Here is a 57,671-nt window from a genome sequence, read left to right on the forward strand (position 1 = left end):
AGCATCGACCCTCGCGGCGCTTGATGCCGCAGTCGATGCCGAATATTTGAGTGACGAGGATCGTTTAAAACTGCGCGATGCTTGGGTCTTGGCAAGCCGGATTCGTTCGGCGATTAAGCTCTGGAGCGATCGCTCAGGTGATGCTCTGCCACACGATCGCACCGAACTTGAAGGTATCGCGGGCATTCTTGGAATGCCAGAGGCGCGAACCACTGAGCTAGAAGAACAGTGGCTTGCCGCGAGCCGTCGTTCGCGTGAGGTCGTCGAACGAGAGTTCTTTGGCTTCCGTCCAGACGAGCTCTTTATGTAAAGACGTTCAAAATGTCACATGTCGGAGTTAAAATCTGGACATGTGCGCTTCTTATGGTTTGGGCGGAGGCCCTGACGACAACCACGACTGGATCGACCCAATGGACACAGCCACGGGGAGAGCCACAATCGACAGATGGATCGCCGAGCGCGACGGCAAAGCTGCAATCACGGGTAAACGCGCACTGAACCTGAACCCCATCATTCGAGCCAACGCCACAGGCAGTCGCAGCATAGACCTTGCCTGGTGGTGGATTTGGCGAGACGGCAGTGGCCCAGTGAAATACTCAGCGTTCAACTCACGCGACGACAAACTAATTCGCTCATGGAGCGGACCGTTTCAGCACCGTGCCATCTTGCCAGCGAGCTGGTACATCGAAAAAGGAGTGCGATTTTCTCTGCCAAACGACGAACTCTTTGGAATTGCGGCACTCACCTCAACCGTGACGAACACAGCAACTGGTGAAGAACTAGTCAGCTACTCAATGGTCACTCGCAATGCGATCGGCGAAGCGGCAGATACCTGGGATCGAATGCCACTGGTGTTGCCTCGTGACATGCATGATGACTGGCTAAGCCCAGAACGTAAGGGCAACCAGGAACTTGTCGCCGAGGTGCAGCATGCTTCGCAGGAAATCTCTGCCGCTATGCGCGGAAGGTAGCTGCCGATTGGCGATCCAACGCGAAAAAGCCGTGCTTCACTAGGGCCACGCGGAAACTACACCGCTGCGAAACCGGCGCTCTGCTCGCCCACCAACTCAGGGTTATCGACGACGTTGAGAATCAATTCGGGACCGGGCTCGAAAGAAACCTTGTCCAAATCGACCCAAATCACGTTCGGTGAGAGCGTGGATTCGTAGTAGTACCGCGCATTCTTGAGGTCAGCCACGATTCGCCACCGAGTGGTTGCCGCATTAGGCTGTGCGTCGTCGCCGACACCGTAGGGAATGCCAGCGTTGCGCAATACGCTCAGCGCCTGCGCTGTCGCAAGTCGCTGATCCTCGGTCTCACGCAATCGCGAAGTGTAAAACGCCGCGCGCGCAAAACGATCACGAGAATCATGGCCGCCAGGTAGCGGATCGTTGCCGCCAAGCCCGGTGAAGTGGCGCTCCAACTCAAGCTGCTCGTCGTAGCTCGGGGAGTTGGTCATGATTGTGAACTCTGTACCGTGGTGCACGGTCACGTCACCATCAAGGTACTCGATGATTGCAGAATCACCGCTCGGGTCGGCGACAGAGATATGGCCGGTGCCGGGTTTACCACCGATCTCAAGTGGGATAATCTGCACATTGCTCTCGCGAAGCCAAGTCACAGCGTCTGCAACAGTAGAGAAGCTATCGAGTAAGTACTGAATCACGTAATAGAGGTCGATCGCCGGGCGGTTCAGGTCGCGCTCACCGTAATCCGACTCCGCCAAATACAGGCCACTTACTTGAAAGCCAACCTCGTTCAAGCCATCGACCGCGATCTTGCCGTACATAAGAGCCACCACCGAGCCGTACCTTGAGGTCCACGTGAAGCTGCCCGGATCACCGGCCTTGCTTTCACGCTGTTCGCCCCTCGGTCGGACGGCGAGCACGGTGGCTGTTTCTTGGTACCAGTCCATACCGCGAGCAACCAAAACTTGGCCCTGACCGGGAGTACCTGCTGAAGACCAAAGGAGGCGAGTGCACATAGCCTCATGCTACTGCTGAACGAATACGGACACTAGTAGTTCAGCCTATGACTTGTTTCGCGGCTTCTTCCATAGTGGTTGCGCCGGGCCAGGCCTCCTGCACCGCGGCTTCCCCGCACAGGGCACGGAGTGCAGCAACTTCCTCAGGCTTCCAGAGGTGCTCCTTTTCGACTGAGTGCTTCCAAACAAACATCTGAATGCTGTGCAAGGTCATCATCCCCGGGAATGCGGTGCAGGCCAATTGCCAGCTTGCATTGCCCGAAGAGCTGGCAATCTGACGGTGAGCCTCGTCACCTTGCTCGGTTGCGAAAGCGGCAATGAAATCAAGCACTGCCGGGCTAGCTGAGAGCCCAGATGTGGCGTGACCAAGCAGGCCGAGCAAAAACTCTTCGCTCGAATACTTTGCAGTGAGGAGTTCCAGTAGTTCGGTAGTGACCGGAAAATGAGTCTCTCCAGCGAGCAGCGGAACAGGCTCAGCAGGATCGAAGCGGTTCAAAAAGGTCATGTCGTAGAGCATCGGAAACCTCGCAAACTCGTTGGATCCGTGAGGCGAACATCGGACTATTGCGATGTTATTCGTTAGTCTGAAAAAGTAAAAGGCTCTACCTTATGCGTGATGTGAGCCGGCGCAGACCCAAAATATTCGGGGGAGAACATGACAGATAACCGGACCGTGCGGCAGGCAAACGCCGTGACGGGTGCGCTCTGGGTCGCGGCTCCGATTTGGTACCTGCTGTGTGAAGCAGTGACCGCCGCCTGGTATCCCGGGTACAACTACGCGCACTTCTTCATTAGTGACCTAGGAGTCTCTGAGGCGACACTGCTTGACGGTCGGCCGATGGCATCGGCGATCCCACAGGTGATGAATGCAGGGTTCATTGGCGCAGGCCTTTTGTTCTTTATCGGCCTCATCGTAATCGCGCCACATCTAAAGCGGGGTGCGGTGCGATGGTTCTTCTTACTCGCTGGAGCCATGCACTCTGCGGGTATCGTTTTCGTGGCCCTAGTGCCGGGCGGGCCATCGGGATTCGAAACCGGCCTCATCATCATCCACATGGTTGGAGCGATCGGGCTGATCGTAGGTGGCAACATTGCCGCAATTCTCTCGGGCCGAGCTTTCTCAGGCCTAGGGCTGCCCAGCCAGATTCGTTACCTTGGGCCAGTACTTGGCATGCTCGGCTTTGTGAGTGGCGCGTTGCTCGTGGCGCACGCCCTCGTGCCCGATGGTGTTTCCGAGCGCGGCTCTGTGTACACGTTCTTCCTTTGGCAGTTTCTGATGGGCGTGATCTTGCTGGCCCACAGCAAGCGGGCCTCAACTGTAGCGCCGGGTGGGTCATATTCTTAGCCGCTGACGGCCAACTGGGCGCAGCAAAATGCCATTGCTGAACTGCCGAATGTTCTACAAGGGCATTTTGCTACTGTGAAATCAGGCCTTCTTCTGACGGCGAGCCACCAAGACGAGCGACACACCGAGCAGCGCGATACCTGCTCCACCAACGAGCCACGGAGCGATGTTGCCGCTACCAGTGTTTGGCAGGTGGCCTCCGGTAGTTGGTTTCGTCGGGTCCACTGGTTTCACTGGATCTACTGGCCTACCGTTTTCCGACCAGATCGCCCAGAGAGTAATGCTCTCGGTGATTGGAGCCGACTCGTCGAATGCTACTGATCCATCGTCGTTCTTCGCCCAGCCGAGGAACTTGAAACCTTCCCTAGCGGGCGCTGTCGGGAGGGTGAGGAATTCGCCATCATTCACATCTATCGGGTCGACTTTGGAGCCACCAGCAGTGTTGAAGGTCACCGTGTGAGGTACTGCTGAGACTTTCGCCACCACAGGTACTCGAACAAGAGCGCGAGGTCCCTGTGCGCCAAATATGACGTCGAGGGGCAACGAGATGCTTTTCGCGAGCTCATACCCGGAAGGGATGGTGAGCTTGCTCGCGTCCAGGCTTAATACGCTGTCTTTCGAGCCTTGGTAAAGCTGTCCGAACGAACCATCAATGAGTTCGTTAGTAGCCTCATCGCGATATTCGACCCAAACACTTGGCTGCTCTGGAACTTCGTAAAGAGTTTCACGGTAGGAGTAGGTGTAGGTCTCACCGGGCTCAAGCGTTACCTCAGGGGTGACATAGTAGATCGAAGTGTCGATTCCCGAGATGAGGGCGGTTCCCGAGGGAACAGTTCCTGCTTCAAAGAGAGGGCTAGGCGACGGGATAGCTTTTTCAATAAGCTGCTGGAGATCGTGCATTTTTCGGAATTGTCCTGCAAATGCGCGATCAACACCGCTGATCGGCTCAATGAAAAGCCTGATTGAACTGTTTTCAATGCTGAAACCCAAAGGGCCCGCTGCCAGAATCGGCACCTGGTCGGTTCCGTCTAACTCAGTGTCCAGCGAGTCGTAGAAGCGGGTGGTGATCGGCGAGGTAGTTGCATTTGTCATCGTGACCTGGTGCTCAATCGTGCCATCTGGCTGTACCTCACGAGTAACTGCACGGTTGTAACGATCAGTGAAAGTGGTGACAGTGTCACCGCGGGCATTCAGTACGCTCACGCCAGGTGTCGTCTGCGAGAGCAAATCGGTGGAATCAGCAATTTGCGTATAGCTGCCGTCACCGTAAGCCGAGGTAAATGTGTGCTCGGTTCCATTGATGAAGTATGCGGAAGCGAAGTTCGAAGGAATGGAATCGACTCCTGATTTCAGCACAACTTCACCGCTCAAGTTTCCGCGGCTGAACGGAATTCTGTGACTGTCGGCAATATTGCCTGCCCACTCGATCGTCAGGTCCGGTCGAGCTGAAAGAGGAGTGAGATCGCGAAGCTGGTTGAACTGAACAGTGAGCTTCTCGAGATTGCCGAGTGAAGCAAGCGGCGAGACGTCAGTGACCTTGCTCGATTCGAGGTTGAGTACTCGCAATTGCGTAAGCTGCTCAAGCGGAGCGAGATCGCTCAGATCTTGCCGAATTAGGCTGAGTTCTTCAAGGCTTGAGAGCGAAGCAAGGGGATTGAGGTCGGTTAGCCCTCCGCCGATAACTTCGAGTTTGGTCAGGCTGGTCAACACCTCAACACCCGAAAGATCCACGACTCGCTGAACCCGCAACTGGCGAAGCGAAGCGATGTCGCTCGCACCAATCACATCGTAGGGGCTGAGGCCCATGGACTGCGCAACTTTCGAAGAGACTGCTTCATCGGCAAAACACTCTTCGATGGTGCTGCTGTCGACGACACATGTGCTCGCGGCAAAAGCTGTTGCGGGCGCGAAAAAAGCGCTGCTTGCAATGAGGAGTGCCGCGGTCGAGGCGGCTACAGTAGAACGTTTCATTTGGGTACTTTCCAGTGAGAGGAGGCGCTTCACTGACTTCATCTGCGGACACAGGAGTCCTGTGACTTATAGCTGTTTAGAAATTGCCGAGCGTTCGGTATCGTTGGATCAATCGGTTCGCAGGACTGGTCGGGATGCTTTTGAGAAGTTGCACCTGGCCGCCACCTGACCGGTTTGATTCGCTGAGTTCCGCCGCTTTTGGCTATGCCCTATCAATTGACTGAACGTGTTGTAGAAGAACGCTCATTCGCTCGTTTCGGTTTCTTGAGCATATGCTCAAAAACTACCTCAGCGGGGGGAGTGGAAGGTAGAGATTGGCGAAACTTCAGGCAATCACATATCGATAATCTGCGTGTGAGGCTCAATTATGTGCAGATGTGCACAAAGGTATACCGGGCTCATTCGATGGTGACGAGATATGCTCCACCGCCCGGCAGGGGACTCCGATGCGCGCATAAAAAACTGCCCACACGCTCTTCGAATAATCGACTGAGGTGCGGGCAGAAATGCCCGGTGCACGGGTCCGGCGTTGGTGCCTCCTGAGAGGTAGTCAAAGAGTCGCCATATATTCGAAACTCCGGAATGGTTCGGTCATCAAAGAACTCTGACGAGTCCGCTCGGGGGATGCGATCGGAGTCTCGGATCGTGCAGATGAGCACGGTTCAGTATTCGAAATCAGTGGCCGCATTCAGTCCGGGTGGTGTGGGAATGCACGGGCCGAAACTGTGCACTGATACTCGAAACTCATCATCTTCATTCGGACTTATTGGAACACTAATATAAATGCTGTATCCCTCGGGAGAGAGAATATTGATTTCCAGTTCGTCTTGGCGGGAAATCCAAGCAGCATCCCAATCTTTGTTGCTGTTGTAATCTTCAAAGATCTGGTCAAAGATCCCTTGAAAATCGACAGCATCAGAAACGTAGATCGCCCCTCCGTCAGTGAGATAAAGCCCATCTTTATATGGATCCTCCAAATCATCAGAACAGCCCATGATTGTGTTCTTTTCATTTGGTCTTCGATAGTCCTGCACGATTTGTTCAACCGGGAACCTTGCGAATAGATCGGCGTCGACCAGACGCAAAAATTCCTTGGACTCGGCGAGCGTGATTTGAGGTAGGTCTCGTTGACTCGCAGGAACGCCGTCACCCATAGCGCACCCTCCAACTGAGGCGGCCACTATGAGTGCAGCAGTGACACTTGTTAGCCGTTGTGCCGCAATCATCGCAAGCCCTCTTTCAACGTTTGCAGTATTGCTTTCAGTGGTTCAGCACTCACCTTGAAGCCTTGAGTAGTTTGATTGTGCCAGCCCATTGTCAGCTTGGTTCTTTTGTCTTTGCTGCAGTCCGGATGAAAGACGAATCGGCCCGCACCGTCGTCGCAAACGCGACTAGGGCACGGGCCGATCCTGTTCATTCCGCGGACTCAGACGAAGCCGAAAAGCAGCGTGACAAAAATCCTGCGGATTGATGGCGGACCGGGAACAAAAAACGTCCCGCGATCCTACTGTTTAGTTACACGCCGTAGTAGAGCTCGAATTCGTATGGGTGCGGGCGCAGCGCCATCGGTGCAATTTCGGTCTCGCGCTTCATGTTGATCCAAGTGCTGATCAGATCCTCGGTGAAAACGCCGCCTTCAAGCAGGAACTGGTGGTCTGCCTCTAGCGCAACTAGAGCTTCTTCGAGCGAAGCCGGAACCTGAGGAATGTTCTTAGCTTCCTCAGGCGGCAGCTCGTAAAGATCCTTGTCGATTGGAGCCATTGGCTCGATGCGGTTACGAATGCCGTCAAGGCCAGCCATAAGCTGGGCAGCAAAGGCCAGGTACGGGTTGCTCGACGCATCTGGAGCGCGGAACTCGATGCGCTTCGCCTTCGGGTTCGAACCGGTCAGCGGGATACGAATTGCGGCCGATCGATTGCCTGCCGAGTACGCCAGGTTTACTGGGGCCTCATAGCCCTTTACGAGGCGGCGGTAGCTGTTGATCGTGGGGTTGGTGAAGGCGAGCAGCGCCGGTGCGTGCTTCAGGATGCCGCCAATGTACCAGCGCGCAAGATCGCTGAGCCCCGCGTAACCGTTCTCGTCGTAGAACAGTGGCGATCCCTCTTTCCAGAGAGACATGTGAGTGTGCATACCCGAACCATTGTCGCCAAAGACTGGCTTTGGCATGAAGGTTGCGGTCTTACCCCACATCTCCGCGGTGTTCTTCACGATGTACTTGAACTTCAGCACATCATCGGCAGCCGACACCATGGTGTCAAAGCGGTAGTTGATTTCAGCCTGGCCCGGTGCGCCGACCTCGTGGTGTGAGCGCTCAAGGTGCAATCCGGCTTCGATCAGGCGCAGCGAGATGTCATCTCGCAGGTCAGCCTGCTTGTCCACTGGCGACACGGGGAAGTAGCCGCCCTTGAGCGGGGTCGTGTTGCCGAGGTTGCCGCCTTCGATCTTGCGACCTGAGTTCCAGTGCGCCTCTTCTGAATCGATTTCATAGAAGGTGCGCTGTGGCGTCGTCTCGTAGCGGACCGAATCAAGAATGTAGAACTCGGCCTCTGGCGCGAAGAAAGCGGTGTCTGCGATGCCAGTTGAAGCGAGGTAACGCTCGGCTTTCTTTGCCACCTGACGTGGGTCGCGTGCGTAAATCTCTCCGGTGCGAGGGTTGTAGATGTCGAACACCAGAACGAGTGTGCGCTCGGCGCGGAACTGGTCGATGTAGCCGGTGGTGACATCAGGAATCAGCTGCATGTCGCTTTCCGCGATACCTGCAAAGCCGCGGATTGAAGAAGCATCGAACATCTGGCCGACCTCAAAGAAATCGAGATCTACCGTTGCGGCTGGGATGTTGAAGTGCTGCTGCACGCCCGGCAAATCGGTGAAACGGATGTCAAGAAACTTGACGTCGGTCTCCTTAATGAAATCGAGCACTTCCTGGGGTGTGGTGAACATGCTGCTCCTCGTTTACGATCGCGGAATCACCGCTTGGCACACATCAAGGCTACGGCACTACCGTTTCGACATCGTGTGCCGTTTGTTTCGAGCATGTTACTTTTTTGGTCATTATTGCCTCGGGTGGGGTCTCGAACCGGCATCTTCAGAGATATCGACTCGCGCAATTTCGTAGAATGAGAATCATGCCTTCACCACAGCAACCTCAGCGTTTTGGCGATCTTGAGCCGAGCAAATGGCCAGGAGAGCGACTGGGGCTTCCAGAAACTGGGCCTCGCTCGGTCGGCCGCATCGGCCGACGCTTCGCCGCCATCATTATCGATTGGGCGATCGCATCGGTACTCACGTTGCTAGCTCCCGACGTTGGATCGGCGTCAACCTTTATTACACTCGGCATTTTTGCTTTGATGCAGATCTTGTTCATTCCGACCCTCGGCGGTTCCATCGGACACCGCATCTTGGGTTTGCGAGTAGTGCCAATTGCTGGCGGTTGGGTCGGTTGGTGGCGACCTGTGGTGCGCACGCTGATGATTCTGCTGATAATTCCGGTACTCGTCTGGGACAGTGATCAGCGCGGTTTCCACGATAAGATCGCTGGCACCGTGTTGGTTCGTGCCTAGATTTTTAAGCTGGATCAGCAAGAGGGGCTGCTGTTGCATCTGCAACACCAGCCCCTCTTGCGTCTATACTCGATCCGCGATGTCGCGGATCTTTTTAGCGACCGCGCTGTGGGCGAGCCTTGTATGGATCCATACCCTTTGGAATGCCGATCGGATCTGACTTAAGTGAAGACAGACGGTTGTACACGTCGGTTACTTCGCGACGGTTCAGTGCGGGCTTCATCTTGGTCAGGGTACGTGAAAGCTTGTTGAGTGGAATGCCACCCTCGTCAGAGCCAACGTAGAGTGTGGTGATCTGAACACCACGCAGTGCCTGGCGCAACTTCACCATTTCGCGGTTTGCGAGCTGCTGTGAACGAGCCTTGCTGCCCTCTGCAATAAGCACGACTCCGCCGCGCCCGACGACGCGGTAGAGTGCATCCTGCTGCTTGGTCATGGCGATTGGCACCTCGCTACCGCGCCATGAGCGACGCAGAGCGCCATTGATGACAGCGCCTACGGCGCCGGCACGACCCTCGAGCTGGCCATAGGCGACACTCTCGGCGCGACGACCAAGCACGATCATAGCGATCAGGAGACCGACCAAAATACCGGTGAGAGGCCACACGATCCAGCCAAAGATGCTGTTGTTGAACACCAGCGCGGCCACGATTGCCAGCGCGATAGGTGCTACAAAGCAGAGCACGAGAATAAGTGGCAGATTCCGGTCATACTGCTTCGTATTGTGGTAAATCTGCACCATTTGCTTGATGCGACCGGGCTGCTTTGGAGCGCCCTGAGTTTTGTCCTTCGCCATAGAAACTAGCCTACCGCTTCGTTCCAGAAGGTTCGTCGCTCACAGGGGGCAAAGCTTGGTAGAAATACCGAATATCTATGCAAATCGTGATTTTCAGTTGTTCCGAGTGAGATATTTGCCCAATGCCGAAAGCTACACCTCTTTACACCGCCCGCGAAGCCGCGCAGCTTCTCGTGCAGCTCTGCGCTATTGGCGAATATTTGAAATCTTGTGGCTTCTGCGTGGGGGAGCTTCAGATGAGCGATCTTCGATTGCACGAGCATCGGATCGAACGATCGCCCTCGAATAGTATTCGCCGGATCGCCCAACACGGGCGGCGAAATCAACATTTGAAACGCGGTCATGACCTCGGTTGTCGCACAATCGGCGTTCCGGTGACAGCAACTCGACGCTTGCTTCAGCATTGGGGAGGCGAAAACGCTAGTGCTTACCTGGTCGAGGCAATCGAGTGCGCAATCGCTCAGATAGCTGCGGGGGAATGGACCGGCTACGCAGCCACCAGGGTGGTGAAACACGAAATCGGCAGGCGACTCACGATTGAGTCGCCCACCGATCTAGTAGTGCCCTAATTGTTTGCGCTGCACCGGAAGACGATCCAGCGCAAACGAATCAGATGCCGAGAATGCTCTCGAAGTTTGCCTCTTCGAGACGTGCCTTCACCTGGCTGAGGAAGCGGGCAGCGTCTGCGCCGTCAACGATGCGGTGATCGTATGAGAGAGCGAGGTACACCATCGAGCGGATGGCGATTGCGTCTCCGTCAGGGCCGCTGACAATGCCTGGGCGCTTCACAACTGCACCAGTGCCAAGAATGGCAACCTGTGGCAGGAACACCAGCGGGGTGTCGAACAGTGCGCCGCGCGAACCCGTGTTGGTGAGAGTGAAAGTGCCGCCCGCAAGCTCGTCAGGAGTGAGCTTGTTGTCGCGGGTGCGCGCCGCGAGGTCAGCGATGTCCTGCGAGAGCTCTGCAACAGACTTGTCGCCAGCATTGCGCACCACTGGGGTGAGCAGGCCGCGCTCGGTGTCTACCGCAATGCTGATGTTCTCGGTAGCTGGGTAGCTGATCGAGTCGCCGTCAACGCTTGCGTTGATGATTGGGTAGGTACGCAGCGCTTCAGCAGCGGCAGCGGCAAAGAACGGCAGGAACGACAACTTGGTGCCGGTCTTTGCGAGGAACTCGGCCTTCTTTGCCTCGCGAAGCTTCGCAACGCGGGTGACGTCAACCTCAACCACGGTGGTGAGCTGAGCAGTTGCCTGCATCGACTCAACAGCGCGCTGTGCGATTACCTTGCGCAGACGGCTCATTGGCTGTGAGGTGCCGCGCAGTGGCGAGATCTCAACTGGCTTTGGTGCTGCCTGGGCCGCTGGAGCCGCTGGTGCCGATACCGCTGCGAGTACGTCTTCCTTGCGGATACGTCCACCAACACCGGTGCCGCGGACGGTCGAAAGGTCGATGCCCTTCTCGGTAGCGAGCTTACGCACGATCGGAGTCACGTAGTTTGAAGAGGCCTGCGGTGCGGCTGCCGTTACTGGTGCTGCTGTAGGAGCTGCTGGTGCGGCCGCTGGTGCTGGTGCTGGTGCTGGTGCTGGTGCTGGTGCGGGCGCAGCAGCAGGTGCAGGCGCTGCTGCTGGAGCAGGTGCTGCTGCTGGAGTAGGTGCTGGTACGACAGGAGCAGCAGCTGGAGCCGCTGCGGGCGCTGCCGCTGGAGCTGGCGCAGCGCCGCTTCCGATTCGTGCGAGCACAGCGCCGACCTCAACGGTCTCGTCTTCGGCTGCAAGGACTTCCTGGAGCACGCCAGCGAACGGTGATGGAACCTCGGTATCAACCTTGTCGGTCGATACCTCGAGCAGCGGCTCGTCAACCTCGACCTGCTCGCCAACGCTCTTCAGCCAGCGGGTAACGGTTCCCTCGGTGATGCTTTCGCCGAGCGAGGGGAGTACCACGTCTTGTGCGTCGCCACTTGCTGCCGGAGCTGCAGGAGCCACTGGAGCCTCAGCGACAGGAGCAGCAGGTGCTGCGGGTGCCGAAGGTGCTGCGGGTGCTGTTTCAGCAACTGGTGCTGCTGGTGCTGCTGGTGCTGCAGCATCGCTGCCGTCACCGATCAATGCAAGAGCTGCGCCGACCTCGGCGGTCTCGTCTTCAGCAACGAGAATCGCCTCGAGCACACCTGCTACAGGGGAAGGAACCTCGGTATCGACCTTGTCAGTCGAAACCTCGAGCAATGGCTCGTCTACCTCTACCCGGTCGCCAACATTCTTCAGCCAGCGGGTAACGGTTCCCTCGGTCACGCTCTCGCCAAGTGCGGGGAGCACTACCGATTCACTCATTGTGCATTTCTCCGATCGTTTTTGATTAGTCTTTGTGCCGCGCGATTAGATCGCGTGCAGTGGCTTGCCAGCAAGCTTGAGCATGGTCTCGCCGATGGTTTCGTTCTGAGTCGGGTGACCGTGGATCAGTGGAGCTACATCCTCTGGGTACGCCTCCCAGTTCACGATGAGCTGTGCTTCGCCGACGAGTTCGCCAACACGGGCACCGATCATGTGCACACCGAGCACTGGGCCGTCCTTCAGGCGGACTGCCTTGACAGAGCCAGCGGTACCAAGAATCGAGCTCTTCGCGTTACCCGCGAGGTTGTACTCGTAAGAGGTGACATTCTCGGCACCGTACTTCTCTGCAGCCTTTGCCTCGGTAAGTCCCACCGATGCAATCTCTGGGTCGCAGTAGGTGACCTTTGGAATGTTCACGTCCTCGACAAGCGCTGGGTTCATTCCAGCAAGCAGTTCAGCCAAGTAGATGCCCTGCTGGTAGCCGCGGTGTGCGAGCTGCAAGCCTGGAACAATATCGCCCACTGCATAAACGCCAGGAACGTTAGTTGCGAGGCGCTCGTCGGTGAGCACAAAGCCGCGATCCATCGTGATGCCGACTTCTTCGAAGCCGAGGCCCTGAGTAGCTGGGCCACGACCAACTGCGACGAGCAGGTAGTCAGCCTCCACGGTTTCGCCGTTTTCAAGCGAAACTGTGACCGAGCTGTCGGTCTGGGTGACCGACTGGAAACGCACGCCGAGCTTGAAGTCGATGCCGCGCTTGCGGAATGCTCGCTCGAGCTGCTTTGAAATCGATTCTTCTTCGTTGGGTACGAGGTGGGGCAGGCCCTCAATGATGGTTACCTCTGCGCCGAATGAGCGCCAGACGCTTGCAAACTCGACGCCAATTACGCCGCCGCCAAGAATGGCAACACGCTTAGGGATTTCGTGGAGTTCAAGTGCGTGCTCGCTCGCAATAACACGACCGCCGATTTCGAGACCCGGCAGTGAACGCGAGTACGATCCGGTGGCGAGCACAACGTGCTTGCCAACGATGTTCTCGTCACCAACACGAACGGTGTTCGCAGCGACCAGACGGCCCTCGCCTGCAATCACTGGAATGCCGTTGGCCTTGATCAGGCCCTGCAGTCCCTTGAACTTGCCTGAGATCAGGTTGTCCTTGAACCCGAGCACTCCCGAGATGTCTACGCTTGCGACACTCGAGTTCACTCCGTAGATGCTTCCCTCACGTGCAACATCGGCGATCTCTGCCGAGTGCAACAGGGCCTTCGTTGGCACACAGCCACGGTGCAAACAAGTGCCTCCGAGCTTGTCCTTTTCTACGATTGCAACACTGAAACCCAGTTGTTTCGCGCGCAATGCCGTAGCGTATCCGGCGCTGCCGCCGCCGAGTACAACGATGTCAAACTGCTGGTCAGCCAAGTGGGCTCTCCTCGTATCGCGTTCCTCACCCGTATGACTAGTGCGGGCGTACATTGATAAGCCTACTACCAGAGGCATCCCTATTCGGGGTCCGATTGGAGCGGGAATAGACGGTTCGCTGTGGGCGTTACGTTTCAGACGTTATATGACACCAAAGTTCGTAGGATGGATAGCGTGAACGAATCGATCTTCTCGGCAGAGTATGCAGAACGCCGGGCCCAGGTACCAAAGGGAATTCCGCTCGTTGTCACACTAAGTGGCGTGAGCGATCCCGGTGGTGTCGTGAGTCAGCTGGATGCTTTCCTGTGGGATCGTTGCGAGCCCGAAGAGATTTTGCGTTTTAACACCGATCTCCTGCTTGACTATCGCGCGCGGCGCCCAGTGATCACCTTCAACGAAGACCACTTCATCGATTACTCGCCAGAAGAGCTGACCCTGTCGCTTTGCCGAGACCAGCTTGGTTCGCCGTTTCTATTGCTCAGCGGTTTCGAACCAGATTTTCGCTGGGAACAATTCGTAGACACCTTGCTGCTGCTGGTTGCCGAGTTTGAGGTTTCGGTTACCGTTTGGGCGCACGCGGTCCCTATGCCAGTGCCGCACACGCGACCCTTGCGTGCGACCGTGAGTGGTACTCGCGATGATCTGATCGAAGAACGATCTGTCTGGAAGCCGACGACCAAACTGCCGGCCTCGCTGACCCACCTGCTCGAGTACCGATTGCACAGCATGGGCGAAGAGGTGGTCGGCTTCGCGATCCTCGTGCCCCACTACCTCTCTGGCAATGAATACCCTGACGCGCTGCTCTTCGCGCTTGACAGCATCATGGCTGCTACAGGGCTCATTGTCACCACCGATGAGGTGCGCGAGCGTACTCACGAGTTCCGGGCGCAGGTTGATCGTCAGGTTTCTGAGAACGAAGACTCAATTGAGATGCTTCGTGGGCTAGAAGCCCGCTACGACGCCTACGTAGAAGATCAGGGCAGTCGGACTCCACTGATTTCCGACGAAGACGCACTGCCTACTGCCGATCAATTGGCGAGCGAGTTAGAGCGTTTTCTTGCGCAGTACCGCGAAGATAATTCGCAGGGAGAATAAACGCCGGATCGCTCACAGCGCACAGCCATCCGCACTCAAAGTGCAATATTGCCAGCTTTTCGTGCAATAATAGGTGACTGATAACCCGTTCGGGTCCCGTAAGAAATCTCACTTCGAGAGTTCGGGGGCTTGACACGGGTTTTGCCGGTATACGCGTTGATTCGTTCGCGCGAGGCCGGGTGAAGTTGAGACTCGAATGAGAGAGGCGGCCGCGTGGCGACTGCAACCACGTCCAAGACTCCTTCGGCTGCGGCGAAAGCTGCAGACGAAGCTGCTGAGACCGATCAGACAGCTACTAAGAAGGCACCAGCTAAGAAGGCGACTACCGCCAAGGTAGCTGCAACCAAGACCGCAGCGGCCAAGAAGCCAGCTGCAAAGGCGACAGCTACAAAGGCTGCTGCTGCGAAGAAGCCTGCCACTAAGAAGCGGGCAAAGTCCGACGACATTGACTACGACGCTGTAGACGAAGTTGAAGAGACCGAAGAAACTGACGAGGCAACTGTCTCGCCAGTTGCTGCAGCCGCAACCATGCCATTGCCAACGGGCGCGATCGCTTGGAAGCCGGGCGATGAGGAAGACGTGCCAACGATCGCTACTGCGATTCCAGGCGCGACTGCTGACCCGGTCAAGGACTACCTGAAGCAGATCGGTAAGGTCGCCCTGCTGAACGCTGCCGAAGAGGTTGAGCTTGCGATGCGAATCGAAGCCGGCCTGTTTGCAGAAGAGAAGCTCGGCACTGAGACCAACTTGCCAAAGAAGCTCACCCGTGAGCTGAAGTGGGTTGCTCGCGACGGCCAGCGCGCCAAGAGCCACCTGCTCGGTGCGAACCTGCGTCTCGTCGTGTCGCTTGCGAAGCGATACACCGGCCGCGGCATGCAGTTCCTTGACCTCATTCAAGAGGGCAACCTTGGCCTGATCCGTGCGGTTGAGAAGTTCGACTACACCAAGGGCTTCAAGTTCTCGACCTACGCTACCTGGTGGATTCGTCAGGCGATCACCCGCGCAATGGCTGACCAGGCACGAACCATCCGTATTCCTGTTCACATGGTTGAGGTCATCAACAAGCTTGCCCGCGTGCAGCGTCAAATGCTTCAGGATCTCGGCCGCGAGCCTACGCCAGAAGAGCTGAGCCGTGAGCTCGATATGACACCTGAAAAGGTTGTCGAGGTGCAGAAGTACGGTCGCGAGCCGATTTCGTTGCACACTCCGCTCGGTGAAGACGGCGACAGCGAGTTCGGTGATCTGATCGAAGACACCGAAGCTGTTGTGCCCGCTGACGCGGTTGGCTTCACCATGCTGCAGCAGCAGCTGGAACAGCTGCTCGACTCGCTGAGTGAGCGCGAGGCTGGTGTGATTCGTATGCGCTTTGGTCTCGGTGACGGCCAGCCAAAGACTCTTGACCAGATTGGCGACACTTTCGGCGTGACCCGTGAGCGTATTCGCCAGATCGAGTCGAAGACCATGGCAAAGCTGCGCCACCCAAGCCGCAGCCAGCAGCTCCGCGACTACCTCGAGTAGGCCGATCTTCGGATCACTGAGTTGTAGATACGAAAGCGAGAGCACTAATGGCACAGGCCAACGAGGGGAAAGCGCTATCGATTTCGGTCGATGGTGTCGATTACCAGCGCATTCCACTGAAAACACACGTGGTAATGCCCGACGACAAACTGAGCGACATTGTTGAGCAGTACGCGGCAAGCGAGCTGCAGGACGGTGACATCTTCTTTATTACTGAGAAGATTGTCGCAATCACCCAGGGCCGTTCATACGCGCTCGACGAGATTGAGCCGCGCAAGCTCGCAACCTTCCTCTCACGCTACGTGACGAAGACTGCGTACGGCATCGGCCTCGGCATGCCAGAGACAATGGAAATGGCGCTCCGTGAGGTTGGTGCCCCACGCGTGCTCTTGGCATCAGCGGTGGCAGCGGTTACCAAGGCGTTCGGTCGTCGTGGCGACTTTTACCGCATCGTAGGTGACAAGGCACGCAGCATCGACGGGCCCACCAATGGAACCATTCCGCCATACGACAATCGTGTGGTGCTTGGCCCGGTAGATCCACACGGAGTTGCCCGTGAGGTTCAGCGGCAGCTCGGTCGCGACATCGTCGTGATGATCGCCGACATCAACGACATTGGTGGCAACATTCTTGGCTCGAACTCGACCAAGGAACACGAGCTTGAAGTCGCCCGAATTCTCGGCGATAACCCGCTCGGTCAGGGCACGCAGAGCACGCCAATGGGCATTATTCGCAAGGTCACGGGGAAGGCGTAAGCATCATGGACCTGAGTGTTTTCTCATCGATGGAGTCAGAGGTTCGCAGCTACGTGCGTGCGTTCCCGACGGTGTTTGATACCGCTCGAGGGTCAACCATTACTGACGAAGCTGGCCGTGATTACATCGACTTCTTCTGCGGCGCAGGCGCTGTGAACTATGGTCACAATCACCCAGCGATCAAGAAAGATGTACTGGAGTACCTCGCGTCTGACGGTATTCAGCACGCGCTTGATATGGCTACCAGCGCCAAGCGCACCTTCCTTGAGACATTCAGCGAAGTGATCCTCGCTCCTCGGGGCTACGCGTACAAGGTCCAGTTCACCGGTCCAACCGGCGCCAACGTTGTCGAGGCGGCGTTCAAACTTGCTCGTCTTGCAACCGGTCGCACCGGAGTGATCGCTTTCACTCATGGTTACCACGGCCTATCAATGGGCGCACTCGCGGCTACCGCGAACTCATGGTTCCGCGATGCAGCAGGAGCGCATCTCGGTGACGTGGTGTTCCACCCGTACGACGGCTACTACGGTGACGATATCGACACTGTCAAGATGCTTGAGAAGCTCATTGAAGATCCTTCGAGCGGTCTCGATCTGCCTGCTGCCGTGATCGTCGAGACAGTACAGGGCGAGGGCGGCGTGAACGTTGCTTCTGCTGAGTGGCTGCGCGCGCTTCGCGAACTCTGCACCAAGCACGGCATCGTGCTCATCGCTGACGAGATTCAGATCGGTGTTGGCCGATCGGGCGACTTCTTCGGTTTTGAAGAGTCAGGCATTGTGCCAGATATGGTTACTCTGTCGAAGTCAATCTCGGGCTACGGCTTCCCACTGTCGCTTCTGCTGATCAACCCGGAGCTTGACGTCTGGAAGCCAGCAATGCACACCGGTACCTTCCGCGGCAACACCGTCGCGTTGGTGTCGGCGACCTCAGCTCTGAACAACTTCTGGCGCGACCCGGAGTTTGTTGCGGGCATCGCACGCCGCTCAGAGCTTGTGCGTGCAAGGATCGACTCGATCGCGGCTCGTTACCCAGAGCACTTCGCAACTCGCGGTCGTGGCCTGCTGCAGGGTCTCGTTGGCATTAGCGACAACGAACTTGCCGGTCGTATCTCACGCAAGTCGTTCGAGCTTGGCGTCATCGTAGAGGTAAGCGGGGCACACGACGAGGTGCTCAAGCTGATGCCGGCATTGCTCGGTGACGAAGAGACGCTGGTTCGTGGTCTCGACGTCATTGAATCTGCGGTTGACGCGGTGCTTGCTGCGTAGGCAGCCGATCCCACGTAAAAACCCCGGCCTCGCAGATTGCGAGAGCCGGGGTTTTGCGTTGGATCGAGGCTAGAAGCCGATCACCTCTTTGTACTTGGGCAGAAGACCCGTGCGCACGCCAGAGACGCTTGGTTTGGCCTGGAACACGCCGGTGTTGTAGTTGCCCTCAATGACGACTGGGCCGTCGGGGGAGATAGCGATATCCCAGCCAACATACGGAACCTCAGGCACAACGCGTGCGATCTTGTCTACAAAGCTCAGGACTTCATCAAATAGTGGCACCTGGAAGCCGACAATTGAGGTGCCAGTTACCGGGTGCACGGAGAAAGTGCGGTTTTCACCATCAAAAGCTGGGTAGAGCGCGACGCCTTCATCGCTCAGCATGGTGTACATGCCGCCGTGGCTGAAGTTGTCGATTGCGCCGCCATTGCCGATCTTGAGCACACTCGCGATGACCTTGACGTTCTCGCCGTCAAAATAGCTGATAATACGAAGCGTATTGACGCTGGTATTACAAAGCTTTGACATTTCCTCGTGCTGCGGAATGAGCTGCTCGAGCAAAAACTGTCGACCCTCGAGGAGCTCGTTGCGGAAAGCATCGAAATCGCTGATGTCCTCGGCCTTGCGCTTTGCAATGCCAATACCGCCGAGGCTATCGGGAACTTTCGCCATGACAGCACCGTGCCGGGTCACGAACTCCCTGATCGTCGCAGTGTCTGACTCTCGTACATCAATCCATTCGCGGCCGAGATACTCGGCAAACTCGCGATTGAACTGAGACTTGTCGGCAAGCTTGTTTCGAAAATCTGGGTGATTCAGCTTGAGCGCGAGGTGATTCGACTTCGGATGGCTCATGAATGTGCCACGCTCTGCGCGGTTGAGGTCGTAAAAATCCCAGTCCTGGTAATCCTGGAAAGCGATCTCGTAAACCACTGAGCTGTACATCATGTCAGCGAGGATCCACAGCCGAGGCTTGCGTGCATCCTTGCTGATGGATCCAGCGAGCCGCCAAAGTCGACCTGCATCGAGAGCGGCTACGCGATCAAAGAGGTAGCGGACCCGGCGCCCAGCGCCGAGTCCGCCCTTCTCAGATTGCTGAGCTGTCTCGCTCACTGAGCTGCCACGAGACGCGAAGTCTCATCGTGCCAAATTTCAGCCATGGGGCGAAGCTTGGCCTCGTGCTTTTTGGCATGGTGACCGCAGAAGAGCAGTTCACTGCCGTTGAGCACAACTCGTACGTATGCCTGTGCGCCGCAGCTGTCGCAACGGTCGAGACCGCTGAGCGGTCGGTCAGCCGCGGGGAGCGACTCTGCGCGGTCCTGTTCCAGTGTGGTCATTGCAGCCTCCCTATCTGAAGAGCTTGGCATCGTGTGCAATTACACGACCCCTTATGTTGATTCCATCCAACCACGTTTGCCTGAAGCTCGCTGTAATGCAGGCGCCGTTTCGCTGACCGCGTAGTTAGGTCAGTACTCTCGAAGCGGCGCGTTATCGCAGCAATTGTCGGTGGTTCGTTCTAGGGTTAACGAGTCAGATAGAAAGGGGCCGCAGCCTTGGCAGAAGCGAGCTATTCCGCACGTCACCTCACAGTGCTTGAGGGTCTTGAAGCGGTGCGCAAGCGCCCGGGAATGTACATCGGCACAACCGACTCGCGCGGTTTGATGCACTGCCTCTGGGAGATCATCGATAACTCGGTCGACGAGGCGCTTGCCGGCTACGGGGAAGAGATCGGTATCCAGCTGCACACTGACGGCAGTGTTACCGTGAGCGACAAGGGCCGTGGCGTGCCCGTAGACGTCGAGCCAAAGAGCGGACTGACCGGTGTCGAACTGGTTTTCACAAAACTGCATGCTGGTGGCAAGTTCGGCGGCGGCGGTTATGCTTCGTCTGGCGGTCTGCACGGTGTTGGCGCCTCTGTAGTGAATGCTCTTTCATCCCGACTCGACGTTGAGGTCGATCGTGATGGCAAAACCTGGGCCATGTCGTTTCGGCACGGCGAACCGGGGCGCTTTGACGGTGATAGTCCAGATAGTCCCTTCACTCCATTTGAAGACGCCTCGACACTGACTCAGATTGGCAAGGTGAAGAAGGGCGTCACCGGCACGCGAGTCCGGTACTGGGCCGACCCCCAGATCTTTCTCTCGACGGCTCGCTTCGAGCCAGACTCTCTTGTTGCTCGAGCTCGCCAGACGGCGTTTCTCGTGCCAGGGCTAGCAATTGAGATCACCGACGAACGTGCCGAGTCGCTCGATGAAGCAGGCGTCGCCCCGGTTCACCGTTTCCAGTATGAGGGTGGTATCAGCGAGTTCGTCGAATACTTGGCGGTTGACGCACCGCTAACTTCAGTTTGGCGCGTCACCGACGAGGGCACCTTTAACGAGACCGTGCCAGTGATGGACGAAGCCTCGGGCGCTCTCGTTTCTCGCGAGGTAGAGCGTCGTTGTGAGGTTGACGTCGCAATGCGCTGGGGCACTGGGTACGACACCGAGATTCAGAGCTTCGTGAACATTATCTCGACGCCCAAGGGTGGCACCCACATGAGTGGCTTCGAACAGGGGCTCACCAAGTTCTTCCGCAAACAGATCGAGCAGAACGCTCGCAAGTTGAAAGCGGGCAGCGACAAGCCAGACAAAGACGACATTCTCACCGGTCTCACTGCTGTGGTCACGGTGCGTCTTCCTGAGCCACAGTTCGAAGGCCAAACAAAAGAAGTCCTAGGCACGGCCGCAGTGCGCCAGATCGTCTCACGGGCAATCTCAAAGGGGCTCGAAGAGCGCTATAACTCAACTAAGCGCGACGAAAAAGCTCAGGCAGCCTCGCTGCTTGAAAAAATGGTCGCCGAGATGAAGTCGCGAATTGCGCTTCGTGCGCAGCGTGACACCGCTCGGCGAAAGAGCACGCTTGAGAGTTCCTCACTACCTGCAAAGCTGATCGATTGCCGTTCGAAAAACGTTGCCGACACCGAACTATTCATCGTGGAGGGCGACAGCGCGCTCGGTACTGCGCGCCCAGCCCGCGATAGTGAGTTTCAAGCCCTGCTGCCTATCCGCGGCAAGATCCTCAACGTGCAAAAGGCCTCAGTCGCTGAAATGCTGAACAATGCTGAGTGCAGCTCAATCATTAAGGTGATTGGTGCTGGCTCCGGCCGAGACTTCGACATCGACTCTGCTCGCTACGGCAAAGTGATTCTAATGAGCGACGCCGACGTTGACGGCGCCCACATTCGAACACTGCTGCTCACCCTCTTCTTTAGGTATATGCGGCCAATGATCGAGGCCGGTCGCGTCTATGCTGCAGTGCCACCGCTACACCGAGTGATCGTGCAGAACGCGGGCCGCAAGCCCAACGACGTCATCTACACCTATAGCGAAAAGCAGCTCCAAGACCTGCTCGCAGACCTTCGCAAGCGTGGCAAGAAGTACCTTGAACCGATCCAGCGTTACAAGGGTCTGGGAGAGATGGACGCGGATCAGCTCGCAGAAACGACGATGGATCGCGAACACCGAATGCTGCGCCGTGTGCAAATGCAAGACGCACACTCGGCATCACAAGTGTTTGAACTGCTGATGGGTGGCGATGTGGCGCCGCGCAAGGAGTTCATCATCGAAAACGCAGACGACCTTGATCGCGAGCGAATCGACGCTTAACGCTGCGTGTCGCGCAATATTGCTTCGCGCAGTATTGCTTCGCGAATTGCTGGGTCGCGCAATGCCGGTTCACTCAGTACTGGTTTGTGCAGTGCTGGTTCGTGCATTTCTGGGTTGCTTAACGCCGTTCAGCGAACCGGCGGGTCGCTCAGTGTTGCGTCGCTCAGCGTCGGGTTGGCTGCTCGGCGTCGGGTCGCTCAGTGACGGGTCGCTTAGTATTAGGCGGCTTGAGATTGGACTGCCTGGTGCCGGGCCGCGTGACGCAGATCTAGGTTGAACTTAGAGACAAAAGGAGGGGTGCAGCCGATACTGGCTGCACCCCTCCTTTGTGCGCGAGCACACCAGGTGATTGGTCGCTATTGAGCGCCTAGCCTAGGGAGCCCATCCAATGAACGCTGCAGCACCGTCGATCGGGGTGCCCGATCCATCGCGGCGGCCAAGCTCTGCTGGCAACTGACGCGCTGCGCCGTCAGCAGCGAGAGCTCTTGGCTCCCCGGTGCCAACCCAAGCGCAGGCGAGTTGATCTTCGCCCTTCAAGAAACGTTGAGCACGAACGCCACCGGTGGCACGTCCCTTCGCAGGGTACTCGCTCCAATCGCTGACCTTCGCGGTGGCCACATCAATGCCTGGCAGCGTGAGCGAGCTATCAGCAATCGTGACAACCTTCGCCTCGACCTCTGACTCAACAGCAGTCGCAAAGATCACTCGGGCATCAGCGCCGAGCTTCATGCCTGCCATACCTCCCGCTGGGCGACCCTGCGGACGCACCGCAGAGGCCGCGAAGCGCAAGAGCTGAGCATCGTTTGCTACGGCCGCGAACTCCGTGCCATCTGGCGCTGGGAACGCGGCGATCAGCTTGTCACCGGTCTTCAGCCCGATAACCTCGAACTCGGGGCGCGCGGGCAGCTCAGTGAGCACCACACGCTTCACAACGCCTTGTTCGGTGAAGAGGCCAATCGGGGTTTCATTATCAAGCGGCACAATGCCAACGACCTTGAGCTTCTTGTCGGTGATTCCGATGTAGGCAGCAAGCGAGACCCCGGCAGAGAATGCGATCGAGGCTGCCGGAACGAGCGGCAGGTCTACCGGAGTAAACCGGTGCAGGCTGCCGTCGCTCAAAATGGCGCCCAGTTCGCCTCGCACAGTGCCATCTACTGATGAGAGCACCGCCCCGTGTTTTGTGGCGCGTGATGCTGGCCGAGAGCTTTCTGTAGCCTCTGGGTCGCGGTCAAGACGCAGAGCGCGGCCGGTAGCCGAGAGCAAGACCGTGCAGGGAGTATCGGCGACCTCAAGTGAAGCTGCTGCGCCGGCAGAAGCCCTCGCAGGTCGTGCGACAGCTCCGGTAAGGAGCGTACGGCGAGGTGTGCCGTAGGCCTCGGCAACCTCATCGAGTTCGCCTGACACCACTGCACGTAGACGCTCATCGCTGCCAAGAATCTCAAGCAGCGCTTCGATCTCGGCGCGCAACTGGTCGCGTTCTGCCTCAAGTTCAACGCGCGAGAACTTGGTGAGTCGGCGCAGTCGCAGCTCAAGAATGTATTCAGCCTGTGGCTCGCTCAGATCAAAGACCTGCATCAAACGTGTGCGTGCGCTTTCGGCATCATCGCTATTACGAATCAGCTGAATGACTTCGTCAATATCGAGGATCGCGATCAGCAAGCCCTCAACGAGGTGCATACGCTCGCGGCGCTTGCGCAGGCGGTATTCGCTTCGGCGGCGCACCACAGAAAGGCGATGATCGACAAAGACACGAAGCATCTCGCGCAGGCTGAGCGTCTGCGGCTGGCCCTCGACGAGCGCCACCGAGTTGATGCTGAACGAGTCTTCGAGCGGAGTCACCCGGTAGAGCTGTTCAAGCACTGCCTCAGGGCTAAAACCGGTTTTGAGGGTGATGACTAGGCGCAGCCCGTTCTTGCGATCGGTGAGGTCTGCAACATCACTGATGCCAGACAGTCGCTTTGCTTCAACGCCCTGCTTGATCTTCTCAATCACCCGCTCTGGGCCAACCAAGTAGGGGAGCTCAGTCACAATCAGACCTGTGCGACGTGGCCCCAACTGCTCGACCGACACCTTTGCTCGGGTGCGGAAGGCGCCACGACCGGTGCGGTAGGCATCTTTGACGCCGTCAAGGCCCACGATGATGCCGCCACCAGGAAGATCGGGCCCCGGAATGAACTCCATCAGCTCGTCAACACTCGCGTCTGGGTTGGTAAGGAGATGTTTTGCACCCTCAACGACCTCGATGAGGTTGTGGGGTGCCAGGTTTGTCGCCATACCGACGGCAATGCCCGACGCGCCATTGACAAGCAGATTGGGAATCGCTGATGGCAGCACATCTGGCTGCATGAGTTGATTGTCGTAGTTCGGTACGAAATCAACCACATCTTCGTCAAGAGAACCGGTCATCGCGAGCGCCGCACCCGCCAAACGGGCTTCGGTGTAACGAGATGCGGCTGGACCGTCGTCGAGCGATCCGAAGTTGCCGTGACCGTCAACGAGCGGGAGTCTCAACGCGAACGCCTGGGCGAGTCGCACAAGCGCATCGTAAATAGAAGAGTCACCGTGTGGGTGAAGCTTTCCCATTACCTCGCCGACCACACGGGCACTCTTTACGTGGCCTTTCTCCGGGCGAAGACCCATATCGGTCATCATGTAGAGAATGCGGCGCTGTACCGGCTTGAGGCCGTCGCGAGCATCTGGAAGTGCTCGCGAATAGATCACCGAGTACGCGTATTCGAGAAACGACGACTCCATCTCTGACTGGATGTCGATGTCTTCGATACGTTCGACAGAATTCTGCTCGGTCACGATCTGATGCATCACCTTTCGGTGGGTGCGCGCATAGTCAGCGCGCGTGGATACGATGGAATCATGCTACCGACGCCCACCGACAACGGCGCGAGGCTTGCCGCGATTCTCCCGACAGCGATTGCTTCGATGGCGATTTCGGCGGGTTCTGACCCCTCGCAAGTGCTTTATTCCGCAGATGCGCTGCCCGATTCAACACGGTCATTGACTACCGAACTTCTGCAGTCGGGCAAAGTGCCGCCGGCACGGTCCGTACTGATTGTGGTGGTTGATGGTCTCGGACATGCAAACCTCAAGGCCAAAGCTGGTCACGCGAGATCGCTCAGTTCGCTGCCGAATCGCCGCATTGAGACAGTGATTCCATCAACCACTTCGGCCGCGCTTACGACCATCACAACCGGTGTCTTGCCCGGCGAGCACGGACTCATCGGCTATAAGATCAGGCACCCGCGGCTCGGTTTGCTGAGCCCACTCAAAGACTGGGCAGGTGTCGTGGAGAGTGACCATTGGCAGCGTTGTGAGCCGCTGTTCTCGCTCACCGCTTCATTTGGTGCTCGGTCGGTTGTGATCGGTAGGCCCGCACACGCGAGCGGCGGGCTTACTGAGGCGATCCTGCGTGGCGCAGATTACCGCGGTGGTCAGACGATTGCTGACCGTTTCAGTATTGCCTCGCAGATACTTCGTGAAGAATCCCCAACCCTGTGTTACCTCTACGTCGACGAGCTTGACAAAGCGGCGCATAGCGAGGGCTGGCAAAGCGATAAATGGCAGTTGCGCCTTGAACAACTGGACTCTGCCTTTGACGATTTGTTGCGCACCCTGCCTGGCGATATTGGCGTCATGGTGACCGCAGATCACGGGATGATCGACGTTGACGAAGCAAAACGAATCATGCTCGATGCTTCATTGCTGCCCGATGGGGCGGTCGCTGAAATCGGGGGAGAGCCACGTATGCGGTCGCTCTACTTGAACCAGGGGTTCAATGCGACCGAGGTCGCGGCTGCCGTGCAGGCTTCACTGGGCAAAACTGCCTGGGTCGGCACTCGGGAAGAAGCAATCGCCGCCAACTGGTTCGGTCCGGTTGCAGAGGGTGTGGCGGATCGCCTAGGCGACGTGCTGGTGGCAGCCCGCGCGCAATTCGCGTTCACGCTGCCGAGTGACGATCCGGGTGCTCTGCTCATGATCGGTCAGCATGGCGGGGTAAGCGATGAGGAACGTGGAGTGCCATTGATTGTCGGCGGATCGTTTGTGGGCACGGGCATCGTCTCAGCGATCACTGAGCTTGCTAACCTGCGAAGCTCATGAAACTGAAAGTGGCCAAGCGCTCTAGCGCCTGGCCACTTTCAGTGCTTTAGTTCGGGTCTTCTTCGCTTCGTGTGCCGAAAAGAATGTCGTCCCAACTTGGAATTGAAGCGCGGCCTTTGCCTCGCTTTGGTGCCTCCTGCGGCTTTTCCGGTTCTGGAACTGGCAGTTCAGTTTGTGCGGGTTCTTCAGCAGGGGGCGCTGGATCAGCCGGTGGTTCAGTCTGCTCTGGCCGAGCTGGGGCCTGCTGACTTGGCGCGCGCCACTCGTTCAGGTGAGTGAGTGAAACGGGTTTTGCGGTCTCGCTCTGCTCTGCCTCGGTTTCTTCGTTCGGCGTGGCCTGAGCTTCGTCGCGGGCACCTCTGCGGCGACGCAGAGCGTCAAGCAGATCAGCGGTCTGGCCAAGATCTTGATTCTCGGGCTCAGTCGTTTTGATGGCGCGTTGGTCAATTTCGCGGCGACGCGCGAACTCGTCTTCTTGGCGAATGATTGGAATTGATCCGGTTGACGGGTGCCCTGCTCGCACGGCGGCTTCGGCTCCAGGGCTCATTGGCTGAGCTGTCGGCCGGGTATCGTCGCTAGCTTGGGCGTCTTCTGCTTCGCCTCCCGCGGCAGCTTCTGCCGCTGCGCCGTCGTTGAGCAGGGATTCCCGATCAAACGCATCAGAATCGAATCTGTCGCCGCTTTCGTTTGAATCTACCGCGCGGAGCTTCGGGATCAAACGGTCACCGACGCCACTCTGCTTCGAAAGCGTGACTGCATCGGGGGTGAGGGGTGAGAGCAGGCTCTTGCGATGATCAAATGACCACACCGCGTGATGTGACACCTCGTAGGAGTCAAAGTCAAGGCCGATCATCCAGCCGGCGTCGTCGTCGCGCCATGAGGTCCAGGCGACGCTCTTAGCCTGCAGTCCGATTAGTCGTTCCGCGATGACTGAGCCAAATTGCTCCTCGGTCTCTTCTGTCGGGCTGGTCCGTACCTGCACGCTCTGAGCGCTCGAGAGGATAAAGCGCCGCTCGGCAAGTACAGGCTCTTCGTAGCGTTCGATGTCGCTTTCTTCGGCTCCTGTGAGCTGCATGATTTCGGCCCGGCTTTTTCCGGCACGAACAAGAGATTGGATCTCTCGTGGGTTGATACGAGCGGCGCCATTTGCCTGGCGGGCAAGATGCCGCAGGTCAGCGAGCACGCTGCTATCGACGATCAGCCGGTATTCGTCACCGGCTTCGGTCGCGACGATCAGAGCCTGATCTTCACGACGCACGACACGCAATTCATCCATCGCTGTTTCCTTCCGCATTCCCACCAAGATTGCCATGTTGTTGGGTGTCAGCGCCACATTGAGACGGGCTGTTGCGAAAATTCGCTAAATATGCGGGTGCCTATGCCCTATTCCTCTGCTTCTGGATGTTTCGCGTTCAGCAAACTCACGGTGATCGAGTTTGCGCAAAGGGGGTTCTTTAAGGCAAACTATGGCCGCAGTTGAGAGTTTCAGTCAACACAACGAAGCGCAGGAGAGCATGGCTACCGATTACGACGCCCCCCGTAAGTCTGAGGACGAATCAGAGTCGATCGAAGCTTTGAAGGAACGGGTGCCCACCAAGGGCGCGTCGTCTATTGATTCAGAGGATTCGGACAATCCCGGTTTTGAGCTTGCAGGAGCTGATCTTTCAGACATCGAGCTCGATGTTGTCGTGCTGCCTCAGCAGGATGATGAGTTCACCTGTGTGAACTGCTTCTTGGTGCGCCACCGTTCGCAGCTGGATCACGAATCCAAGCTTGGTCCGGTTTGCGCTGAGTGCTCAGGCTAAAAGGCATCGCCTTTTAGTGCACGAAGCGCCCGCGCCACTGCGTGGGGTGTGCTCAGGCTAAAAGGCATCGCCTTTTAGCGCACGAAGCGCCCCTTGGCGCTGAGGCATCCACCGCGGTAGACGTGGCAACGCAAAAAGCCCCGCTCATCTCGAGAATTTAGATGAGCGGGGCTTTTTGGGTGTTCTGCCCGATCCTCTAAGCTTTCGCCGCGGCGTTTGCCTGCTTAATGGCGGCGGCGAGCTGCTGAGGGCGACGTGTCGTGAGAATCCAGTACGGTGTGGGGTCGGCTTCGTCTGTGACTTCGACTCGAATGCCGCGGTGAATGAATCCGCGCACGAGCAGGTATGCGCGAGCATCTGCTCCTGGTCCGATTGCGCGGCGCAGACCAGCATCATCTAGCAATTCGACTTCACCGAGCGCCGAGACTGGAATCTTGGCGCTGCCTGCGCTGAACACGCCGTCAGAAATCTGAACAACTGGTGACATCAACACCAACGATCCCGCGATCAGAAGATATACGCCGATCGCAATTGGAATAGCGAGTGACGCCTGGATGGGCGTGATCACCATATAGACCGCAGGCAACAACAGCAGCAATGCAATCATCAATCCGGGGGAGGGCCACAGGCGTTCGCGGTAATTCGAGGATGAAAGCTTGCTCATGTTCTCATTATCTCGTGTAACCGACCGTGAAACTGCTGCGTGTCATAGAGGATGATCCGCTAGCCTGTGTGGGTGACTGATGTGATTGAGCTTCCAATCGTTGGCGATTCCGGACAGATCCCTGCGTACGCGCAGCCCGGCGACGCGGGTGCAGATCTGCGTAGTTCTGAATCTTTGGTGCTTGGCCCGGGTGAGCGTGCGCTAGTTTCGACTGGTATTCGTTTTGCATTGCCTGAGGGTTATGCCGCGTTTGTGGTTCCACGTAGCGGCCTTGCGGTGAAGCACGGCATTTCTATTGTGAACTCTCCCGGCACTATCGACGCCGGCTACCGCGGCGAAATCAAAGTGCCGCTGATCAACCTTGATCAGCACAATGCATTCGAGATTTCGCCCGGCGATCGCATCGCTCAGCTGATTGTGATGCCAGTCACTCGAGCAGTTTTTGTTCCGGTTCCCGAGTTGTCTGAGAGTGTTCGGGGTAACGGTGGCTTCGGTTCGACTGGTGTCAGCGATCGCGCCTAGGATTTAGTTCAATACCACGCAGGATCTTGGCACGTTGTGTGCTGAGATGCGAATGAAAGAAGCAGTGCAATATGAGTGACAAGACAGCAAACGTTTCGGAGGAGCTTGAGCTCGCCGAGGCCGAAGCAGTTGTCGAGGTCGATTCATCGAAGTCAGCTCCGGCTGACCGCGAGACGGCCGGTCCATTCGACCTGGTTGAGGTACCAACCATTCGGCCGTACGTAGACTTTGGTGGCATCAAGGTGGCTCCTCGCGAGGGACTGCAGTTGCGTCTTGAGGTTGATGAGCGTGCAAAGCGCGTTGTCGCCGTGACTCTTGATTACCAGGGTTCGTTGCTGCAGGTTCAGGCGTTTTCGGCACCGAAGACCACTGGTTTGTGGCACAAGGTGCGCAGTGAGATTGCTACGCAGCTTTCTTCTCAGGGTGCTCGCGTCGAGGAGGTCGAGGGTGCTCTTGGTAAGGAGCTTGTTGCTGTCACTGCGGCTCCGGCTGAGCAGGGTAGCGGCGAGCGTACCGTTCGCTTCATGGCTGTCGATGGCCCGCGTTGGATGTTGCGCGGCGTGATCATGGGCGCTGCCGCTGATGACGCTCAGGCGCGCGAGGGTGTCATTGAGCTGTTTCGTGACATGGTGGTTGTTCGTGGCGATCAGCCAATGCCACCCAGTGAGATGTTGCCGCTGCAGGTGCCGGCTGGTGTCGCTCAGAACAACACTCAGAACCAGGCGCAGGGAACGACCCAGGCGTGAGCGAATCGTCGCGCGAAGGAGCGAACGAGTCGAGCGGCGCGAAATCGTCGTTCGATGCTGATGATGTGCGCGGAGAGTCGGCGACGCCAACGGCTGCCGAAGAGCTTCAGCGTCAGGCGCTAAAGGGCAGCCTTGGTCGCGTCGTGACCGCCGGTATGTCAGGCGAATCGGTAAGCGCGAGTGGTGTGCTTGCTGCGATTGGCGGTTGGCGTGGTGTGCTTGAGTCGCTTGTTCCCGCGACGATTTATCTGGTGGTCTATGTGATCACTCAAGACCCAAGGCTTTCGGCAATCGCGCCACTGGTGATTGCGGGTCTGGCAGTGCTTTGGCGTTTGCTTCGGAAAGAGCCGTTAACGGCCGCACTCTCGGGCGTCATTGGCGTCGTTGTGTGTGTTGCTGCCGTGATGTTCTCTGGTGAGGGTAGTAGCTACTTTGTGCCGGGTTTCTATATCAATGCTGCTTGGATCCTGGCGCACACTATTTCGCTGCTTGTTGGCTGGCCCTTGATTGGGTTGCTGCTTGGGTTTTTGCGTGGATCGATCACGGAGTGGAAGGCTGTTCCCGCGTTGCGGCGCACGGCTCAGCTTGTCACGCTCTTCTGGATCTTGGTGTTTGCTGCTCGCCTCGCTGTGCAGCTGCCGCTCTACTTCGCGGACAACACGAGTGCGCTTGGGATTGCCCGGTTGGTGATGGGGGTGCCGCTCTTCGCGCTCGCAATCCTTTTCACTTGGCTTTTGCTTTCTCGAGTTAGTGCAATGGTCGATGCCGAGAAGAAGTCGCAAGAGCCGAATCACGAAGATTCCGGAAACACAGCTTCATCAGATGAATGACACGCCGTGGAGGGGCGCGCCGGGACCGGGTGCGCTGATCCTCGGAAACTAAATCCGGTGTAGAATTATCTTGATATCGAGATAAATTTCGGATGGAGTGGTGATGGCATCTCTCAATAGTTTCGGCGCTATGACAGCCCTTGAAGTGGGCGGCAAGTCATACCAAGTGTTCGACATCAACAAGGTTGAGGGCGCCAAGCGACTCCCTTACAGCCTGAAGGTGTTGCTCGAAAACCTTTTGCGTACCGAAGACGGCGCAAATGTTACCAAGGCACACATCGAGGCCCTCGGTGGCTGGGATGCAAACGCCCAGCCCGACACCGAGATTCAGTTCACGCCCGCCCGCGTGATCATGCAGGACTTCACCGGTGTGCCATGTGTCGTCGACCTCGCAACCATGCGTGAGGCTGTTGTCGACCTCGGCGGCACCCCGGACAAGATCAACCCACTGGCTCCTGCCGAGATGGTTATTGACCACTCGGTGATTTCTGACGTCTACGGTGTTGCTTCAGCAGCAGCGCGCAACGTTGAAATTGAGTACCAGCGTAACGGTGAGCGCTACCAGTTCCTGCGTTGGGGCCAGGGCGCGTTCGACGAGTTCAAGGTTGTTCCTCCAGGGACCGGTATCGTGCACCAGGTCAACATTGAGTACTTGGCGCGCGTAACTTTCACCCGCGATATCGACGGCCAGGTCTTCGCCTACCCAGATACCTGTGTTGGCACCGACTCGCACACGACCATGGAGAACGGCCTCGGCGTGCTCGGTTGGGGTGTTGGCGGTATTGAAGCTGAAGCAGCAATGCTCGGTCAGCCGATCTCGATGCTGATCCCACGCGTTGTTGGATTCAAGCTCTCGGGCCAGATCCCTGCTGGCGTTACTGCAACTGACGTGGTACTCACCATCACTCAGATGCTGCGTCAGCACGGCGTGGTTGGCAAGTTTGTTGAGTTCTACGGTGAGGGCGTTGGATCGGTTCCGCTCGCAAACCGTGCAACCATCGGCAACATGAGCCCAGAGTTCGGTTCGACCGCTGCAATGTTCCCGGTAGACGATGTGACGCTTGACTACCTGCGCCTGACCGGCCGCAGTGAAGAGCAGCTTGAGCTCATCAAGGCTTACAACCAGGCCCAGGGCATGTGGCACGATCCAGCGGTTGAGCCAGAGTTCAGCGAGTACCTTGAGCTCGACCTCTCGACTGTTGTCGCGTCGATTGCGGGCCCGAAGCGACCACAGGACCGGATCGAGCTCACCAGCTCGAAGTCGCAGTTCGAGACCGACCTGAAGAATTACGCTCAGGCTTCGAACCCGGCCAAGGTGAAGGATCAGAAGGGTCAGGAGTTCGTGCTCGATCACGGCGCTGTTACCCTCGCGTCGATCACCTCGTGCACCAACACTTCGAATCCCTCTGTGATGCTTGCTGCGGGCGTGCTTGCTCGCAATGCGGCCGCTAAGGGTCTCAAAGCCAAGCCGTGGGTGAAGACTACGCTTGCTCCGGGCTCGAAGGTTGTGACTGACTACTACGAAAAGTCGGGACTGAACCGCGACCTCGAGGCGCTCGGCTTCTACACCGTCGGCTACGGTTGCGTCACCTGCATTGGTAACTCGGGTCCACTGAACGAGGAAATCTCGCAGGCAGTCAACGATAACGATCTCGCAGTTACTGCTGTGCTCTCGGGCAACCGTAACTTTGAGGGTCGTATCAACCCCGACATCAAGATGAACTACCTGGCAAGCCCGCCACTGGTCATTGCGTACTCGCTCGCAGGCACCATGGATTTCGATTTTGACAACGAGGCACTTGGCACCGACACCGATGGCAACGATGTCTTCTTGCGCGACATCTGGCCAGATCCAGTCGAGGTGCAGCAGATTGCTGATGCTTCGATTGACAGCGATATGTTCAAGGCAAAGTACGCCACCGTGTTCGACGGCGACGAGCACTGGACCTCGCTGCCAACTCCTGATGGCAACACTTTCGCGTGGGACGAGAAGTCGACCTACGTGCGCAAGGCGCCTTACTTCGATGGCATGCCGCTCACGCCATCACCTGTGACCGATATCTCGGGTGCGCGCGTGCTCGCGAAGCTCGGTGATTCGGTCACTACTGACCACATCAGCCCAGCGGGTAGCTTCAAGGCGGAGACCCCAGCGGGTCAGTACCTCGTTGCAAACGGTATTGAGCCGAAGGACTTCAATACTTATGGCTCACGTCGTGGTAACCACGAGGTCATGATTCGCGGTACTTTCGCGAACATCCGTCTGCGCAATCAGCTGCTTGACAACGTCGAGGGTGGCTTCACTCGCGACTTCACCCTTGAGGGTGCTCCGCAGTCGTACATCTACGATGCTTCGCAGAACTACCAGGCTGCTGGCGTGCCACTTGTGGTGCTCGGTGGCAAGGAGTACGGCTCGGGCTCGTCACGTGACTGGGCTGCAAAGGGCACTAGCCTTCTGGGTGTGAAAGCAGTGATCACCGAGAGCTTCGAGCGTATCCACCGCTCGAACCTGATCGGTATGGGTGTGCTGCCACTGCAGTTCCCGCTTGGACAGAGCGCTGACAGCCTCGGCCTCGACGGTACAGAAACCTTCGATATTGCTGGCGTTACCCAGCTTAACGAGGGTGTCACCCCGAAGACGGTGGCGGTCACTGCGACCAAGGCTGACGGCTCGGTAGTTGCATTCGACGCTGTCGTTCGCATCGACACCCCGGGTGAGGCAGACTACTACCGCAACGGTGGCATCCTGCAGTACGTACTGCGTTCGCTGGTCTAAGTCACCTAGCTACTCAGGCGGGGTTTCCCGCTCATCGAGATTATCGAGATGGGCGAGAAACCCCGCCTTTGTGTTTGCGCTTCTGAGCCCAAGGGTTGTCGGTTGCGTGTTGAGTGGCAACAGAGTGGCTGGCTCGTTGGATCGCCAAGTTTCGCGGTGGCTTGAGCGTTGGGGGCCAGGTGATCCAGCGCTGCCTTAGCCGAGGGCTCTAGCTGTACGTGGATTATGAGAAATATAACTTAGGTTAGCCTTGCCTTAGTCTCATGAAGTTACTAGGCTTGTACTGCTGTGCTCCGTGCAATTTCTATGACCGCTATTGGCCGCTATTGCGCTGTGTGTGCACAGCGGTAACGGAGGTAGCCCAGTCATGGCAGCAAATTGGCAGCGCGGAATCATGCGTCTGATGCGGATCGAGAATCATGAGACTCGAGTACTTGAAGTTGAAGACTTCACTCCCTGGTATCGCAGGGTAACGTTCGCTGCCGACACCCTGCTCGATGGGCTTGAAACATTTCCGACGCTTTGGCTGCGACTGTGGGTGCCAAATCCCTCCAAGGGTGCAGGATTCCTGGTGCAGCGAGGTTACACCTTCGTATCAGTAGACCACAAACGTAAGAGATTTAGTCTCGATTTCGTGCTGCACGATGTCGCAGGACCCGCGGGGGACTGGGCCAAGATGGTGGCCCCAAACGACCGGGTCGAGGTAGCGCTGACTCCGGCAAAGATTGACATTCCAGAGGGAACTCACACCCTGGTGCTCGCCGGTGACGCAACCGCACTGCCTGCTATCAACAGTTGGCTAGAGTCCGTGCCAGAGAACGTGCAAACGCACGTATTCATCGAAGAAGATCATGCAGACCGTGAATATTTGCCAATGGTGCAGCGAGAACGTGGCACCTGGCTCTGGGTGAATCGCGATGGAGCTCGAGGTGAGGCGCTCGCGAGCGCGATGCGAGCTGCCGTACCTGAACAGGCTGGCCTCTACGTGTGGGGAGCAGGCGAAAAGACCCTCGTAAAGAATGTGCGTGGTGTGTTGCGCGAACACCTTCGCCTAGAGCGAGGACAATACTTCACCCAGTTCTACTGGATCGAAGGTAAGGCCACGGGCTAATAGTCCCCAGGACACCAGGACGCAAGAACGCAACGCGAAAAGGACCTACTCAGCTGTAACTCGTGTGCCGTACACGCTCCGCGCACAGCCGAAAAAGTGAGACTTGCTGTGAGTCTCAAGTAGCGGGTTCGCTTCAAAGGCCGCGACAGAATACGAGCCGTCACCATAGTTATGCAGATAGCGATGCAACATGCGGTACTCGGTTGGGTCAGTGATACAGAGTAAACCAACCGCAGGCACAACAGTGCGCAAATAGAAGAGGTAAAGCGCCCGCAGCACTGGGTTCGGTGGCTCAGTAACCTCGATGAAAGCGAAAGATGCGCCCGGTCGGAGCAACCGGGCAACTTCTGTGGCGAGGACTGCGGACTGCTCCTCATTAAAAGTTTTGAGGCCGTATGCGCTCAAGAGGGCGTCGAACGAAGCATCCGGTAGCCGACTCTCAAGCATGTCATCGCAGTGCACCGTGACCTGAGAAGCGAAACGTTTCTCGTTGCGTGTTTTCGAGTGCGCGACCATAGCAGGCGAGAAATCTAGTGAGCTGACTTTTGCTTTCGGAAATCGTCGATAGATCTCGGCCCAGGTTTCGCCCATACCGCTCATGGCGTCAAGCACATCGGGCGCCGTTTTGTTCGAGTGCAGCATTTGGGCTGCTTGCCTGCGCCAGAGCGTTGAGAAACCAAAAGACAGAATGATGTTCATGCGCTCGTAGCTGCGAGACATTCGATCAAAAAGCCCGATCACAGAATTTCGGTCGTAGATATCTGAGGTCAAAACTTCAGTGGCGTCGTTCTTTGGCTGGGAATGCTTTGAGTGCTGCAAGAATCGGCTTTCAATAAAAAATTGGGTGTTCCCGTCGTGAGACGAGAACACCCAATCTAGGTTAGCGCTTAGTTCGCAGGTCCAGCGATTGCTGGGTTATGGAATTTCGCACCGAATGCGCGTTCGCTTGCGCCGACTCGATCAAGGTAAGGAGTCGCGCCACCGCACTGGAATGGCCAACCCGCACCAAGAATCATGCAAAGGTCGATGTCCTCAGCTGCAGCGACAACACCCTCATCAAGCATCAACTTGATTTCTGAGGCGAGACCCTCTTCGACGCGGCGAAGAATCTCGGCTTCGTCGGTCGCGGTCTTGCCAAGGGTGAGGGCCTTTTTGGCTTCCTTCGAGAGATCTTCGACCTTGCCGGCCTTGTTCTTCTCGACTACCTTTTCAAGTTCTGCGGCCTTGTGCAGATTCTCTGAAGCGTAGAAGCGGTCTGGGAAAGCGTTGACCATCGTGTCCTGCACGTGTGCGGCAACCTTCCAGCCAACCAGGTCGATCAGCTCGAACGGACCCATTGGTAGGCCGATTGGTGCGTATGCGCGCTCGACCGTGGCAACAGGAGTGCCGGTGTCAAGCGCGCGTGCTGCCTCACCGAATACCTTCGCGAGCAGACGGTTCACCACGAAGCCCGGGCGATCCGCAGTAATAACCGCGTTCTTACCCAGACGCTTCGCAACGTCCATTGCGGTTGCGAGCGTCGCGTCGTTGGTGCTTGGCACCTTCACAACCTCGATCAGCGGCATAACGGCCACTGGGTTGAAGAAGTGGAATCCAACCAGTCGCTCTGGGTGAGCGAGCTTTGCGCCGATCTCTTCAACAGAGAGTGACGAGGTGTTGGTTGCAATCACTGCGGTTTCGCTGAGGAATGGTTCAACCTCTGAGAAGACCTGCTGCTTTACGCCGAGCTCTTCAAAGACGGCTTCGATCACCCAGTCACAATCGGCGAAGTCTGCCTTGTTGGTGGTGCCACTGACGAGCGCACGAATCTGATTCGCATCATCGGTACCGAGGCGACCCTTTTCGAGCATCTTGTCGATCTCGCCGTAAATATAGGCAATGCCCTTGTCTACGCGTGCCTGGTCGATATCAGTGATCAGCACAGGCACCCGCAGCTTACGTGCGAAGAGCAACGCAAACTGGCTTGCCATCAAGCCTGCACCGATGATGCCGACCTTGTTCACTTTTTGTGCGTGGCTCTTGTCTGGTGCGCCGGCTGGGCGCTTTGCTCGCTTCTGTACCAAGTCGAAGGCATAGATCGAAGCGTGGAACTGGTCGCCCGAAATGAGATCGGTCATGATCTCATCCTCGCGCTCAAATCCGCGCTCAATGTCACCGTCTTTCGCGGCGCTCAGCAGCTCAAGCGCTGCGTAAGGCGACTTCGCGGCGGTGCCGATCTTCGCCTTGAGGGTGTCGCGAGCGATCTTAATCGCGATGGGCCACTTGGTAAGACGTTCCATCTTGCCAGGCACGTTCGGACGCTCAACCTTGATCTCCCCGGTGAGCACTTTGTCCGCCCAACGGACAGAGTGCTCAAGGAAGGCAACCGAATCAAACATTGCGTCAAAGAGGCCAAGCTCCAAAGCCTGCTTCGGCTTCAGCATGCGGTTGTTCTTGAGCGGGTTTGAGACCACAATCTCGATCGCGTTTTCAATGCCGATCAGGTTTGGTACGAGTGTCGCGCCTCCCCAACCAGGAATGATCCCGAGGAATACCTCAGGGAACGCGAGCGCAGCTGCGTTTGAATCAAGTGTGCGGTAATCACTGTTGAGCGCAATTTCCATTGCGCCGCCGAGTGCGAGACCGTTTACAAACGAGAACGACGGCACGCCAAGCTTGTTGAGCTTGCCGAGCACGTAGTGGCCAAACTGCACCATACGCAGAGCGTTCTCGCGGTTGGCAAGTGAGGAGACCTTTGAAAGGTCGGCGCCGGCAGCGAAAATGAATGGCTTGCCAGTGATGCCTACTGCCTTGATCTCGCCAGCGGCTGCGCGAGCTTTTTGCTCGTCCAGCACGCCGCTCAGCTCGTTCAGCGTCAGCGGACCGAGAGTGTTCGGGCGGGTGTGATCCTCGCCGTTATCGAGCGTGATCAGTGCCATAGTGCCACCCGAAGGCAGCGCAATATCGCGCACGTAGGAGTGGGTAACTACCTCACCCTCAGCGGCAGCGAGCAGAGGAGAAAAATCGATCTTGCTGTAGTCAGTCATGCTGTTACTTTCCCTTCTTGCCGTCGAAGTGCGGGTTTTCCCAAATCATGGTGCCGCCCTGGCCGAGGCCAACGCACATTGCGGTCAGGCCGTAGCGCACGTCTGGGCGCTGTTCGAACTGGCGTGCCAACTGAATCATCAGGCGTACGCCCGAAGCTGCAAGCGGATGACCGAGTGCGATAGCGCCACCCCAGGGGTTGACGCGCGCATCGTCATCGGCGATCCCGAAGGCGTCCATAAACGAGAGCACCTGAACGGCAAACGCTTCGTTCAGTTCAAACAGACCGATATCTTCGATCGACAGACCGGCACGCTTGAGCGCCTTTTCAGTCGACGGTACCGGACCAAGACCCATGACCTCGGGCTCGACGCCCGCGAATGCGAAACCAATCATGCGCATCTTCGCCTGGAGGCCAAGTTCGCGTGCGGTATCGCCGCCTGCCAAAAGTGACATGGTTGCACCGTCGGTAAGCGGTGAAGCGGTGCCAGCGGTCACACGACCGTGCGGGCGGAACGGCGTCTTGAGCGCCGCCAGACCCTCCATAGTGGTCTGTGGGCGGCGACCCTCATCTTCAGTTGCGAGACCCCAGCCATCAGCATTGCGGGTGGCGACTGGAATCAGATCTGGCTGGAAATCGCCGCGATCGTATGCAGCCTGTGCCTTGTGCTGGCTCAGCATGCCGAAACGATCGGCACGTTCTTTCGTCAATTCAGGGAAACGGTCGTGCAAGCGCTCAGCGGTGAGACCCATGTTGAGGGCTTCGGCGCTCACCATCTTTTCTGCCACGAAACGTGGGTTTGGATCTGCGCCGATTCCGAGTGGGTGACGGCCCATGTGCTCGACTCCGCCCGCGATAGCGATGTCGTATTGACCGGCACCAATAGCGCCGCCCATCATCGCTGCGGTGGTCATTGCGCCTGCGCACATTCGATCCAGCGCGTAGCCTGGAACGCTCAGCGGCAGACCCGCAAGAATTGCGACCGATCGACCGAGGGTGAGGCCTTGATCGCCCTGCTGGGTGGTGGCTGCGATACCCACATCATCGACTCGGTCGAGGGGGAGAGCGGGGTTTCGCTCGAGCAGCCCTTGCAGTGCCTTTACCGCGAGGTCGTCGGCACGGGTTCCCCAGTACATGCCCTTTTCACCTGCGCGTCCAAACGGGGTACGAACCCCATCTACAAAGACAACTTCTCTCATTACGGCCACCATGCCTTTCGAGTGTGAGTGGTTACTTAACCATCCTAGGAAGAATGCTCATAAAGGTGGATGTGCAACGTGCAACATCACCTGAGAGAGTTGCGTGCCCCACCCATTGCTTTATGCGAGATCTACAAAAACGGCAGCGAGAATAGGTGCAGTTAATACACACTGCCAAGGTCGTGCGCCGAGTTCGCTGAGTCGTTTCTCAATCACCTCTGGCGTCGCGGGTGACGGCGCCTCCCAAATGAGACGGCGCATAATATCGGGAGTGAGCAGATTCTCGACGGGCATATGCTGGCGCTCAGCCTCTGCCGCAATCGCCTCTCGGGCAGCAGCCAGGCGGCTCGCCGCCTCGGGGTAGCGTTGCGGCCAATTACGATGATGCGGCATCGACTCTGCGTCGCGCGGCTTGCGCCGCTGGCTCGGCAACTCAGCTGTTTTGCCTTTCAAGATGGCCTTCCACCAGCGGTTGAGTTCGCTTCGGCTGGCGCGGCCACGGAAATCCTTATTTGAGGCGAGCTCTCCCGGCGAGCGCGGGTTCATTGACGCCGCAACAATAAGTGACGCGTCAGGCACCAGGCGACCCGGTGCAACATCTTTCTCGCGGGCGAGAGCATCACGCGCGAGCCAGAGTTCCCGGGCAAGCGCGAGCTCGCGTGGGGTGCGCAGGCGGTTGCCGCCGGCAAGCTTCCGCCAAGGCTCCTCGGCGGCCGGTTTTGGTTGCTTGGTGCGCACCGACTCAAACTCTTGCGCCGCAATATCGCTTTTGCCCTGTGCGTCAAGCTCAGCAGCAATCGCGTCGCGAAGGTCAGGCAGCAGAGCTACATCTAGTGCAGCGTACTCAAGCCAGTCTTTTGGTAATGGCCGGGTTGACCAGTCGGCCGCAGAGTGAGCCTTATTGAGATGAATGCCCAGAAGCTGCTCAACAACACTGCCGAGCCCGACCCGCTCGAAACCGAGCAACCTTGAGGCTAGCTCGGTGTCAAAAAGAGTTTCTGGCATGAGTCCGATTGCATCGAGGCAGGGCAAGTCTTGACTTGCCGCATGAAAAATCCACTCTTCGCCAGCGACTGCATCCCGCAACACTGAGAAATCATCAATCAGTGTTGGATCAAAGAGGAAGGTGCCCGATCCTCGCCGATACATTTGCACCAAATACGCGTCGGAACCGTAGCGGAAACCCGAGGCCCGCTCAGCATCGACACCTACCTGATCTGTACCGCCAGCGAGCGAATCGGCCGCTCGTTTGAGATCGTCAGCAGTCGTCACAAGAGACCAACTGGCCTCAAGTTCGTTTTGGTCTACCACTCGTTATGCACCGTGTCCGTTGCGACGCGCTCTTCGCGAACCAAGCGAGGCGACGCCTTCATGATGGGGGAGTCCCGCCAGCAGGCAGAGCAACTCTCCCCAGGCTTCGGCATGGGCGGCGAACTCGCTATCAAGCGGAGTCCAAGAGGCGCGGATTTCAATCTGCGCCGCGTCGCCCTGCTCTTCGAGGGTACCGAATCCTGTTGAAAGTGTTTTGGTGGCGGTGCCAGAAGCGTAACCATAGGCGGCTTCTCGCGATTCGAGCGCATCGACCAACCACGACCAAGCTACGTCGGCAATAAAGGGGTCAATGCCGATTTCCATTTCAAGCGGTGCCTGAGCGAAGCATACGATCCGAAACGGTGCACCCCACTCTTCAATCGACGCTGGATCATGCATCAAGATAAGGCGGCCAGCGCCATAGGGCGAGTCCCCCTCTTCTGAAGGGTGGGTGCTGCCCTGAATCACGCCTGCCGCAAAAGCGATCGAACGCGGGGCGATGCGTTCGGGTGCGGGAATCTCGCGAACCTGCAGTTCGCTACGGAATGCCGCGGCACGCAGCTGCTCGACGGCGTACTCGAATTCCGCGTCATCGCTATCCACAGCTGCATTCACACTCGTGACACTAGAGTTTGTGTAGGCAGTTCGAACGTTGCCACGCCGTGCATCGTGCGAATGCCCTCCACCGAGAAGTGAGGCATACATGCGGTCCAGGCGCAGAACCCAGTCACCCGATCGTGCACTTTGGGGCCTGGGCCTCGGCATCGCTGCGGGCGGAGCTGCCGCGCTGGCCTGGCAATTCGCGACTCGGGTGCTCACTCCGGCCGAGCACCCAGAGGATGATGTCGAAGTGCTTTCGCTACAAGCCTCTGCAGAGTCTCCAAGCGGTATGCGGGTTTGGCTCACAGGGCCAGACACTGATCTAGAGGGCAGTTACTCCTTTATCTTTGACGCGGTGGATCGCCAGACACAAGACCTTGCCGGCCACGCCAGGCTTGGGCCAGTGCTTGAGCGGGCCGGAACCGGACGAAAAGCGCGTGTAGTTCGAGATGTTCTCAGTGTTGAACGCGGCGACCTTCGGGTGGGTGCGAGGGGCAGGATTACGGGATGGTGGTACACCGATCCGGAACAGCTGGGCTACCCGACACGTCTTGTTGCGGTACCGATGCCAAACGGAGTGAGCTGGGGCTGGTTGATCGAGCCGAAGAACTCGATACCTGGAAGGTGGGCAGTGCATGTGCACGGCCGAGGGGCGCTGCCGCACGAAGCGTTGCGCGGCGTCGAATCCTTCGCTGAAGCGGGGATTACGAGCCTGGTCATCGCATATCGCAACGATAGTGGAGCCCCGGTGGGTCTGGGCGGTCGCTACGGCCTGGGGTTGTCAGAGCAGGAAGACGTTGATGCGGCTATCGGCTGGACTCGCACTCAAGGCGCTGAACGGGTGACAGTGGTGGGCTGGTCAATGGGCGGCACGGCAGCGGTAATAGCGGCAGGTCTCGGTAGAAATCGTGACTTGGTCGATGCGATGGTGCTCGATTCCCCGGCTCTTGATTGGCCGGAGCTGTTGCGGCACCAGGCGAAACTTGCGTATCTTCCGGCTTGGATCGCCGAGCTTGGCGTGCTGATGCTTCGCGCGGGCTGGGTGCGAGGCGCAATCGCTGGCGTGCGAGGCACCGATGTTACTGCGCTTACCGCCAGGCGCCTGGCATCACTGATTAGGGTGCCAACTCTTATTCATGCGAGCGCTGGCGACAGCTTTGTGCCGTGGCAGGGATCGCTGAAGGTTGCGCAGTTACGTTCTGGGCTCGTGAGATTGCACCCCTCGCGAGGCGAGCACGTGAAGTTGTGGAACGCCGACACTGCAGGGTGGAAACGTGAGACGGCAAACTTTCTGGCCGAGCTCGCAACTGACGAGTCGCACTAGAGGGCCGCGATGAGGCGAAGAATGTGACGAGTTTGTGCATTCGGCACGCACACTGTCTGCAAGATCAGTAGAGCTGACCGAAGCGGCATCTGTACCGCTGTAGTATTGCACTCGATGTCAAATAGCGCTGAGCACACTGCTGCCCATTTGGTCGACCGCCACCCCGTTATTTCGGGTACCGAGCTGGTGGCGACCCTGGTTCCGCCCCGTCAATTTGATGGTGCCTCGTTTGAGTCGTATCGACCCGACGAGAACTACCCGTCTCAGAGCGAGGCGAGAGATACGTTGCAGGCGTTCGCTCAACCTGAAGCTCCAATCTCACGCGGAGGCGGCTTTCTGGGATTCGGTCGCAAAAAGGTGGCAACAGAACCAAAGCCTGGTGCAATTACGAAGCCAGGCGTCTACCTCGACGGTGGGTTTGGTGTCGGCAAGACTCACTTGCTTGCAGCCACCTGGCATGCGACCCCTGGGCGCAAGTATTTTGGCACCTTTATCGAGTACACGGCACTTGTTGGTGCGCTCGGTTACGCGGGGGCTCTCGGTGTGCTGCAAGGTGCTCGACTGATTTGCATTGACGAGTTTGAGCTGGATGATCCGGGCGACACGATGCTGATGACCAGGCTTATCGGTGACCTTACCGCCACGGGCTCGCGCATCGTCGCGACTTCGAATACCCCACCGAATGCACTGGGAGAGGGGCGCTTCGCGGCGTCTGACTTTATGCGTGAGATTCAGGCGATGGCTGATCGCTTCGTTACGATTCGTATCGACGGTGTTGACTACCGACAGCGTGACCTTGCGGGCGACGCCGTCACGCTGAGCGATGATGCTTACCGCTTCACTCTGGCAGACGTTGTCTCATCGGGGGAGCGAATGACCGATGATTCCTTCGGCGATCTGGTGAAGCACCTCGCGACGGTGCATCCGTCGAGCTACATTGGCATGCTGAATGGTGTGCGAGTAATTGGTCTGCGTGATGTTTTCGAACTCACCGATCAATCTGCTGCACTGCGGTTTGTGGCCTTTATTGACCGTGTTTATGATGCACAGATCCCGATCCGCGCCACAGGCCTTACGCTCACCTCGATTTTCGGCGGCGGAATGCTTGACGGTGGATACCGCAAGAAGTACCTACGCTGTATGTCGCGCCTGAATGCCCTCACACAGAGCGAACTGACTGCCTGACGGCAAAGACGATCACAGCCGCAGGTTTGCCCTCAGGGGTAGGCCTGCGGCTTTTTCTGTGCTTCGAGCAAACTCTAGGCAGGATGAAACAATACAAAGCAGAAAACACAAAAGGCAGGATCTAAATGATCCTGCCTTTTGCAGTTCGCGTGCGCGGAGGGGGACTTGAACCCCCACGCCCTAATACGGGCACTAGCACCTCAAGCTAGCGCGTCTGCCATTCCGCCACCCGCGCGAACTGTCTGCCGGACCTTCCCGGCGAACAAGAAATAAAGTATCACGGATCCGAGGTGCAAGACGAATCGGCCAAGCCGCGACACGCCGGACCCTCGCCTTTTTGAGCTCTCAGGCGTAGCCTAAAGCCAGGGTAAATACCCGCGAAACCGTTGATTTTGCAGGGAAGAAGCCAAGATGAACAATCATAAAAATAATTCTTTCGAAGACCACGAATCGGATCCGGCACACACTCCGGGTAACGGTTGGGTTGATGAAGGCGGCGCGTCCCATCTCGGACCAGCCACACACTTGACTGTCGAAGACGCTGGTGAGCACGACCATAACGTCGAGCACTCAAGCCAGAACAGTGAGACAGATCAGGCTGAAGGCTGACGTAACACTTGAAAGAGTTGCTCAGGCGCTCGATACTGTGGAGTTATGACTGCACAACTCTCTGAGACAGCCAGGGTCGCGCGAGATCTGATTCGTTTCGACACTTCAAATCGCGGCGAGGGCGACGCGAACCCCGAGGCCGAGGCGGCTCGTTATGTTACCGACTACCTCACCGCCCTTGGCCTGAACCCGGTCACGATTGAATCCGCGCCGGGTCGCGCCAGTGTGGTGGCACGAGTAGCGGGAAGCGATCCAACGCTGCCAGCGCTTGTGCTGCACGGGCACCTTGATGTGGTGCCCGCTGATCCAGCGAACTGGAGTGTCGACCCCTTCGCGGGCGAGATCAAAGACGGAATGCTCTGGGGGCGCGGCGCCGTCGACATGAAAGACATGTGCGCAATGATGCTCACCTCCGTCGCAGAGCTACTTCGCGCGGGGGATCAGCCCCGCCGAGACCTCATCCTTGCTTTCTTCGCTGATGAAGAAAACGGCGGAGTGTACGGTGCGCACTATCTGGTTGAGCACCACCCGGAGCTTTTTGAAGGAGCGGCGACTGCGATTAGCGAGGTCGGTGGATACTCTGTCGAGCTGAACGGCACCCGTGCCTACCTGATTCAAACAGGTGAGAAAGCGCTCGACTGGATCAGGCTTCGCGCGCGCGGCACTGCCGCACACGGCTCACGAGTTTGGTCAGACAACGCGGTTACGCGGCTTGCTGAGGCCATCGCAGCGCTAGGTCGGCACGAGTGGCCAGTCGCGCTCTGCGACACGACACGCGAACTGATTTCTGAGATTGCGAAGATTTATGGCGAAGATCCAGAAACAGTGAATGCGGAAGAGCTGATTCTGCGCACCGGCACCGCTGGCGGCTTCATTCAGGCAAGCCTGCGAAACACGAGCAACCCGACGGTGCTGAAAGCCGGATACAAGCACAACGTGATCCCCGATACAGCCGAGGCGCTCGTGGATGTGCGTTCATTGCCCGCCGATCAGCCAGGCATCCTTGCGAAGGTGCAGGAGATTGTCGGCGCAGATATCGAAATTGAGACGGTACACAGCGATATTGGCCTTGAAGTGCCATTCGCTGGTGAAGCCGTCGAAGCTATGATCGCGAGCCTGCGAGCGCACGATCCAGAGGCAAAGGTGCTTCCATACCTGCTTTCCGGAGGCACTGACAACAAGGCGCTGAGTCGTCTCGGTATTACCGGTTACGGCTTTGTGCCGCTGCGTCTGCCAGCAGATCTCGACTTTCCCGGAATGTTTCATGGAGTCGATGAGCGTGTTCCGCTTGCGGCCCTTGATTTTGGTCATGAAGTGCTCGTCGACTTGCTACGCCGATACTAAAAATTCGTCAAGCCGCGTTAGTCTTGTCTCTGGTCCGCGCGCTTCTAGCGTGCTGACCGACTAGCGAGCTGGCCTTCCGAAGTGGGGCCGGCAGACGGAGGAAACAACGCATATGGGCATCTTTGAAGCCATTCTGCTGGGCATCATCCAGGGACTCACCGAGTTCCTTCCGGTCTCGTCGAGCGCGCATTTGCGTATCGCGAGTGAACTGATGGGCATTGGTGATGCCGGAGCGGCATTCACTGCAATTACCCAGCTCGGCACCGAGGCAGCCGTCGTCGTATTCTTCTGGCGAGACATCACCAGGATCATTGGGCGCTGGTTCCGCTCGTTGAGCGGTGCTGTGCCGCGTCGCGACCCAGATGCGCTACTCGGCTGGTGGATCATTCTCGGCAGTGTGCCGATTGTGATTGGCGGATTGTTATTCGAAGATGCCATCGACCACACCCTGCGTTCGCTCTGGTTCGTCGCGACCGCGCTCATCGTCTTCGGTTTGCTACTTGGCTGGGCCGACCGCGTTGGCAAGCAAGACCTGACGCTCAAGCAGATGGGCTGGAAGCACGCGCTGGTTTACGGCATCGCGCAGGCTATGGCGCTAATCCCAGGTGTCTCGCGTTCCGGCGGCACCATTACCGCGGGCCGCTTGATGGGTTACACCCGCGAGCAAGCTGCTCGGTATTCGTTCTTGCTGGCGATCCCCGCAGTATTTGGCTCGGGCGGCTACAAGCTTGTGAAAGCGATCGGTGATCCGGGAAGCACCCCAATGGGGCCAACACTCATCGCAACCGTGGTTGCCTTCGTTATTGCCCTCGTGGTGATCGGTGTATTCATGAAGTACATCTCACGCGGCAGTTTCATGCCGTTCGTGATTTACCGAGTGGCGCTTGGCGTGCTCATTCTTGTGCTGCTGGCCACCGGTGTGCTTGACGCAAACGGCGCACCTGCTGCAGCTGCGGCCGTCGGGAGTGCACAGTGAGAACCTGGACAGCACCTGACCTGCCTAAGCTGCCCGGCATCGGGCGACCGCCTCGGCTCTTTAACACCGCGAATGGGCGACTAGAGCACCCACCAATCGCGAACGAACAAGCCACCCTCTACGTGTGCGGTATTACGCCATACGATGCGACCCACCTCGGACACGCAGCCACCTACCTGGCGTTCGACCTCATGCAGCGTGCTTGGCGCGATGCCGGTATCGAAACCGTGTATGCCCAGAACATCACCGATATTGATGATCCGCTGCTTGAGCGTGCCGCGGCTACCGGTGTCGACTGGAAACATCTCGCAGACGATCAGATTTCGCTGTTCCGCAGCGACATGCATCGCCTCGGCATGATCCCGCCCGAGCACTACGTTGCTGTCACTGAACGCATCGACGAGATTGCCGACGCAGTCTCAAAGCTGCGTGAGCTCGGCCTCGCCTACGAGGTGCCAACCGACGACGCCGAAGGCAGCGACCTCTACTTCGATGTGCGCAAAGCTGAAAAGATCACAGAGTGGCGGCTTGGCGATGTTGCGCCCTACGACCGTGCCCTGATGATGCAGTTGAGTGCTGAACGCGGGGGCGATCCTCGTCGTGAAGGCAAACGCGACCCACTCGACCCACTGCTGTGGCGTGCGGCGCGGGAGGGCGAGCCGAGCTGGCCGTCGAGTGTTGGTGAAGGCCGCCCGGGTTGGCATATCGAATGCTCGGTGATTGCTGCCGGGGCGCTCGGTAACGCGTTTACTGTGCAAGGCGGCGGGGGAGACCTGGTGTTTCCGCACCACGAGTTCACGGCGGCTCACGCGACCGCGCTCTCGGGTACGCCGCTTGCGCACGCGTATTGCCACGTCGGCCTGATCTCTTACCAGGGCCACAAGATGTCGAAGTCTCGCGGCAACTTAGTGCTGATTTCGCGCTTGCTTGAGGCCGGCGCTGATCCCTCAGCTATTCGCCTGGGCATTATGTCGCACCACTACCGTTCCGAGTGGGAGTGGTTCGACGAGGATCTTCAAACCGCGCATCGTCGCCTCAGTGCTTGGCGCGAAGGACTGGTGCGTGAGTCGGCTGATCCGCTTGATTCTCACGATGTGCTTGCTCAATTGCGCCAGGCGCTCGCAAACGATCTCGACACTCCGGTCATGCTGGCAACACTTGATGCCGCGCTCGATCGTGGGGTCGACAACCCGGGTCTCATCGCTGACGCGGTGTATGCCTTGCTCGGTGTTCGCCTGCAGCCAGTCTCTGTCTCAGGCAACAGCGTTGAGGATCCCTGCCCACTCGAGGCTTAGTTCTACCGTCCCGAGTTCGGCACAGGTGGATCTTCAGGATCTGCTTCGCCGTCCTCGGGCTCGATGTTCAAATACTTCTCGAACTCGTGGGCGATTGCCTCGCCTGTGGTCTCCGGTGCAGTGGCGGCGTCTCTAGCGGCTTCGAGGGTGCGGATGTAGTTCGACATGTCTTCGTCACTCGCCGCGACGCGGTCGATATTCGCCTCCCACTCGGTGGCTTCTGCTAGCAAATTGCCGCGGGGGATCACCACATCGAGTACCTCTTCGAGCTTGTCGAGAATCGCGAGGGTGGCTTTGGGTGAGGGCGAGCTGTGCACGTAATGAGGTACTTGCGCCCATAGCGTCATTGAGGGCACACCCGCTTCGGTAAGGGCCATATCAAGCACGGTGGTGATTCCGGCTGGCCCTTCGTAGTCACTGCGATCGGCGCCAACTCGAGCTCGCAATTCTGCGTCTTCGCTGCTGATATTGGTGACAATTGGCCGCGAATGTGGTGAGTCAGAGAACAGGGAACCGATCAATATAACGGTGTCGATTTGCCAAATATCGACGAGATCGACGACTTCGTCAGCGAAGGCATTCCAGTCACGTGCTGGTTCGACGCCGGCGAGCATGAAGATGTCGGTTACCGGTGTGCCGTTGATGCGGCGCACGGTGTCTTTCGGCGTATCGTTTTCGCTGCCGGGCCGATGCACGGTGCCGTACAGTCTGGTTTCTGGCCATTCGAGCACCCGTTTTCCGTGCTCATTGAAACTCACCTTTGGCCGATGCACCTGAAAATCGACGAAGCCATCTGCGCCAATCGCGTGCAGAAGTTCGGCGTTGGTGAGGGTGGCCAAATGCTGCAGCACAGTAGTAGTCGCTGCGCCGGCATCGCTCCAACCCTCAAACGCGGCAATTAACACTCGTTCTGATGTCGAATTGTTCGCTGCGTCATTCATCCTTTAAGGATAGCCCTCACGCTGATGCTCAGCTTCGTCTGTCACGAAGACGGCTAGAATCTTGAGTGATGAAATCTGACAACTTTGCCGCAGTTCTGTGGGACATGGATGGCACCCTCATCGATTCCGAACCGCTCTGGATCGAGACCGAGCTTGCGATGCTTCGTCGCTACGGCCTTGAAATGAGCGCCGAGACCCATCAGCGTCTGATCGGGTCGGGGCTGTGGGAGGCTGCTGAGCACTTTCGCGATCTTGGCGTGCCGTTGAGCGCCGACGAGATCGTGGCCGAATGGGTGTATGGGGTTTCTCGTGGGATCGCGAGCTCTGAGCCGCAGTGGCGACCTGGCGCGGTCGAACTCTTGGCTTCGCTGAAACACGCCGGTGTGCCATGCGCGCTGGTGACGATGTCTACACGTTCGCTGGCCGACGCGGTAGTCGCGATGCTTCCAGAGGGTACCTTCAGCGCTGTGATTGCAGGCGACGAAGTAACCCACGCTAAGCCTCACCCCGAGCCGTATCTGCTCGGTGCTGCCGCGCTCAACGTGCAGATTGAGAACTGTGTGGCGTTCGAAGACTCGCCGACCGGATTGAATTCTGCGTACGCTTCGGGCGCGACGGCCATCGGTATTCCCAACATGGTTTCGCTTGATGATGCTCCGGCGCATCGCCTTATTCCAACTCTTGCTGGCATTGATGCCGATACACTTCGTGAGCTGCACAACGATATTCGCGCGGCTCATTCCGAACCTACGAGCGTCACCGAGGAGACTGCACAGTGACCGATCACATCCCTGCCGAGACAGCGGCTACTGAGCTTACGCCGCAACTGAGCGGACCGTTCAGTTACGGCGATCGTGTGCAGCTGACTGGCCCGAAGGGGCGTCTCAACACAATTACCCTGGTGCCTGGAGCTGAATTTCATAGTCACAGGGGCATGTTGAAGCATGCTGATCTGGTTGGCTTGCCCGACGGTTCCGTGGTGACCAACAGCAGCGGTGAAGAGTACCTTGCACTGCGACCGCTGCTGAGCGACTTTGTGATGTCTATGCCGCGCGGTGCCGCGATTGTGTACCCGAAAGATGCGGCGCAGATTCTTTCACTTGCCGATATCTTCCCGGGTGCCCGTGTTGTTGAGGCCGGGGTCGGTTCGGGCGCCCTGTCGCTGCATCTTTTGCGTGGGATCGGCGAAACCGGTGAGCTGCTTTCCTTTGAGCGTCGCGAAGAGTTTGCTGAGATTGCTACCGCAAATGCTGCGGCATTCTCAGGTTCGGTTCCAAGTAACTGGACGGTTACCGTCGGCGACCTGCAGGATGCGCTGCCAGCGAAATGTGCCTCGGGCACCGTAGACCGTGTCGTGCTCGATATGCTCGCACCCTGGGAATGCGTTGACGTTGTGGCTGAGGCGCTCAAGCCCGGTGGCGTGGTGATCTGCTACGTCGCCACTGTTACGCAGCTCTCTCGTGTTGCTGAAGAACTTCGACGATCGGGTCTCTTTACCCACCCGCAGGCGAACGAGACTATGGTTCGCGGCTGGCACGTTGAGGGCCTCGCGGTTCGCCCAGACCACCGCATGGTGGCACACACCGGCTTCTTGATCACCGCGCGCAGACTCGCCCCCGGTGCGAAGCTTCCGCAGTTGAAGCGTCGTGCTTCTAAGGGTGAATACACTGACGCCGACGTTGCTGCTTGGACACCAGACCTGGTGAACGAAGGCGCGGACGGGTCTAAGGAGTGGAGCGAAGAGTCGATTGGCCAGTGGGCCAAGAGCGACAAGGTGCTTCGCAAAAAGGTTCGCGAGGCGCAGCGTTTCGCGCAAGAGCGCGGCGCAGGCGAATAAGCTTTCGCCTCAGCTAAGCTAAGTAAGTTGTCGCATTCTTCGAGAGGTTGTCATGCGCAGTCGTGTTCTTCCCATTGCCGCTGCTACCGCAGTTATGGCGTCCGTGCTGACTGGTTGCACGGCAGTTAACCAAGCAGTAGTAAATTGTGAACCACAGTTTCAGCCAAGTGCTCTTACTGACGGGGTGACCGTGAGTGGTGACTCCGCAGATACTCTCTCGGTGAAGGTGCCTGAGGGCGCTGGCAGCATGAACACGCACAGCAGTGTGTTCAGCGCAGGCGACAAGACGTCCGATGCAAGCGACGTGGTCGTATCTGGTTCGCTGTTTGAAGCGAATCTCGCATTTGTGAATGCCGATACGGGTGACATCCTCGATGTTTCGCCAGCTTACGGCAGCGGTCGTGGTCAACTGCTGCTCGCGACGGCAGAGCAGGGCCCCGTGGTTGGTGCACTGCTTTGTTCATCGGTTGGCGACACCGTCGTGACCGAGCTTTCGCCGCAGGACAGCGCCGCTATGGGTGTTGACGGCCAGCTCATTGTTGTTGCAGAGATTAACGCCGTTTATGCTCCTCGTGCTGAGGGCAAGACACGTGCGCTCACTACCGGGTTCCCCGCTGTGACAAATGACGAGACGGGCCGCCCTGGTATGGTGTTGCCTCCGCAGCAGGCGCCGACCAAGGTGAAGTCTTCGGTGCGCATCGAAGGCAATGGTGACAAGGTAGCTTCGACCGACAACGTGATCGGCAACGTTCTCACTGTGAGCTGGGAAGGTCAGGTCGTTCGAAACACTTGGGACGAAATGCCAAGTGGTTTCGGTGCCGAGGGTGACGAAGGTCAGACCGGTGCAAGCTTCCGTGCAGAGCTGACGGGTTACCCCGTTGGATCGCAGGTCGTTATCATCGAGCCAACCGGTGACGGCACGGCCCGCGTGAGCGTGGTCGACATTCTCGCAGTTCTGTAGGCCTCGATGGCAAGCTCGTCGGCCCGAAAGCGGGTGCCAAGCGAGGAACGGGTGTTCAGCCTCGTGCTCGCTCTGGTTGCCAGCCCGCAAGGGCTGACGAAGTCTGAGCTGCTATCGAGTGTGTACGGCTATGCCGAAAGGTATGACCCAAGGAAGCCCGATCCAGCGATCGAGCGTCAATTTGAGCGCGACAAAACTCAGCTCCGTGAGCTTGGCATTCCGATTGAAACGATCGACTCACCGCTGGAAGCCGGCAATAACCAGCTTTCTAGATATCGGATCGTAAAAGATCGGCTGCAACTGCCCGAGCAAGTGCGTTTTTCGGCAGAAGAACTCACGCTACTCAAAATGGCTTCGCTTGCATGGCGTGACGGCAGTCTTGACTCTGCCTCACGCTGGGCCTCAATGAAACTGGTTTCTCTTGGCGTGAACCTCGATGTGCGCAATCTGGGAATTGCGCCAAGTCTTGGCATGCGCGAAGCTGCAGCGGTGCCCTTGCAGGCGGCGATCGACGAGCGCAAGATTGTGCGTTTTGACTATCGCCTGCCCAACCGCGAAACCGCCCTTGAACGGCGTGTTGCCCCGCTCCGTCTGCATCGTGCAGAGGGCCGATGGCATCTGGTTGCACACGATCTCGACCGTTCGGCCGAACGAATCTTTTTGCTCACGCGCATCACCTCTGAGGTGCGAATCGAGCAGCAGGAGTTTGATGCTGCACTGTTGTCAAGAGCTCAAGAAGCGCTCGACAACATGCTCAAACTCGTTGCACAGCAGCGTGCGATTGTACGGGTACAGCGCGGTTCTACCGCAGAGGCACGTCTTGAGCCACGAGGTAGCGTGATTAGCGGGGGAGCTGACACCCCTGAGTCTGCGGTACAGAGCGGTTCGAGTGATCCAGCGCGCGAACTCGGCGAGGGCGTGCATATTGAGCTCGGCACGCTTGACTACTCCGTACTCGCAAGTGAGATTGCCGGTTTTGGTGACGAAGCGGTTGTGGTTGAACCAGAAACCTTGCGTGCCGAAACCACTCGCTTACTCGAAACCATTCGCGAACAGCACTCGGGAGCGGCAGATGGCTAGGCAATTTACGACCTCAGACCGTGTAATGCTGCTGATGGCACTTGTGCCCTACCTAGATCAGCACGGGCCAAGTTCGATCACCGAACTCGCTACAGAATTTGATGTCTCGCCAAATGCGCTTCGTCAACTGGTGCGTTTTCTTGGTGTTGCTGGAGTACCCGGAGAAACACAGACCTATCAACACGAAGATCTGTTTGATATCGACTGGGATGCGCTTGAACAGTACGACTTGGTAAGCCTGACGAACATTGTTGCGGTTGAAGAGACACCGCGTTTTTCGTCAGTGGAAACTTCAGCGATGATCGCAGGTTTGCACGTGCTCGGGCCGATGCTTCCTGCCGAATTGCAGGCTGTAGCCCAAAGCACTGCCGAGAAACTAGCTGCCGTTGTGCCAGTCAGCGAAGTGCGTAGCCCGCTGACCGCGAGTGAAGACCCCGTGCACAACAGGCTCAGCGAAATCACCTCGACGATGGCGAACTCGCAGCGCTTAAGCTTTGAGTACCGCGATGCGAGCGGAACTTCCACGCGTCGCGTCGTAGAGCCGCTGCTGCTGAGCCAATCAAGCGACGCTTGGTATTTGCGTGCTTACTGTCTTGACCGCGCTGCTGAACGAACATTTTTGCTGGATCGCATGCGAGAGGTTCACGCGATTGATGAGCGAGCGGATCGCACCCCGCTCGCGCCGACCAAACGCGAAGCGGGCCTTGCCGAAGCGGAACTGACCGCACAGATAAAGTTGACGCCTGCGGCGCTGCGCACAATCGCTGATTTTGCGCCCCGAGTGACGCGTGATCTTCCCGATGGTTGGTGCGAAGCCGAGCTCGAACTTTTGCACCCCGCCGTCGCTATTCGGCTTGTTCAAGCTGCGCCGGGCGAAGTGATTGTGCTCGCCCCGGCGTCAGCTCGTGACGCAGTTCAGGAATGGGCCAGCCGCGCACTTGCACGTTACGACGTGTAAAGAGCGGATTCACGGTCACTCCCGGATAGACTTACCTGGTGGCAAAAAAGAGTCGCGGGCGCAAGAACCCAGAAGGCAAGATGAGTCTTGGCGCTCACCTTGTTGAGCTGCGAAATCGACTCTTCATTTCGGCAATCGCAATCCTGCTCGGCATGGTTGCCGGCTGGTACCTATCGCCCTGGGTCTGGGACATGCTTCGGCAGCCCATCGAAGCACTGCGCGAAAACGGTCGCGAAGCACAGATCATGTACACCGATATTTCGGGCGGTTTCGATCTCACTGTACAGATTGCGCTCGGGATCGCCGTGATCATCGCCTGCCCGGTCTGGTTGTACCAGATCTGGGCATTTATCGTGCCTGGCCTTACCAAGCGCGAAAAGTGGCATGCGGTTGGCTTTCTTGGTGCGGCGGTGCCACTCTTTTTGGCCGGTGTCTATGTCGGCTGGACAGTCTTGCCAAACATCGTGCGATTGATGGCAAGCTTCCAACAATCGCAAGACGTGTTCAATATGGATGCGCGAACCTACATTGACTTTACGTTTAAGCTGCTCTTCGCCGTTGGCGTAGGGTTTGTGTTGCCGGTGCTACTGGTACTGCTGAACTTCCTGGGTGTGGTTCGCGGCAAAGCAATTCTTAAGCAGTGGCGAATTGCGATTATCGCGATCATTACCTTTGCTGCCATTACCACGCCAGCAACTGAGCTGATGAGCATGTTCATCCTTTCTGCTCCAATCGTTGTGCTGTACTTTGCGGCGGCCGGTATCGCCATCTGGCATGACCACATCGCCGACAAGAGGCGCGCGAAAGAATTTGCCGAGTACGATCTCGACGAAGTAACCACGAGCGGAGACAATTCGTGAACGACTATCCTGCACTCGAAGCATTCGAGAAAAGGATCAGCTTCGGACTCGATGGATTTCAACGCACCGCGTGTGAACGGCTAGAAGATGGTCGTAGTGTGCTTGTGGCAGCCCCGACAGGCTCCGGAAAAACCACCGTTGCTGAGTTTGCTGTATACCTCGCGCGCCGTGAACAGGACGCACGAGTTTTTTACACGGCACCGATCAAGGCGCTTTCAAACCAAAAATTTCGGGAGCTCTGCGCGGAGTACGGCGAAGACGAAGTTGGCCTGCTCACCGGAGACGTGAACCTGCGGGGTGATGCCCCGATTGTGGTGATGACCACCGAGGTTTTGCGCAATATGATCTACGCCGAGAGCGCAGCTCTTGAAGGGCTTGCCTTTGTGGTGCTTGATGAAGTGCACTACCTTGGCGATCGTTGGCGGGGAGCTGTGTGGGAAGAAATCATTCTGCACCTACCCGAGACTGTTCGGCTGGTGTCGCTCTCTGCAACGGTGTCAAACGCCGAAGAATTTGGCGACTGGATGCACGCGGTACGTGGTGACACCGATGTTGTGCTGAGCGAGCACAGGCCGGTACCACTGTATCAACACGTACTGACCCCAAAGGCGCTGCTTCCGCTCTACATCAACGCTGACGGTGAGCTGGCAGAGCGCGGCAAGCTCAACCCAGAGCTGCGCAGCCTCGCAAGAAGTTCGCGAGACAGCGAAGACGGTGGCGGCAGGGGGAATCGGTCTTCGCGAGACCGCGGTTACGAACGATACCGCTCGAATCGCGACCGAAGCAGAGGGCGTGCGCCGGTTCGACGCGTGAAACGAATTCGCCGCTCAGACATGGCACGAGCGCTTGAAGAGACCGGCTTGCTGCCAGGCATCGTCTTCATCTTTAGCCGCAATGGTTGTGACCAGGCCGTGCAGCAGTGCCTCTTCGAGGGTATCCGACTCACCACACGCGAAGAACGTGACGAAATTCGCGCGGTGATCCACCAAGCCATCGACGGTCTAGACGAAGATGACCTTCGTATTCTCGGTGTGAACTCATGGATTGCAGGGCTTGAACGGGGAGTGGCAGCACACCACGCCGGGCTTTTGCCACAGTTCAAAGCGGTTGTTGAGCAGCTCTTCCAGCGTCGCCTGGTGAAGCTGGTGTTTGCCACTGAAACTCTGGCTCTCGGCATCAACATGCCAGCTCGCTCGGTCACGATTGAGCGGCTCGACAAGTACAACGGTGAGCAGCGTGTGCCACTTACCTCTGGCGAATATACCCAGCTCACCGGTCGCGCCGGTCGACGCGGAATTGACCACGAGGGCCACGCGATCGTGGTCTGGGGCGACGGAATGGATCTTGAAGCTGTAGCCCACCTGGCGGCGGCCCGTTCCTTCCCCGTCCGATCGAGTTTCAAACCCACCCCGAATATGGCAGTGAACTTGCTGCAGAGAATGCCGCATGAGCGCGCTCGTGACACACTCGAACTCAGTTTTGCCCAGTTTCAGGCCGACCGTGACGTCGTTGACCAGGCCCGTCAATTGCGAGCAGAACAAGAATCACTAGCCGGCTATGACAAGGCGGCCCGCCGCTCCAAGGGTGCCGACAAGAAACGGTGGGAAGACCGCGCCCGCAAATTGCGCAAGCAGATTGAACGCGGCCGTCGCCGTGTTGAGGCGAGAAGCGGCACGATTGCGCGTACCTTTGACCGTGTGGTTGCCGCTCTTGGCGAACTTGAATACCTGCGTGGCGATGAGGTCACCGCTTGGGGCCGATTGCTCGCGCGTGTCTATGGTGAGCGAGACCTGCTAGTGGCGGAGTGCCTGAGGCACGATGCTTGGCGCGGTATCGACGCGCCCGGACTCGCCGCCATGTGCTGTGCGCTCAGCTACGAGCCACGCCGTGATGATGAAGCAGAGGGTCGCTGGCCTGGTGGTTCATTTCGGCCAGCTTTTGAGCGCACCCTTGATCTTTGGGAATCACTCGACGAGGTCGGTGAGCGACACCGTCTCGGCGGCGCTGAAATGCCACACGCTGGCCTAGCAACCGCAATGCAAGGCTGGGCGAACGGGTGGACGCTCAGTCGCACTCTCGAGGAAGCTGAGATTGGTGCCGGTGATTTTGTGCGCTGGGCAAAACAAACTATCGATCTGCTTGATCAGATTGCGCAGGCAAGCGAACACGCTGAGGTTGACGAGGATCGCCTAGCCGAGCTCGGCAAACTTGCTCGTGAGGCGAAACGAAAGATTCGACGGGGCATCGTTGAGACATCGAGTGCGGCATGAGTGAGAACCCGAGCAAAGCGGCAACGCCAAAGGTGCTGCCCTGGTGGCTCGCGTTGTTGTTTGCTGCCGCTGGTGGCTTCTGCCTAGACCTTGCAGCGCCAGCGGTGAGCTGGTGGCCGGCAGCCCTCATCGGTACGGGTCTTATCTTTGCCGCTCTCTGGCAGCGCAAAGCGGGCAGCGGTTTTCTCTTTGGTGCCGTCGCTGGCGCGACATTCTGGATGCCGCATATCTCGTGGTTGACCCTTTACCTTGGGCCGGTGCCCTGGGCAGGGCTCGCTGGCGTCATGATTATCTGGTTTGGCCTCTTCGGCATGCTGATCGCTATTTCGACCAGAGGCTTGGCGCACCTGATGCGGCCGGGAGTGTTTTTGGGGCTTGCTCAGGCATTCGTTGCTGCCGGGCTTTGGGCTACCCGTGAGCAGATCCAGTCAACCTGGCCTTACGGCGGTTTCTCTTGGGGACGCTTGGCGATGCTCCAAGCAGACAGTCCTTTTGCTGAGCTCGCATCTTGGCTTGGTTTCGCTGGCCTCAGCGGCCTATTGGCGTTGCTGAGCGCTCTTGTGGTGGCGGTGCTTTCGAGCAGACAGGCTAAGTTTTTCTCAAAGACGGTCGCTCTCGGAGCTATTGCAGCGTTGGCGTTCGGCCTTGCCTTGGTGCCGGTGTACTCGCTGCAGTCCTCTGGCAGTATTTCGGTTGCCGGTGTCCAGGGAAACTCAAAGTCGGGCATCTTTGATGATCGAGAGAATGGTGACGTGTTTCGAGACCATCTCGACGCGACCAGTGACATGCTTGCCGAGCTAAAACGCGAGGGCAAATCTGTTGATCTTATTGTTTGGCCAGAAAATGCTGCCGAGTTTCAATTGACTGAACAGCGCATGCGTGGCTTTGAAGTGCAACGGCTCTCCCAACAAGCACAAGCCCCGATTGTCGCGGGGTCGGTCCTGCAGCATCCTGACAATAGCTACACGAATAGCTCCGTTGTGTTTGATGCTGATGGCGCCACCGGTCAGCGCTACGACAAACGCCGACCGGTGCCCTTCGCCGAGTACATGCCTAATCGGGCGTTCTTCCGTGCACTCGCGCCAGACCTCGTAGACCTCGTACAGCTTGAATATAGTTTCGGCCAATTGCCAGCGGTGATGCAGTTGGAGACCACGGAAGGGCAGATCCGGGCAGGCATCGCAATCTGCTTTGACATCACTTTTGACGAGCAGGCGGTCGCAATGATGAACGGCCCATTTGAAAATGGAGAACCGAGCGAAGCCCAGGTGATCCTTGCTCCGACGAATAACGCCGACTTCGGACGAACCGATGAGAGCGCACAACAGTTGCAGATCGCGAAGCTACGCGCCATAGAGACGGGCCGCGCGGTTGTGAATATTTCTACTGTCGGTACGAGCGCTGTCATTATGCCTGATGGCAGCTTTGTCGATCAGTTAACGCCTTTCACCGCAGACTACCTCTACGCAACAGTGCCGCTCGTTGAAGGGCAGACACCAGCGCTGCGATTTGGCAGCGCAATTGCCGGTGCCTGGATCACCATTGGCCTGCTCGGTGCGGCCTTCGGAGTTGTGGGTGCACGCCAGCTGCACAAGCTCAACCGTAAGAAGGCAAGCTAAACGGGCAGCAACTTGCTGCTGAAAGTATCACGC

At 57.8% G+C, this 57,671-nt stretch carries 50 protein-coding genes and 1 tRNA gene (1 of these 51 running past the window's edge); 31 read left to right on the forward strand and 20 right to left on the reverse strand.

Going from position 1 to position 57,671, the window contains the following annotated elements; translation table 11 throughout:
• On the forward strand, window positions 1–310 hold the end of the coding sequence (locus QBL02_RS12110; RefSeq protein ID WP_282726683.1) for a bifunctional [glutamine synthetase] adenylyltransferase/[glutamine synthetase]-adenylyl-L-tyrosine phosphorylase. It extends 2,783 nt beyond the left edge of the window; 310 of the gene's 3,093 nt are visible here — the last part of the coding sequence; the start codon falls outside the window, past its left edge; the stop codon is at window positions 308–310.
• Between the two features lie 40 nt (window positions 311–350).
• Window positions 351–971, forward strand: coding sequence for an SOS response-associated peptidase family protein (locus tag QBL02_RS12115; protein ID WP_282726684.1), 621 nt, complete (start codon window positions 351–353; stop codon window positions 969–971).
• A gap of 56 nt (window positions 972–1,027) precedes the next feature.
• Here QBL02_RS12115 and QBL02_RS12120 read toward each other — a convergent pair whose 3' ends face one another.
• Together QBL02_RS12120 and QBL02_RS12125 are read right to left on the reverse strand one after the other, a co-directional pair.
• Window positions 1,028–1,984: a linear amide C-N hydrolase gene (locus QBL02_RS12120; RefSeq protein ID WP_282726685.1), complete on the reverse strand. Its 957-nt coding sequence runs from the start codon at window positions 1,982–1,984 to the stop codon at window positions 1,028–1,030.
• A gap of 40 nt (window positions 1,985–2,024) precedes the next feature.
• Window positions 2,025–2,489 carry a hypothetical protein gene (locus QBL02_RS12125; protein ID WP_282726686.1) on the reverse strand — a complete coding sequence of 155 codons (465 nt, stop codon included), beginning with the start codon at window positions 2,487–2,489 and terminating at the stop codon, window positions 2,025–2,027.
• A 150-nt stretch (window positions 2,490–2,639) separates the two neighbouring features.
• Between QBL02_RS12125 and QBL02_RS12130 the strand changes: the two genes are divergently transcribed.
• The gene (locus tag QBL02_RS12130; protein WP_282726687.1) at window positions 2,640–3,329 is read left to right on the forward strand and encodes a DUF998 domain-containing protein; all 690 of its coding nucleotides are present in this window, start codon (window positions 2,640–2,642) and stop codon (window positions 3,327–3,329) included.
• Between the two features lie 81 nt (window positions 3,330–3,410).
• On the opposite strand, the gene QBL02_RS12135 is transcribed toward QBL02_RS12130, so the two are convergent.
• From QBL02_RS12135 to glnA, 3 genes are all read right to left on the reverse strand, one after another.
• Complete coding sequence (locus tag QBL02_RS12135) at window positions 3,411–5,300, reverse strand: InlB B-repeat-containing protein (protein WP_282726688.1); 1,890 nt, start codon at window positions 5,298–5,300, stop codon at window positions 3,411–3,413.
• Window positions 5,301–5,962: 662 nt separating this feature from the next.
• Window positions 5,963–6,526 carry a hypothetical protein gene (locus tag QBL02_RS12140; protein WP_282726689.1) on the reverse strand — a complete coding sequence of 188 codons (564 nt, stop codon included), beginning with the start codon at window positions 6,524–6,526 and terminating at the stop codon, window positions 5,963–5,965.
• A gap of 289 nt (window positions 6,527–6,815) precedes the next feature.
• Window positions 6,816–8,240 carry a type I glutamate--ammonia ligase gene (gene glnA / locus QBL02_RS12145; protein WP_282726690.1) on the reverse strand — a complete coding sequence of 475 codons (1,425 nt, stop codon included), beginning with the start codon at window positions 8,238–8,240 and terminating at the stop codon, window positions 6,816–6,818.
• A gap of 185 nt (window positions 8,241–8,425) precedes the next feature.
• On the opposite strand from glnA, the gene QBL02_RS12150 reads away from it, so the two are divergent.
• Window positions 8,426–8,860, forward strand: a complete 435-nt coding sequence (locus QBL02_RS12150; protein ID WP_282726692.1) for an RDD family protein — start codon at window positions 8,426–8,428, stop codon at window positions 8,858–8,860.
• 94 nt (window positions 8,861–8,954) lie between these two features.
• Here the strand turns inward: QBL02_RS12150 and QBL02_RS12155 are convergent, their stop codons facing one another.
• Window positions 8,955–9,656: a DUF4191 domain-containing protein gene (locus tag QBL02_RS12155; RefSeq protein WP_282726693.1), complete on the reverse strand. Its 702-nt coding sequence runs from the start codon at window positions 9,654–9,656 to the stop codon at window positions 8,955–8,957.
• 374 nt (window positions 9,657–10,030) lie between these two features.
• Between QBL02_RS12155 and QBL02_RS12160 the strand changes: the two genes are divergently transcribed.
• On the forward strand, window positions 10,031–10,225 hold the full coding sequence (locus QBL02_RS12160) for a hypothetical protein (RefSeq protein WP_282726694.1): 195 nt from the start codon (window positions 10,031–10,033) through the stop codon (window positions 10,223–10,225).
• Window positions 10,226–10,265: 40 nt separating this feature from the next.
• Here QBL02_RS12160 and sucB read toward each other — a convergent pair whose 3' ends face one another.
• Both sucB and lpdA read right to left on the reverse strand, forming a co-directional pair.
• A complete protein-coding gene (sucB, locus tag QBL02_RS12165; protein ID WP_282726695.1) occupies window positions 10,266–11,981 on the reverse strand; it encodes a 2-oxoglutarate dehydrogenase, E2 component, dihydrolipoamide succinyltransferase in 1,716 nt (571 codons plus the stop codon).
• A 45-nt stretch (window positions 11,982–12,026) separates the two neighbouring features.
• Window positions 12,027–13,400 (reverse strand): dihydrolipoyl dehydrogenase, encoded by a 1,374-nt coding sequence (lpdA, locus tag QBL02_RS12170; protein WP_282726696.1) that lies wholly within the window; start codon window positions 13,398–13,400, stop codon window positions 12,027–12,029.
• A gap of 174 nt (window positions 13,401–13,574) precedes the next feature.
• Between lpdA and QBL02_RS12175 the strand changes: the two genes are divergently transcribed.
• From QBL02_RS12175 to ectB, 4 genes are all read left to right on the forward strand, one after another.
• Window positions 13,575–14,495, forward strand: a complete 921-nt coding sequence (locus QBL02_RS12175) for a PAC2 family protein (protein WP_282726697.1) — start codon at window positions 13,575–13,577, stop codon at window positions 14,493–14,495.
• A 213-nt stretch (window positions 14,496–14,708) separates the two neighbouring features.
• The gene (locus QBL02_RS12180) at window positions 14,709–16,013 is read left to right on the forward strand and encodes an RNA polymerase sigma factor (protein ID WP_282726698.1); all 1,305 of its coding nucleotides are present in this window, start codon (window positions 14,709–14,711) and stop codon (window positions 16,011–16,013) included.
• A gap of 47 nt (window positions 16,014–16,060) precedes the next feature.
• A complete protein-coding gene (locus QBL02_RS12185; protein WP_282726699.1) occupies window positions 16,061–16,768 on the forward strand; it encodes a coenzyme F420-0:L-glutamate ligase in 708 nt (235 codons plus the stop codon).
• A 5-nt stretch (window positions 16,769–16,773) separates the two neighbouring features.
• Window positions 16,774–18,033, forward strand: coding sequence for a diaminobutyrate--2-oxoglutarate transaminase (gene ectB, locus QBL02_RS12190; protein ID WP_282726700.1), 1,260 nt, complete (start codon window positions 16,774–16,776; stop codon window positions 18,031–18,033).
• Between the two features lie 69 nt (window positions 18,034–18,102).
• Here ectB and QBL02_RS12195 read toward each other — a convergent pair whose 3' ends face one another.
• Complete coding sequence (locus QBL02_RS12195; protein ID WP_282726701.1) at window positions 18,103–19,146, reverse strand: sugar-transfer associated ATP-grasp domain-containing protein; 1,044 nt, start codon at window positions 19,144–19,146, stop codon at window positions 18,103–18,105.
• Window positions 19,143–19,370, reverse strand: a complete 228-nt coding sequence (locus QBL02_RS12200) for a hypothetical protein (RefSeq protein WP_282726703.1) — start codon at window positions 19,368–19,370, stop codon at window positions 19,143–19,145. Before QBL02_RS12200 ends, QBL02_RS12195 begins: the two co-directional genes overlap by 4 nt.
• A gap of 216 nt (window positions 19,371–19,586) precedes the next feature.
• Between QBL02_RS12200 and QBL02_RS12205 the strand changes: the two genes are divergently transcribed.
• A complete protein-coding gene (locus QBL02_RS12205; RefSeq protein WP_282726704.1) occupies window positions 19,587–21,680 on the forward strand; it encodes a DNA topoisomerase IV subunit B in 2,094 nt (697 codons plus the stop codon).
• Between the two features lie 372 nt (window positions 21,681–22,052).
• On the opposite strand, the gene QBL02_RS12210 is transcribed toward QBL02_RS12205, so the two are convergent.
• Window positions 22,053–24,434 (reverse strand): DNA topoisomerase IV subunit A, encoded by a 2,382-nt coding sequence (locus tag QBL02_RS12210; protein WP_282726931.1) that lies wholly within the window; start codon window positions 24,432–24,434, stop codon window positions 22,053–22,055.
• 117 nt (window positions 24,435–24,551) lie between these two features.
• Between QBL02_RS12210 and QBL02_RS12215 the strand changes: the two genes are divergently transcribed.
• On the forward strand, window positions 24,552–25,793 hold the full coding sequence (locus QBL02_RS12215) for a nucleotide pyrophosphatase/phosphodiesterase family protein (RefSeq protein ID WP_282726705.1): 1,242 nt from the start codon (window positions 24,552–24,554) through the stop codon (window positions 25,791–25,793).
• 46 nt (window positions 25,794–25,839) lie between these two features.
• Here the strand turns inward: QBL02_RS12215 and sepH are convergent, their stop codons facing one another.
• Entirely contained in the window at window positions 25,840–27,069 is a 1,230-nt protein-coding gene (gene sepH / locus QBL02_RS12220; RefSeq protein ID WP_282726706.1) for a septation protein SepH, read from the reverse strand.
• A 238-nt stretch (window positions 27,070–27,307) separates the two neighbouring features.
• Between sepH and QBL02_RS12225 the strand changes: the two genes are divergently transcribed.
• Window positions 27,308–27,598, forward strand: a complete 291-nt coding sequence (locus tag QBL02_RS12225; RefSeq protein WP_282726932.1) for a DUF4193 domain-containing protein — start codon at window positions 27,308–27,310, stop codon at window positions 27,596–27,598.
• Between the two features lie 196 nt (window positions 27,599–27,794).
• Here the strand turns inward: QBL02_RS12225 and QBL02_RS12230 are convergent, their stop codons facing one another.
• On the reverse strand, window positions 27,795–28,262 hold the full coding sequence (locus QBL02_RS12230) for a DUF3093 domain-containing protein (protein ID WP_282726707.1): 468 nt from the start codon (window positions 28,260–28,262) through the stop codon (window positions 27,795–27,797).
• Window positions 28,263–28,334: 72 nt separating this feature from the next.
• Between QBL02_RS12230 and dut the strand changes: the two genes are divergently transcribed.
• The 5 genes from dut to QBL02_RS12255 all read left to right on the forward strand — a co-directional run bounded on the left by dut (window position 28,335) and on the right by QBL02_RS12255 (window position 34,244).
• The gene (gene dut / locus QBL02_RS12235) at window positions 28,335–28,784 is read left to right on the forward strand and encodes a dUTP diphosphatase (RefSeq protein WP_282726708.1); all 450 of its coding nucleotides are present in this window, start codon (window positions 28,335–28,337) and stop codon (window positions 28,782–28,784) included.
• Between the two features lie 71 nt (window positions 28,785–28,855).
• The gene (locus QBL02_RS12240; RefSeq protein WP_282726709.1) at window positions 28,856–29,530 is read left to right on the forward strand and encodes a DUF3710 domain-containing protein; all 675 of its coding nucleotides are present in this window, start codon (window positions 28,856–28,858) and stop codon (window positions 29,528–29,530) included.
• A complete protein-coding gene (locus QBL02_RS12245; RefSeq protein WP_282726710.1) occupies window positions 29,527–30,360 on the forward strand; it encodes a DUF3159 domain-containing protein in 834 nt (277 codons plus the stop codon). Before QBL02_RS12240 ends, QBL02_RS12245 begins: the two co-directional genes overlap by 4 nt.
• Before the next feature lie 100 nt (window positions 30,361–30,460).
• Window positions 30,461–33,133, forward strand: coding sequence for an aconitate hydratase AcnA (gene acnA / locus QBL02_RS12250; protein ID WP_282726711.1), 2,673 nt, complete (start codon window positions 30,461–30,463; stop codon window positions 33,131–33,133).
• 367 nt (window positions 33,134–33,500) lie between these two features.
• A complete protein-coding gene (locus QBL02_RS12255; protein ID WP_282726712.1) occupies window positions 33,501–34,244 on the forward strand; it encodes a siderophore-interacting protein in 744 nt (247 codons plus the stop codon).
• A gap of 45 nt (window positions 34,245–34,289) precedes the next feature.
• On the opposite strand, the gene QBL02_RS12260 is transcribed toward QBL02_RS12255, so the two are convergent.
• The 5 genes from QBL02_RS12260 to QBL02_RS12280 form a co-directional block, all read right to left on the reverse strand.
• A complete protein-coding gene (locus tag QBL02_RS12260) occupies window positions 34,290–35,015 on the reverse strand; it encodes a class I SAM-dependent methyltransferase (protein WP_282726713.1) in 726 nt (241 codons plus the stop codon).
• Window positions 35,016–35,131: 116 nt separating this feature from the next.
• Window positions 35,132–37,270, reverse strand: coding sequence for a 3-hydroxyacyl-CoA dehydrogenase NAD-binding domain-containing protein (locus tag QBL02_RS12265; protein ID WP_282726714.1), 2,139 nt, complete (start codon window positions 37,268–37,270; stop codon window positions 35,132–35,134).
• Between the two features lie 4 nt (window positions 37,271–37,274).
• A complete protein-coding gene (locus tag QBL02_RS12270) occupies window positions 37,275–38,477 on the reverse strand; it encodes a thiolase family protein (RefSeq protein ID WP_282726933.1) in 1,203 nt (400 codons plus the stop codon).
• Between the two features lie 111 nt (window positions 38,478–38,588).
• Entirely contained in the window at window positions 38,589–39,779 is a 1,191-nt protein-coding gene (locus tag QBL02_RS12275; protein ID WP_282726715.1) for an HRDC domain-containing protein, read from the reverse strand.
• Between the two features lie 3 nt (window positions 39,780–39,782).
• Window positions 39,783–40,394, reverse strand: coding sequence for a DUF3000 domain-containing protein (locus tag QBL02_RS12280; RefSeq protein ID WP_282726716.1), 612 nt, complete (start codon window positions 40,392–40,394; stop codon window positions 39,783–39,785).
• A gap of 88 nt (window positions 40,395–40,482) precedes the next feature.
• On the opposite strand from QBL02_RS12280, the gene QBL02_RS12285 reads away from it, so the two are divergent.
• Window positions 40,483–41,703, forward strand: a complete 1,221-nt coding sequence (locus QBL02_RS12285) for an alpha/beta fold hydrolase (RefSeq protein ID WP_282726717.1) — start codon at window positions 40,483–40,485, stop codon at window positions 41,701–41,703.
• Window positions 41,704–41,817: 114 nt separating this feature from the next.
• Complete coding sequence (zapE, locus tag QBL02_RS12290) at window positions 41,818–42,888, forward strand: cell division protein ZapE (protein WP_282726718.1); 1,071 nt, start codon at window positions 41,818–41,820, stop codon at window positions 42,886–42,888.
• Window positions 42,889–43,038: 150 nt separating this feature from the next.
• On the opposite strand, the gene QBL02_RS12295 is transcribed toward zapE, so the two are convergent.
• Window positions 43,039–43,123 (reverse strand) — tRNA-Leu (locus QBL02_RS12295).
• A 176-nt stretch (window positions 43,124–43,299) separates the two neighbouring features.
• Here QBL02_RS12295 and QBL02_RS12300 point away from each other — a divergent pair.
• The 4 genes from QBL02_RS12300 (at window position 43,300) to mshC (ending at window position 47,112) form a co-directional block, all read left to right on the forward strand.
• The gene (locus QBL02_RS12300; RefSeq protein ID WP_282726719.1) at window positions 43,300–43,497 is read left to right on the forward strand and encodes a hypothetical protein; all 198 of its coding nucleotides are present in this window, start codon (window positions 43,300–43,302) and stop codon (window positions 43,495–43,497) included.
• A 45-nt stretch (window positions 43,498–43,542) separates the two neighbouring features.
• Complete coding sequence (locus tag QBL02_RS12305; protein ID WP_282726720.1) at window positions 43,543–44,841, forward strand: M20/M25/M40 family metallo-hydrolase; 1,299 nt, start codon at window positions 43,543–43,545, stop codon at window positions 44,839–44,841.
• 112 nt (window positions 44,842–44,953) lie between these two features.
• Window positions 44,954–45,817: an undecaprenyl-diphosphate phosphatase gene (locus QBL02_RS12310; protein ID WP_282726721.1), complete on the forward strand. Its 864-nt coding sequence runs from the start codon at window positions 44,954–44,956 to the stop codon at window positions 45,815–45,817.
• Entirely contained in the window at window positions 45,814–47,112 is a 1,299-nt protein-coding gene (mshC, locus tag QBL02_RS12315; protein WP_282726722.1) for a cysteine--1-D-myo-inosityl 2-amino-2-deoxy-alpha-D-glucopyranoside ligase, read from the forward strand. The genes QBL02_RS12310 and mshC overlap by 4 nt, the downstream gene beginning before the upstream one ends.
• A 2-nt stretch (window positions 47,113–47,114) precedes the next feature.
• On the opposite strand, the gene QBL02_RS12320 is transcribed toward mshC, so the two are convergent.
• Window positions 47,115–48,053, reverse strand: a complete 939-nt coding sequence (locus QBL02_RS12320; RefSeq protein ID WP_282726723.1) for a PAC2 family protein — start codon at window positions 48,051–48,053, stop codon at window positions 47,115–47,117.
• A gap of 68 nt (window positions 48,054–48,121) precedes the next feature.
• Here QBL02_RS12320 and QBL02_RS12325 point away from each other — a divergent pair, with 68 nt between their 5' ends.
• The 8 genes from QBL02_RS12325 to lnt all read left to right on the forward strand — a co-directional run bounded on the left by QBL02_RS12325 (window position 48,122) and on the right by lnt (window position 57,638).
• A complete protein-coding gene (locus QBL02_RS12325; RefSeq protein WP_282726724.1) occupies window positions 48,122–48,832 on the forward strand; it encodes an HAD family phosphatase in 711 nt (236 codons plus the stop codon).
• Entirely contained in the window at window positions 48,829–49,890 is a 1,062-nt protein-coding gene (locus QBL02_RS12330; protein WP_282726725.1) for a tRNA (adenine-N1)-methyltransferase, read from the forward strand. The genes QBL02_RS12325 and QBL02_RS12330 overlap by 4 nt, the downstream gene beginning before the upstream one ends.
• Window positions 49,891–50,080: 190 nt before the next feature.
• The gene (locus QBL02_RS12335; RefSeq protein ID WP_282726726.1) at window positions 50,081–50,851 is read left to right on the forward strand and encodes a peptidylprolyl isomerase; all 771 of its coding nucleotides are present in this window, start codon (window positions 50,081–50,083) and stop codon (window positions 50,849–50,851) included.
• Between the two features lie 6 nt (window positions 50,852–50,857).
• A complete protein-coding gene (locus QBL02_RS12340; RefSeq protein WP_282726727.1) occupies window positions 50,858–51,931 on the forward strand; it encodes a WYL domain-containing protein in 1,074 nt (357 codons plus the stop codon).
• The gene (locus QBL02_RS12345; RefSeq protein ID WP_282726728.1) at window positions 51,924–52,889 is read left to right on the forward strand and encodes a WYL domain-containing protein; all 966 of its coding nucleotides are present in this window, start codon (window positions 51,924–51,926) and stop codon (window positions 52,887–52,889) included. The genes QBL02_RS12340 and QBL02_RS12345 overlap by 8 nt, the downstream gene beginning before the upstream one ends.
• Before the next feature lie 38 nt (window positions 52,890–52,927).
• A complete protein-coding gene (gene tatC / locus QBL02_RS12350) occupies window positions 52,928–53,749 on the forward strand; it encodes a twin-arginine translocase subunit TatC (protein ID WP_282726729.1) in 822 nt (273 codons plus the stop codon).
• On the forward strand, window positions 53,746–56,019 hold the full coding sequence (locus QBL02_RS12355) for a DEAD/DEAH box helicase (protein WP_282726730.1): 2,274 nt from the start codon (window positions 53,746–53,748) through the stop codon (window positions 56,017–56,019). The genes tatC and QBL02_RS12355 overlap by 4 nt, the downstream gene beginning before the upstream one ends.
• Window positions 56,016–57,638: an apolipoprotein N-acyltransferase gene (lnt, locus tag QBL02_RS12360; RefSeq protein ID WP_282726731.1), complete on the forward strand. Its 1,623-nt coding sequence runs from the start codon at window positions 56,016–56,018 to the stop codon at window positions 57,636–57,638. The genes QBL02_RS12355 and lnt overlap by 4 nt, the downstream gene beginning before the upstream one ends.
• The last annotated feature ends 33 nt before the right edge of the window (window positions 57,639–57,671 follow it).

The sequence above is a fragment of the Leucobacter sp. UT-8R-CII-1-4 genome, assembly GCF_030010235.1.
GTDB lineage: Bacteria > Actinomycetota > Actinomycetes > Actinomycetales > Microbacteriaceae > Leucobacter.

Excerpts from the sequence above, each read along its gene's own strand:
- QBL02_RS12345 (WP_282726728.1), top strand. The coding sequence starts at position 51,924 with ATGGCTAGGCAATTTACGACCTCAGACCGTGTAATGCTGCTGATGGCA.
- QBL02_RS12210 (WP_282726931.1), bottom strand. The coding sequence starts at position 24,434 with ATGGAGTCGTCGTTTCTCGAATACGCGTACTCGGTGATCTATTCGCGA.
- QBL02_RS12340 (WP_282726727.1), top strand. The coding sequence starts at position 50,858 with ATGGCAAGCTCGTCGGCCCGAAAGCGGGTGCCAAGCGAGGAACGGGTG.
- QBL02_RS12215 (WP_282726705.1), top strand. The coding sequence starts at position 24,552 with ATGCTACCGACGCCCACCGACAACGGCGCGAGGCTTGCCGCGATTCTC.
- QBL02_RS12325 (WP_282726724.1), top strand. The coding sequence starts at position 48,122 with ATGAAATCTGACAACTTTGCCGCAGTTCTGTGGGACATGGATGGCACC.
- sucB (WP_282726695.1), bottom strand. The coding sequence starts at position 11,981 with ATGAGTGAATCGGTAGTGCTCCCCGCACTTGGCGAGAGCGTGACCGAG.
- QBL02_RS12200 (WP_282726703.1), bottom strand. The coding sequence starts at position 19,370 with ATGACCACACTGGAACAGGACCGCGCAGAGTCGCTCCCCGCGGCTGAC.
- QBL02_RS12255 (WP_282726712.1), top strand. The coding sequence starts at position 33,501 with ATGGCAGCAAATTGGCAGCGCGGAATCATGCGTCTGATGCGGATCGAG.
- QBL02_RS12130 (WP_282726687.1), top strand. The coding sequence starts at position 2,640 with ATGACAGATAACCGGACCGTGCGGCAGGCAAACGCCGTGACGGGTGCG.
- QBL02_RS12230 (WP_282726707.1), bottom strand. The coding sequence starts at position 28,262 with ATGAGCAAGCTTTCATCCTCGAATTACCGCGAACGCCTGTGGCCCTCC.
- QBL02_RS12140 (WP_282726689.1), bottom strand. The coding sequence starts at position 6,526 with ATGATTGCGGCACAACGGCTAACAAGTGTCACTGCTGCACTCATAGTG.
- QBL02_RS12285 (WP_282726717.1), top strand. The coding sequence starts at position 40,483 with ATGCGGTCCAGGCGCAGAACCCAGTCACCCGATCGTGCACTTTGGGGC.
- QBL02_RS12305 (WP_282726720.1), top strand. The coding sequence starts at position 43,543 with ATGACTGCACAACTCTCTGAGACAGCCAGGGTCGCGCGAGATCTGATT.
- lnt (WP_282726731.1), top strand. The coding sequence starts at position 56,016 with ATGAGTGAGAACCCGAGCAAAGCGGCAACGCCAAAGGTGCTGCCCTGG.
- ectB (WP_282726700.1), top strand. The coding sequence starts at position 16,774 with ATGGACCTGAGTGTTTTCTCATCGATGGAGTCAGAGGTTCGCAGCTAC.
- QBL02_RS12150 (WP_282726692.1), top strand. The coding sequence starts at position 8,426 with ATGCCTTCACCACAGCAACCTCAGCGTTTTGGCGATCTTGAGCCGAGC.
- QBL02_RS12135 (WP_282726688.1), bottom strand. The coding sequence starts at position 5,300 with ATGAAACGTTCTACTGTAGCCGCCTCGACCGCGGCACTCCTCATTGCA.
- glnA (WP_282726690.1), bottom strand. The coding sequence starts at position 8,240 with ATGTTCACCACACCCCAGGAAGTGCTCGATTTCATTAAGGAGACCGAC.
- QBL02_RS12320 (WP_282726723.1), bottom strand. The coding sequence starts at position 48,053 with ATGAATGACGCAGCGAACAATTCGACATCAGAACGAGTGTTAATTGCC.
- QBL02_RS12120 (WP_282726685.1), bottom strand. The coding sequence starts at position 1,984 with ATGTGCACTCGCCTCCTTTGGTCTTCAGCAGGTACTCCCGGTCAGGGC.
- QBL02_RS12310 (WP_282726721.1), top strand. The coding sequence starts at position 44,954 with ATGGGCATCTTTGAAGCCATTCTGCTGGGCATCATCCAGGGACTCACC.
- zapE (WP_282726718.1), top strand. The coding sequence starts at position 41,818 with ATGTCAAATAGCGCTGAGCACACTGCTGCCCATTTGGTCGACCGCCAC.
- QBL02_RS12125 (WP_282726686.1), bottom strand. The coding sequence starts at position 2,489 with ATGACCTTTTTGAACCGCTTCGATCCTGCTGAGCCTGTTCCGCTGCTC.
- QBL02_RS12115 (WP_282726684.1), top strand. The coding sequence starts at position 351 with ATGTGCGCTTCTTATGGTTTGGGCGGAGGCCCTGACGACAACCACGAC.
- QBL02_RS12240 (WP_282726709.1), top strand. The coding sequence starts at position 28,856 with ATGAGTGACAAGACAGCAAACGTTTCGGAGGAGCTTGAGCTCGCCGAG.
- QBL02_RS12155 (WP_282726693.1), bottom strand. The coding sequence starts at position 9,656 with ATGGCGAAGGACAAAACTCAGGGCGCTCCAAAGCAGCCCGGTCGCATC.
- sepH (WP_282726706.1), bottom strand. The coding sequence starts at position 27,069 with ATGGATGAATTGCGTGTCGTGCGTCGTGAAGATCAGGCTCTGATCGTC.
- QBL02_RS12185 (WP_282726699.1), top strand. The coding sequence starts at position 16,061 with ATGGCACAGGCCAACGAGGGGAAAGCGCTATCGATTTCGGTCGATGGT.
- QBL02_RS12300 (WP_282726719.1), top strand. The coding sequence starts at position 43,300 with ATGAACAATCATAAAAATAATTCTTTCGAAGACCACGAATCGGATCCG.
- QBL02_RS12225 (WP_282726932.1), top strand. The coding sequence starts at position 27,308 with ATGGCTACCGATTACGACGCCCCCCGTAAGTCTGAGGACGAATCAGAG.
- QBL02_RS12265 (WP_282726714.1), bottom strand. The coding sequence starts at position 37,270 with ATGACTGACTACAGCAAGATCGATTTTTCTCCTCTGCTCGCTGCCGCT.